The 56,021-nt window shown below is 69.4% G+C and carries 56 protein-coding genes and 1 tRNA gene (2 of these 57 cut by a window edge); 32 read left to right on the forward strand and 25 right to left on the reverse strand.

The genetic code is table 11. The features are described 5' to 3' along the window. Together AB0I12_RS16350 and AB0I12_RS16355 are read left to right on the forward strand one after the other, a co-directional pair. Nucleotides 1-1,616, forward strand: the 3' portion of a protein-coding gene (locus AB0I12_RS16350; protein WP_359929864.1) for a DEAD/DEAH box helicase. The gene continues 1,204 nt to the left of window position 1, outside the view; 1,616 of the gene's 2,820 nt are visible here — the last part of the coding sequence; its start codon lies beyond the left edge, outside the window; it ends in the stop codon at nt 1,614-1,616. 99 nt (nt 1,617-1,715) lie between these two features. Beyond that, entirely contained in the window at nt 1,716-2,984 is a 1,269-nt protein-coding gene (locus tag AB0I12_RS16355) for a serine hydrolase domain-containing protein (RefSeq protein WP_359929865.1), read from the forward strand. Nucleotides 2,985-3,307: 323 nt separating this feature from the next. Here the strand turns inward: AB0I12_RS16355 and AB0I12_RS16360 are convergent, their stop codons facing one another. Beyond that, nucleotides 3,308-3,772, reverse strand: coding sequence for a MarR family transcriptional regulator (locus AB0I12_RS16360; RefSeq protein ID WP_359929867.1), 465 nt, complete (start codon nt 3,770-3,772; stop codon nt 3,308-3,310). A gap of 50 nt (nt 3,773-3,822) precedes the next feature. Here AB0I12_RS16360 and AB0I12_RS16365 point away from each other — a divergent pair, with 50 nt between their 5' ends. Beyond that, nucleotides 3,823-4,206 (forward strand): cupin domain-containing protein, encoded by a 384-nt coding sequence (locus tag AB0I12_RS16365; RefSeq protein WP_359929869.1) that lies wholly within the window; start codon nt 3,823-3,825, stop codon nt 4,204-4,206. A gap of 4 nt (nt 4,207-4,210) precedes the next feature. Here AB0I12_RS16365 and AB0I12_RS16370 read toward each other — a convergent pair whose 3' ends face one another. Further along, complete coding sequence (locus AB0I12_RS16370) at nt 4,211-5,509, reverse strand: glycoside hydrolase domain-containing protein (protein ID WP_359929871.1); 1,299 nt, start codon at nt 5,507-5,509, stop codon at nt 4,211-4,213. Nucleotides 5,510-5,609: 100 nt separating this feature from the next. Here AB0I12_RS16370 and AB0I12_RS16375 point away from each other — a divergent pair, with 100 nt between their 5' ends. From AB0I12_RS16375 to AB0I12_RS16385, 3 genes are all read left to right on the forward strand, one after another. Further along, on the forward strand, nt 5,610-6,083 hold the full coding sequence (locus AB0I12_RS16375) for a GyrI-like domain-containing protein (protein ID WP_359929873.1): 474 nt from the start codon (nt 5,610-5,612) through the stop codon (nt 6,081-6,083). Next, nucleotides 6,084-7,139 (forward strand): DUF5937 family protein, encoded by a 1,056-nt coding sequence (locus tag AB0I12_RS16380; protein WP_359929875.1) that lies wholly within the window; start codon nt 6,084-6,086, stop codon nt 7,137-7,139. Nucleotides 7,140-7,202: 63 nt separating this feature from the next. Then, nucleotides 7,203-8,405: an MFS transporter gene (locus tag AB0I12_RS16385; RefSeq protein ID WP_359929877.1), complete on the forward strand. Its 1,203-nt coding sequence runs from the start codon at nt 7,203-7,205 to the stop codon at nt 8,403-8,405. On the opposite strand, the gene AB0I12_RS16390 is transcribed toward AB0I12_RS16385, so the two are convergent. The 7 genes from AB0I12_RS16390 to AB0I12_RS16420 form a co-directional block, all read right to left on the reverse strand. Next, nucleotides 8,386-9,495 (reverse strand): FAD-dependent oxidoreductase, encoded by a 1,110-nt coding sequence (locus AB0I12_RS16390; protein ID WP_359929878.1) that lies wholly within the window; start codon nt 9,493-9,495, stop codon nt 8,386-8,388. The two genes, AB0I12_RS16385 and AB0I12_RS16390, sit on opposite strands and share 20 nt — an antisense overlap. Nucleotides 9,496-9,571: 76 nt before the next feature. Next, nucleotides 9,572-10,204, reverse strand: a complete 633-nt coding sequence (locus tag AB0I12_RS16395) for a hypothetical protein (RefSeq protein ID WP_359929880.1) — start codon at nt 10,202-10,204, stop codon at nt 9,572-9,574. Between the two features lie 71 nt (nt 10,205-10,275). Then, on the reverse strand, nt 10,276-10,977 hold the full coding sequence (locus AB0I12_RS16400) for a hypothetical protein (RefSeq protein WP_359929881.1): 702 nt from the start codon (nt 10,975-10,977) through the stop codon (nt 10,276-10,278). Nucleotides 10,978-11,056: 79 nt separating this feature from the next. Further along, the gene (locus AB0I12_RS16405; protein WP_359929883.1) at nt 11,057-12,583 is read right to left on the reverse strand and encodes a precorrin-2 C(20)-methyltransferase; all 1,527 of its coding nucleotides are present in this window, start codon (nt 12,581-12,583) and stop codon (nt 11,057-11,059) included. After that, nucleotides 12,580-13,209 (reverse strand): precorrin-8X methylmutase, encoded by a 630-nt coding sequence (locus tag AB0I12_RS16410; protein ID WP_359929885.1) that lies wholly within the window; start codon nt 13,207-13,209, stop codon nt 12,580-12,582. The genes AB0I12_RS16405 and AB0I12_RS16410 overlap by 4 nt, the downstream gene beginning before the upstream one ends. Continuing rightward, entirely contained in the window at nt 13,206-14,261 is a 1,056-nt protein-coding gene (locus AB0I12_RS16415; protein ID WP_359929887.1) for a precorrin-3B synthase, read from the reverse strand. Before AB0I12_RS16415 ends, AB0I12_RS16410 begins: the two co-directional genes overlap by 4 nt. Before the next feature lie 43 nt (nt 14,262-14,304). After that, nucleotides 14,305-15,471, reverse strand: coding sequence for an MFS transporter (locus AB0I12_RS16420; RefSeq protein WP_359929889.1), 1,167 nt, complete (start codon nt 15,469-15,471; stop codon nt 14,305-14,307). Between the two features lie 145 nt (nt 15,472-15,616). Between AB0I12_RS16420 and AB0I12_RS16425 the strand changes: the two genes are divergently transcribed. The 3 genes from AB0I12_RS16425 to AB0I12_RS16435 all read left to right on the forward strand — a co-directional run bounded on the left by AB0I12_RS16425 (nt 15,617) and on the right by AB0I12_RS16435 (nt 18,240). Beyond that, the gene (locus AB0I12_RS16425; protein WP_359929891.1) at nt 15,617-16,099 is read left to right on the forward strand and encodes a MarR family transcriptional regulator; all 483 of its coding nucleotides are present in this window, start codon (nt 15,617-15,619) and stop codon (nt 16,097-16,099) included. 76 nt (nt 16,100-16,175) lie between these two features. After that, nucleotides 16,176-17,630: an MFS transporter gene (locus tag AB0I12_RS16430; protein WP_359929893.1), complete on the forward strand. Its 1,455-nt coding sequence runs from the start codon at nt 16,176-16,178 to the stop codon at nt 17,628-17,630. After that, nucleotides 17,608-18,240 (forward strand): TMEM175 family protein, encoded by a 633-nt coding sequence (locus tag AB0I12_RS16435; protein WP_359929895.1) that lies wholly within the window; start codon nt 17,608-17,610, stop codon nt 18,238-18,240. Before AB0I12_RS16430 ends, AB0I12_RS16435 begins: the two co-directional genes overlap by 23 nt. Here the strand turns inward: AB0I12_RS16435 and AB0I12_RS16440 are convergent. From AB0I12_RS16440 to AB0I12_RS16475, 8 genes are all read right to left on the reverse strand, one after another. Further along, nucleotides 18,182-19,741, reverse strand: a complete 1,560-nt coding sequence (locus tag AB0I12_RS16440) for a carboxylesterase family protein (protein WP_359929897.1) — start codon at nt 19,739-19,741, stop codon at nt 18,182-18,184. The two genes, AB0I12_RS16435 and AB0I12_RS16440, sit on opposite strands and share 59 nt — an antisense overlap. Nucleotides 19,742-19,849: 108 nt before the next feature. After that, nucleotides 19,850-20,251 carry a hypothetical protein gene (locus AB0I12_RS16445; RefSeq protein WP_359929899.1) on the reverse strand — a complete coding sequence of 134 codons (402 nt, stop codon included), beginning with the start codon at nt 20,249-20,251 and terminating at the stop codon, nt 19,850-19,852. Between the two features lie 20 nt (nt 20,252-20,271). Further along, a complete protein-coding gene (locus tag AB0I12_RS16450) occupies nt 20,272-20,952 on the reverse strand; it encodes a DUF433 domain-containing protein (protein WP_359929901.1) in 681 nt (226 codons plus the stop codon). 87 nt (nt 20,953-21,039) lie between these two features. Further along, nucleotides 21,040-21,807, reverse strand: coding sequence for a precorrin-6A synthase (deacetylating) (gene cobF / locus AB0I12_RS16455; RefSeq protein WP_359929903.1), 768 nt, complete (start codon nt 21,805-21,807; stop codon nt 21,040-21,042). A gap of 25 nt (nt 21,808-21,832) precedes the next feature. Then, the gene (locus AB0I12_RS16460) at nt 21,833-22,660 is read right to left on the reverse strand and encodes a hypothetical protein (protein WP_359929905.1); all 828 of its coding nucleotides are present in this window, start codon (nt 22,658-22,660) and stop codon (nt 21,833-21,835) included. Nucleotides 22,661-22,803: 143 nt separating this feature from the next. After that, nucleotides 22,804-23,556, reverse strand: a complete 753-nt coding sequence (locus AB0I12_RS16465) for a hypothetical protein (protein WP_359929907.1) — start codon at nt 23,554-23,556, stop codon at nt 22,804-22,806. A gap of 97 nt (nt 23,557-23,653) precedes the next feature. Beyond that, nucleotides 23,654-25,150 (reverse strand): glucose-6-phosphate dehydrogenase, encoded by a 1,497-nt coding sequence (gene zwf / locus AB0I12_RS16470; RefSeq protein ID WP_359929909.1) that lies wholly within the window; start codon nt 25,148-25,150, stop codon nt 23,654-23,656. 71 nt (nt 25,151-25,221) lie between these two features. Then, entirely contained in the window at nt 25,222-25,599 is a 378-nt protein-coding gene (locus tag AB0I12_RS16475) for a VOC family protein (RefSeq protein WP_359929910.1), read from the reverse strand. Nucleotides 25,600-25,659: 60 nt separating this feature from the next. Here AB0I12_RS16475 and AB0I12_RS16480 point away from each other — a divergent pair, with 60 nt between their 5' ends. Genes AB0I12_RS16480 through AB0I12_RS16505 form a run of 6 tightly spaced genes read left to right on the forward strand, consistent with a single transcriptional unit; the run spans nt 25,660 to nt 31,158 of the window. Next, nucleotides 25,660-25,989 carry a YciI family protein gene (locus AB0I12_RS16480; protein ID WP_359929912.1) on the forward strand — a complete coding sequence of 110 codons (330 nt, stop codon included), beginning with the start codon at nt 25,660-25,662 and terminating at the stop codon, nt 25,987-25,989. Then, complete coding sequence (locus AB0I12_RS16485) at nt 25,986-27,167, forward strand: RNA polymerase sigma factor (protein WP_359929914.1); 1,182 nt, start codon at nt 25,986-25,988, stop codon at nt 27,165-27,167. The genes AB0I12_RS16480 and AB0I12_RS16485 overlap by 4 nt, the downstream gene beginning before the upstream one ends. A gap of 43 nt (nt 27,168-27,210) precedes the next feature. After that, nucleotides 27,211-29,394, forward strand: a complete 2,184-nt coding sequence (locus AB0I12_RS16490; protein WP_359929916.1) for a hypothetical protein — start codon at nt 27,211-27,213, stop codon at nt 29,392-29,394. Next, nucleotides 29,378-30,109, forward strand: a complete 732-nt coding sequence (locus AB0I12_RS16495) for a hypothetical protein (RefSeq protein ID WP_359929918.1) — start codon at nt 29,378-29,380, stop codon at nt 30,107-30,109. Before AB0I12_RS16490 ends, AB0I12_RS16495 begins: the two co-directional genes overlap by 17 nt. Before the next feature lie 60 nt (nt 30,110-30,169). Further along, nucleotides 30,170-30,778: a maleylpyruvate isomerase family mycothiol-dependent enzyme gene (locus AB0I12_RS16500; protein ID WP_359929919.1), complete on the forward strand. Its 609-nt coding sequence runs from the start codon at nt 30,170-30,172 to the stop codon at nt 30,776-30,778. After that, on the forward strand, nt 30,775-31,158 hold the full coding sequence (locus AB0I12_RS16505; RefSeq protein ID WP_355700109.1) for a VOC family protein: 384 nt from the start codon (nt 30,775-30,777) through the stop codon (nt 31,156-31,158). The genes AB0I12_RS16500 and AB0I12_RS16505 overlap by 4 nt, the downstream gene beginning before the upstream one ends. Here the strand turns inward: AB0I12_RS16505 and AB0I12_RS16510 are convergent. Further along, nucleotides 31,155-32,654, reverse strand: coding sequence for a serine hydrolase domain-containing protein (locus AB0I12_RS16510; RefSeq protein WP_359929921.1), 1,500 nt, complete (start codon nt 32,652-32,654; stop codon nt 31,155-31,157). The two genes, AB0I12_RS16505 and AB0I12_RS16510, sit on opposite strands and share 4 nt — an antisense overlap. 99 nt (nt 32,655-32,753) lie before the next feature. Here AB0I12_RS16510 and AB0I12_RS16515 point away from each other — a divergent pair, with 99 nt between their 5' ends. Next, nucleotides 32,754-33,287, forward strand: a complete 534-nt coding sequence (locus tag AB0I12_RS16515) for a hypothetical protein (protein WP_359929923.1) — start codon at nt 32,754-32,756, stop codon at nt 33,285-33,287. Here the strand turns inward: AB0I12_RS16515 and AB0I12_RS16520 are convergent. Genes AB0I12_RS16520 through AB0I12_RS16530 form a run of 3 tightly spaced genes read right to left on the reverse strand, consistent with a single transcriptional unit; the run spans nt 33,221 to nt 36,503 of the window. Then, complete coding sequence (locus AB0I12_RS16520; RefSeq protein ID WP_359929925.1) at nt 33,221-34,528, reverse strand: cyclopropane-fatty-acyl-phospholipid synthase family protein; 1,308 nt, start codon at nt 34,526-34,528, stop codon at nt 33,221-33,223. The two genes, AB0I12_RS16515 and AB0I12_RS16520, sit on opposite strands and share 67 nt — an antisense overlap. Next, nucleotides 34,525-35,259, reverse strand: a complete 735-nt coding sequence (locus AB0I12_RS16525) for a DUF1365 domain-containing protein (RefSeq protein WP_359929927.1) — start codon at nt 35,257-35,259, stop codon at nt 34,525-34,527. Before AB0I12_RS16525 ends, AB0I12_RS16520 begins: the two co-directional genes overlap by 4 nt. Continuing rightward, the gene (locus tag AB0I12_RS16530; protein WP_359929929.1) at nt 35,256-36,503 is read right to left on the reverse strand and encodes an FAD-dependent oxidoreductase; all 1,248 of its coding nucleotides are present in this window, start codon (nt 36,501-36,503) and stop codon (nt 35,256-35,258) included. The genes AB0I12_RS16525 and AB0I12_RS16530 overlap by 4 nt, the downstream gene beginning before the upstream one ends. A gap of 95 nt (nt 36,504-36,598) precedes the next feature. On the opposite strand from AB0I12_RS16530, the gene AB0I12_RS16535 reads away from it, so the two are divergent. The 5 genes from AB0I12_RS16535 to AB0I12_RS16555 all read left to right on the forward strand — a co-directional run bounded on the left by AB0I12_RS16535 (nt 36,599) and on the right by AB0I12_RS16555 (nt 42,156). Beyond that, complete coding sequence (locus tag AB0I12_RS16535) at nt 36,599-37,483, forward strand: cobalamin B12-binding domain-containing protein (protein WP_359929931.1); 885 nt, start codon at nt 36,599-36,601, stop codon at nt 37,481-37,483. Continuing rightward, on the forward strand, nt 37,480-38,952 hold the full coding sequence (locus AB0I12_RS16540; protein WP_359929933.1) for an SDR family oxidoreductase: 1,473 nt from the start codon (nt 37,480-37,482) through the stop codon (nt 38,950-38,952). Before AB0I12_RS16535 ends, AB0I12_RS16540 begins: the two co-directional genes overlap by 4 nt. After that, on the forward strand, nt 38,949-39,386 hold the full coding sequence (locus AB0I12_RS16545) for an SRPBCC family protein (protein ID WP_359929935.1): 438 nt from the start codon (nt 38,949-38,951) through the stop codon (nt 39,384-39,386). The genes AB0I12_RS16540 and AB0I12_RS16545 overlap by 4 nt, the downstream gene beginning before the upstream one ends. Then, nucleotides 39,383-40,312: an SDR family NAD(P)-dependent oxidoreductase gene (locus AB0I12_RS16550; protein WP_359929937.1), complete on the forward strand. Its 930-nt coding sequence runs from the start codon at nt 39,383-39,385 to the stop codon at nt 40,310-40,312. The genes AB0I12_RS16545 and AB0I12_RS16550 overlap by 4 nt, the downstream gene beginning before the upstream one ends. 107 nt (nt 40,313-40,419) lie before the next feature. Continuing rightward, nucleotides 40,420-42,156, forward strand: coding sequence for a caspase family protein (locus AB0I12_RS16555; protein ID WP_359929939.1), 1,737 nt, complete (start codon nt 40,420-40,422; stop codon nt 42,154-42,156). Between the two features lie 184 nt (nt 42,157-42,340). On the opposite strand, the gene AB0I12_RS16560 is transcribed toward AB0I12_RS16555, so the two are convergent. Next, nucleotides 42,341-42,412: transfer RNA gene (locus AB0I12_RS16560), tRNA-Arg, on the reverse strand. A 190-nt stretch (nt 42,413-42,602) separates the two neighbouring features. Between AB0I12_RS16560 and AB0I12_RS16565 the strand changes: the two genes are divergently transcribed. The 11 genes from AB0I12_RS16565 (at nt 42,603) to prmC (ending at nt 54,721) form a co-directional block, all read left to right on the forward strand. Further along, a complete protein-coding gene (locus tag AB0I12_RS16565) occupies nt 42,603-42,788 on the forward strand; it encodes a PspC domain-containing protein (protein WP_355485637.1) in 186 nt (61 codons plus the stop codon). A 46-nt stretch (nt 42,789-42,834) separates the two neighbouring features. After that, nucleotides 42,835-43,362: a hypothetical protein gene (locus AB0I12_RS16570; protein ID WP_359929941.1), complete on the forward strand. Its 528-nt coding sequence runs from the start codon at nt 42,835-42,837 to the stop codon at nt 43,360-43,362. Between the two features lie 62 nt (nt 43,363-43,424). Beyond that, nucleotides 43,425-45,083: an arginine--tRNA ligase gene (argS, locus tag AB0I12_RS16575; protein WP_359929943.1), complete on the forward strand. Its 1,659-nt coding sequence runs from the start codon at nt 43,425-43,427 to the stop codon at nt 45,081-45,083. Beyond that, a complete protein-coding gene (lysA, locus tag AB0I12_RS16580) occupies nt 45,080-46,486 on the forward strand; it encodes a diaminopimelate decarboxylase (RefSeq protein ID WP_359929945.1) in 1,407 nt (468 codons plus the stop codon). Before argS ends, lysA begins: the two co-directional genes overlap by 4 nt. Next, nucleotides 46,483-47,778: a homoserine dehydrogenase gene (locus AB0I12_RS16585; protein WP_359929947.1), complete on the forward strand. Its 1,296-nt coding sequence runs from the start codon at nt 46,483-46,485 to the stop codon at nt 47,776-47,778. The genes lysA and AB0I12_RS16585 overlap by 4 nt, the downstream gene beginning before the upstream one ends. A gap of 4 nt (nt 47,779-47,782) precedes the next feature. Next, complete coding sequence (gene thrC, locus AB0I12_RS16590) at nt 47,783-48,847, forward strand: threonine synthase (protein WP_355700091.1); 1,065 nt, start codon at nt 47,783-47,785, stop codon at nt 48,845-48,847. A gap of 16 nt (nt 48,848-48,863) precedes the next feature. Further along, entirely contained in the window at nt 48,864-49,823 is a 960-nt protein-coding gene (gene thrB / locus AB0I12_RS16595) for a homoserine kinase (protein WP_359929949.1), read from the forward strand. 322 nt (nt 49,824-50,145) lie between these two features. Then, on the forward strand, nt 50,146-52,308 hold the full coding sequence (gene rho, locus AB0I12_RS16600; protein WP_359929951.1) for a transcription termination factor Rho: 2,163 nt from the start codon (nt 50,146-50,148) through the stop codon (nt 52,306-52,308). 215 nt (nt 52,309-52,523) lie between these two features. Then, nucleotides 52,524-52,730, forward strand: a complete 207-nt coding sequence (gene rpmE, locus AB0I12_RS16605; RefSeq protein ID WP_131291225.1) for a 50S ribosomal protein L31 — start codon at nt 52,524-52,526, stop codon at nt 52,728-52,730. A 90-nt stretch (nt 52,731-52,820) separates the two neighbouring features. Then, nucleotides 52,821-53,897 carry a peptide chain release factor 1 gene (gene prfA / locus AB0I12_RS16610; protein WP_359929954.1) on the forward strand — a complete coding sequence of 359 codons (1,077 nt, stop codon included), beginning with the start codon at nt 52,821-52,823 and terminating at the stop codon, nt 53,895-53,897. Beyond that, nucleotides 53,894-54,721 carry a peptide chain release factor N(5)-glutamine methyltransferase gene (gene prmC, locus AB0I12_RS16615; RefSeq protein ID WP_359929956.1) on the forward strand — a complete coding sequence of 276 codons (828 nt, stop codon included), beginning with the start codon at nt 53,894-53,896 and terminating at the stop codon, nt 54,719-54,721. Before prfA ends, prmC begins: the two co-directional genes overlap by 4 nt. Nucleotides 54,722-54,830: 109 nt before the next feature. Here the strand turns inward: prmC and AB0I12_RS16620 are convergent, their stop codons facing one another. The 3 genes in view from AB0I12_RS16620 to AB0I12_RS16630 are tightly spaced (each overlapping or abutting the next) and all read right to left on the reverse strand, a layout consistent with a single transcriptional unit that may run on beyond the window. Further along, nucleotides 54,831-55,475 (reverse strand): endonuclease/exonuclease/phosphatase family protein, encoded by a 645-nt coding sequence (locus AB0I12_RS16620; RefSeq protein WP_359929958.1) that lies wholly within the window; start codon nt 55,473-55,475, stop codon nt 54,831-54,833. Next, on the reverse strand, nt 55,369-55,716 hold the full coding sequence (locus AB0I12_RS16625) for a hypothetical protein (RefSeq protein ID WP_359929960.1): 348 nt from the start codon (nt 55,714-55,716) through the stop codon (nt 55,369-55,371). The genes AB0I12_RS16620 and AB0I12_RS16625 overlap by 107 nt, the downstream gene beginning before the upstream one ends. After that, nucleotides 55,713-56,021: the final stretch of a hypothetical protein gene (locus AB0I12_RS16630; protein WP_359929962.1), read on the reverse strand. 627 nt of this gene lie beyond the right edge of the window; the window shows 309 of its 936 coding nt (coding positions 628-936); its start codon lies off the right edge, out of view; the stop codon is at nt 55,713-55,715. Before AB0I12_RS16630 ends, AB0I12_RS16625 begins: the two co-directional genes overlap by 4 nt.

Raw genomic sequence — 56,021 nt, forward strand, 5'->3', positions numbered from 1 at the left:
GCCTGATCAAGGTCGTGTTCGCCACCGAGACGCTTGCCCTGGGCATCAACATGCCGGCGCGCACCGTCGTCCTCGAGAAGCTCTCGAAGTGGAACGGCGAGGCGCACGTCGACATCACGCCGGGGGAGTACACGCAGCTGACCGGGCGCGCCGGGCGGCGCGGGATCGACGTCGAGGGGCACGCGGTCGTGCTCTGGCAGCCCGGGTTCGACCCGCGCGAGGTCGCCGGCCTGGCGTCGACGCGGACGTATCCGCTGCGGTCGTCGTTCTCCCCGTCGTACAACATGGCCGTCAACCTGGTGCGTCAGGTCGGGCGGACGCGGGCGCGGGACATGCTCGAGCTGTCGTTCGCGCAGTTCCAGTCCGACCAGGCCGTGGTCGGGCTGGCGCGGCAGGTGCAGCGCAACACCGAGGCGCTCGAGGGGTACAAGGAGTCGATCGATTGCCACCTCGGCGACTTCCTCGAGTACGCCGCGCTGCGCCGGCGGATCGGCGATCGCGAGGCGTCCGGGTCGAAGCGGCGCAAGCTCGACCGCCGGATCGAGGCGCAGGAGTCGATCGAGAAGCTGAAGACCGGTGACATCGTCCGGATCCCGGCCGGTCGCAGCGCGGGCTGGGCGCTGGTGCTCGACCCGGGCATGCGGTCGGAGCGGGAAGGGCCGCGGCCGACCGTGCTGACGCTGGACCGGCAGGTGCGGAAGCTGTCGATGGTCGACTTCCCGACGCCGGTGGAGGCGATCGGGACGCTGCGGATCCCGCGCAAGTTCAACCCGCGCAACCCGCAGCAGCGCCGCGAACTCGCCCAGGTGCTGCGGAACCGGACCGACCTGCTCGGCGAGGACGGACCGCCGTCGCGCGGCCGCGACATCGTCTCCCACGCCGACGACCCGGAACTGCAGGAGATGCGGGCGCAGCTGCGTGCGCACCCATGCCACGGCTGCTCGGACCGCGAGGACCACGCCCGATGGGCCGAGCGGTACTTCCGGCTCGACCGCGAGAACCGTGACGTGCAACGGAAGATCGAGCAGCGGACGAACACGATCGCCCGCCAGTTCGACCGGGTCTGTCAGGTGCTGGACGCGCTGCACTACCTCGACGGCGACAAGACGACCGAAGCCGGTGACCGGCTCGCCCGGATCTACACCGAGCTCGACCTGGTCGCGGCGGAATGCCTGCGGCAAGGGGTGTTCGACGACCTGACCGTGCCGGAGCTGGCCTCGTGCCTCGCGGCGCTGGTGTACGAGTCGCGGTCCAAGGACGAGCCGACCTCACCGCGGCTGCCGCGCGGCGACGTACGGATCGCGCTGGAGCGGATGGGCTCGATCTGGCGGGACCTGTCCGCGCTGGAGCGGGACATGCGGGTCGACTTCCTGCGCTCGATGGACCTGAACTTCTGCTGGCCCGCGTTCCGCTGGGCGTCGGGTGCGTCGCTGGCCGAGGTCCTGTACGAGTCCGACCTGGCCGCCGGCGACTTCGTCCGCTGGGTCAAGCAGCTCATCGACCTCACCGAACAGATCGCCGACGCCGCCGGCGACACCCCGCTCCGCAGCACGGCCCGCGCCGTCGTCGACCAGATCCGCCGAGGCGTCATCTCCTACGCCTCCATGGTCGAGTAAGTGGTGTCTGCTTCAGCCGTCGCCAACTGGCCCGAGTGGACCTCTGGAGGTGAAAGACTTTCGGGGTCCGGGAGTCTCGGTTCGAAGGAGTAGACGTTCGTGGAGCTGTCGCGTCGGAATCTGGGGAAGCTTGCTGTCGCGACTGGTGCTACCGCTGCGGTCGGCACCGGTGCTGGTTATGTGATCGGGCGGCCGGCTGATGCGGCTGCCACCTGGCAGACCACCGGGACCGCGGTGTCGGCGCTGGCCGGATTCGACAGTCAGATGAAGGCGTTCATGCAGGCCCGCGGCGTGACGGCCGGGCAGCTCGCGGTGACGTACAAGGGCCGTCTGGTGCTTGCCCGCGGCTACAGTACGTCGACCGCGTTGACCGTGCAGCCGACGTCGTTGTTCCGGATCGCCAGCTTGTCGAAGTCGTTCACCGCGGCGGCGATCGTGAAGCTCGTGCAGGACGGGAAGGTGAGCCTGTCGACGCCGGTCGCGAACATCCTCGACATCACGCCGGCGAGCGGCCTGACCCGGGACTCGCGCTGGTCGTCGATCACGCTGTGGAAGGTGCTGCAGCACCTCGGCGGCTGGGACCGGGACGTGTCCGGTGACCCGAACTTCAAGGACGCGACCATCTCGCGGACGCTCGGCGTACCGCTGGAGCTGCAGCACGCGGACGTCATCAAGTACATGGCCGGGCAGAAGCTCGACTTCACGCCGGGCTCGAAGTACGCGTACTCGAACTTCGGGTACCTGCTGGCCGGCCGGGTGATCGAGAAGGTCAGCGGCCTGAGCTACGAGAACTACGTGAAGCAGAAGCTGCTGGCCCCGTTGAAGATCACGCGGATGTCGCTCGGCTGGTCGATCGCCAAGCACAGCGGCGAGACGTCGTACGAGTCGCAGTACTCCGGCCCGACCGTGCTGGACGGCTCCGCGAAGACCGTCGCCGCGCCGTACGGCTCGTTCAGCATGCGGATCCAGGACGCGAACGGCGGCTGGATCGCCAGCGCGCCCGACCTGGTGCGCTGGGCGAAGATGTTCGACGCCCCGTCGAGCGTGCTGAACAGCACGTCACTCGGCCGCGTCTGGGCGAAGCCGTCCACCGGCGTCAACGCCGACGGCTGGTACTACGGCCTCGGCTGGCAGATCCGCCCGGTCAGCAGCGGCACCGGCCGCAACACGTGGCACACCGGCAGCATGCCCGGCACGTACACGCTGCTCGTCCGTACGTCGGGCGGGCTGAGCTGGGCCGCCCTGTTCAACCGCCGCGACGACGCCAGCGGCAAGTCGTACGGCGACATCGACGCAGCCATGTGGACCGCCGCCAACGGCGTGAAGTCCTGGCCCACCCACGACTTCTTCCCCAAGTACTTCAGCTGAACCCACGCAGACCCAACCGGCGCACCGGTGTGACGGCCCGCCAACACGGCTCTTGAGACAGCATGTGGTTACTGGAGACCTGCTATTACAGGCCTCCAGTCACCCGTGCCAGTCCCCGCTTCCCTCCTGCGACCAGACGTCCGTCGAGTCGTGGATTTCGGCGGCTCAGCACAGCCTCGATCCACGACTCGCGGTTTCGGGTCGCAACCAAACGCCACGACTCGGCGCGCTGCCGCCTGACGGGTTGACATCCCGCGCAACACCACCCGACCGCGGCGCAACAACTAGCGAGCAGCAACTGCCGGCACCAGCAGCTGCTTCGGTCAGAACATGGCCGCTCGGAAGTGCGGTGGGCTGATTTTGGCTTCGCCGGCGATCTCGGTGAGTACGTCGCGGAGGGAGTCGACGGCCTCGTCGCCGAGGCGGTTGCGGAGCCTGCGTTCGTACAGCTGATGGAACCGGCGGGCCGCCGCCAGTGTGGCGCGGCCGTGGTCGGTGAGGTGCAGCAGCCGGGCGCGGGCGTCGGTCGGGTCCGGGCGGCGTTCGACGTACCCGCGGCGTTCCATGTCGTCGACGATCTGGCTCGCGCCCTGTTTGGTGACCTCGAGCCGCTCGGCCAGGCCGCTGATCGTCTTCGGTCCGTCGGACAGTGTCCGGAGCACGAAGCCGTCCGAGCGGCCGTGGTTGGTGTACCCCTGCGTGGCGGTGTACTCGTGCAGCTCGCGGACGAACTCCTGGTCCGCCAGCAGCAGAAGAATCCCGATATCCACCTTGCCCGATCGCGTCATGTGCCCCATGATAGTCAAGCTGGCTTGGTCAAGTCAGCTTGACTAAATGGATGGGGGACGAGATGCATGTGACGCCCGCGGCCGACGCGCCGCGCTTCGAGCTGGGTGGTGTGCAGTTCACCGTGCAGGCCGCGCCGAGCCTCGGTTCGCCGGGGCTGTGCACCTGGCGGCTCACGGTTCCTCCGGGGCACGGCGGCGACGCGCCGCACACGCTGGACCGGGACGAGGTGTTCATGGTGCTGAGCGGCACCGTGCAGCTCGCCGCGGACGGCGACAAGCTCGGCCCGGGCGACGCCGCCGTCGTGCCGGCCGGTGAGCCGATCGCGCTGACCAACCTCGGCGAGGGCGAGGCCCAGCTCATCGTCGCGATCACGGCCGGCTTCACCGGCTACATGGCCGACGGTACGGCGGTCCAGCCGCCCTGGTCGAAGTAGCGGCTCAGCACCGCCGGTTCGGTGGGCTGTACGTCGTCTTGCTGGGCGTGGCGACGTAGTAGTCGGTGACCCACGAGCCGTCGGTGAGGCGGTCCCAGACGGCGGTCGTGCCGACCTTCGATCCGGCTCGCTGGCAGCTGATCCACGCCAGCGAGCCGATCGGCAGCGGGTTCGGGTAGGCGGCGTACGCCGTACCCGGCCCGTGCCGGCGCGTGAGGTTGTTGATCGTGGTCTGGTACGGGAAGGTGCAGCCGGGGATCGGTGCGCTGTAGCCGGTCTTGTTCGGCGTCCGGACGTAGTAGTCGATGACGTAGGTGCCGTCGGTCAGCCGGTCCCAGACCGCACTGGTGCCGATCTTCGGGCCGAAGGTCTGGCAGACGATGCGGACTCCGGCGTTCGCCGGAATGGTGGAGCGGATGGCGTAGGCGGTCGACGGGCCGCTGTAGGAGTAGATGGTGGCGCGGACCGTGTAGGTGTACCAGACCGTCGCCACTGGCGCGTCGAAGCGGTCGTTGTCGATGTTGAGCGTCACGCCGCCGTACGTCTCGGTGTGGTCGCCGCGGTACTGCTTGCCGCGCTGGCCGACCAGCCAGAACGTGTTGGGAACGGTCGGCCAGTTCGTCAGCGAGCTGTTGTTGTCCCAGCGTGCGATCCAGAGCGCGTCCGGTCGAGCGTAGGTGCTCGAGTTGTAGGCGGCGGCCAGGTCGACCGCGCCGGAGTTCTGGTGTGCGTAGACGCCGGACAAGAAGCCGAGCGCGTGGAGCTGCTTGGTCCACGCGGACAGGTAGCGCAGGACGGTCGCCCGGCAAGTGCTGTCGGCGATGTTGTAGTGCTCCATGTCGGCGTAGATCGCGCTACCGCCGAGCAGGTTGAGCGCTCTTGCCGCCTGTACGGCGTCGCGCGCGAGCAGGCCGCCCTGGAAGGTCGCTGACGGCACGGTCATCTTCACGGCGTTGGCGCGGGTCGTGCACGGCGCCTGATAGCCCATGTAGATCGGGACCAGCCGGAAGCCCATCCGGGTCACGCTGCTGACCCAACTGGGAGTCAGTTGGGGCTGGGCGCAGCTCCGGTTCACGCCGCCGATGTAGATGCCGACAGCCCGGTACGGCGAGGCCAGCCACGCGGTCATCTGCGCGACGCTCGGCGCCGTACAGGTGTCGAACGCGAGCCCGGTGTACCGGGTCGCCGTCGCACCGGCCGGGTACGGCAGCGGGGTCGTGGGCTCGGCGCCGGCGGGGACGGTTGTGCCGATACCGGCGACAGCGAGTGCGAGAGCCGCGACGAGAAGCTTGACCTTGAACATGATGGCCACCCCCAGCTCTCAGTAGACGCTCGGTAATACGCCGCGGCAAGCCCGGTTGGGGTTAAGTTGTGCGCAACGACGTCCTTGGAGGGAACACGTCATGCCGGAGATCGTGGAGATCGGGGAACGGCCGTACGTCGCGTTGCGGGGCAAGGTCGCGATGGACGGGATCGCGGCGTTCGCGGACCGGATGGGCGAGGTGGTCGCCTGGCTCGCCGCCAAGGAGATCGCGCCGAACGACGCGCCGTTCTTCAAGTACGACGTGGTCGACATGGACGCCGGGCTGGCGCTGGAGATCGGGTTCCCGGTCGACGACCTGCACTCCGGCGAGGGCGAGATCGTCACCGGCGTACTCCCGGCCGGGCGCTACGCGACGGTCAGGCACCACGGCCATCCGGACGGGCTGCTGGGAGCAACGCGCGACCTGCTCGCCTGGGCGGAGGAGGAGGGCCTCGAGTGGGACGCCGACGGTGACCGCTGGACCGCCCGCCTGGAGGTGTACCGCTCCGACCCGCGTGAGGTCCCCGACATGAACGACTGGGACACCGACCTCCAGTTCAAGCTGAAGGACTGAGTGCCGACCGTTCTCGCAGGCGTGACCCGGCTCGAGCCGGAGCGGATTCGTCACGTCGCCTCGCCGCTGATCGAGCTCGGCTGCGCACTGCATGTGCTGGCGGAGCCTGCCCATCACGACCGAGTCGATTGGGCTGCGTCGCTCCCGTTGTCCGCCGAGCTGCGGGCGGAGCTGGCGCAGTGGACCTGGACCGTGCGTGCCGTGCGGGCTCGGTTCTTCGCCACCAGCGCAGCCACCGGCGTCCCCACCTGGACCGACGAGCTGGCAGCACTGCGTTCTCGCCCGCCGGAAGACGTGGCCGCAGAACTGGTCAGGCCGTTGCGTGGTCGCCCACTGAGCAGCCGGTCGATCGACACGGACGCCGTACAGCACTGGGCTCGCAGCCGCGGACGCTCTGTCGCCGCACTGGTCGAGTCCTTGCTGACGTCACCTGCTGAGCCGGTCCGCCGGTTTCTCGACGTACTGGACGCCTGCTGGCGCGAGTGGTTCGGTGAGCTCTGGGAGGCGTCGCACGACACGCTGGCTGCTCGTGGCCGGCAAGACCGTGACCTGGCCGTCCGGGACGGTCTCGGGACCATGCTGCGTTCGCTCGACAGCGCGATCGACGTACGGGACGCGGACAGCGTCGTCGTGCAGAAGGTGCAGAGCAAGCGCATCGACGTCAGCACGCGCTCGCTGTTGCTTGTGCCGAGCAACTACATCGCACCGCACCTGTTCGTCGGCGAGATCCCCGGTGAGCCGGTGACGGTCATCTATCCCGCCGGCGGTCGCGCGGCCGCCGTACCCACCGCACAGCAGATCCGTGCCCGCTTGGACGCGCTGGCGTCGCCGGATCGCCTCCAGGTCTGCCGGGCCGTGGCCAGTGAGGCGCGGACGGCGGGCGAGATCGCCGCGCTCTGGGGTCTCCACCCCACGCAGGTCACCCGCCACCTCCGGGCACTCACCCGCGCCGGACTGGTGACCGCCGAACGTCAGGGCCGCTTCGTCGCGTACCGCTTGAACAACGACGCGCTGACCACCCTCGGCACCGACCTGTTGACGCTGATCATGCGCTGATCGACTGACGGAAGTCGGCAGTCCACCGCCGGGGCCGGGCAACCGAATGTTGGATGAGCTGCTGTGACCTCATCCTTTTCGCCCGCCGTCCGACGGCTGATCGCTGCCACTCTGGTCAACACGCTCGGGAACGGTGTCTACGCAGCTGTCGGGGCGCTCTACCTGACCCGCGCTGTCGGTCTGTCGGTCGCTCACGTCGGTGTGGGACTGACTGTGGCCGCGCTGGTCGGTCTGGTCGCGAGCACGTCGCTCGGCGTCGTGGCGGACCGGCTCGGACCCAACCGGGCGTACGTCGGGTTCCTGCTGCTCCAGGCGATCACGATGACCGCACTGACCCAGGTGCGGTCGTTCGGCTGGTACGTCGCCGTGGCGGCGGTGACCGCGATCGCGGACTCGGGGCAGCGTGGCGCGAAGGGCGCGTTGATCGCCGGAGTCGCACCGGCCGATCAGCGGGTGCGCACGCGGGCGATCCTCCGGGTGGTCACGAACATCGGCATGGCCGTCGGTATGGCAGCCGCCGGAGTGGTGCTCGCGGTCGACCGGCGTGAGGTGTACGTCGTGGCGCTGCTGGCGAACGCGGCGACGTACCTGGTGACGGCGGGGTTGGTGCGCTTCGGGATGCCGGCCGTTCCGCCGGTGCCGTCCGCGTCGGGGCCGTCCGGGCTGACAGCGGTACGGGACCGGCGGTTCCTGGTGTTCGTCGGACTCGACGGCGTGCTGAGCATGCATGGTGCGCTCGCGCAGGTCGGTATCCCGCTGTGGGTGGCGACCGCGACGGATGCGCCGCGGTGGATCATCTCGGTGCTGCTGGTGCTCAACTCGGCGGCCGTGATCCTGTTGCAGGTTCGGATCTCCCGCGGCACCGAGCGTCTCAGCGGCGCGGCCCGGGCCGGTCGGCGCGCCGGTCTGCTGCTGGCGGTCACCTGTCTGGTCCTGGCGCTGAGCGATGCGACCTCCGGTGCCGTGACGATCGGTCTGCTGGTCGCTGCGGCGCTCGCGCATGTCCTGGGGGAGATGCTGCAGTCGGCGGGCGGCTGGGGCATCAGCTTCGAGCTGGCCCCGCCCGGCGCCCAAGGGCAGTACCAAGGCGCCTACGCCATGGGCCACCAGATCGGCGACCTGGTGGCGCCCCTGCTCATCACGACGGTCGCGGTGTCCTGGGGCTGGCCGGGGTGGTTGCTGACGGCAGCTGTGTTCCTGGTGGCCGGGTTGTTCGTGCCGGTCGTGGTGCAGGAGCCGGAACCCGCTATGCAGCCACAGGTTTGAGGAGGTTGCGCAGCGCGCGGGCGGCCGTGAAGCCGGCACGGTTGGCGCCGATGGTGCTGGCCGACGGGCCGTAGCCGACCAGCTGGATCCGCGGGTCGATGACCGTGGCGGTGCCGTTCATGCGGATGCCGCCGGACGGCTCACGCAGGTGCAGCGGTGCCAGGTGCGCGAGGTCGGCCCGGAAGCCGGTCGCCCACAGGATCGTGTCGACCTGCAGATGATCGCCGGACGCCCACTCCACGCCGTCCTTCGTGATCCGCGAGAACATCGGCAAGCGGGTGTAGACGCCACGGTCCGCGGCCGCCTGTTCCTGGGGCCTCAGATGCAGCCCTGTCACACTGACGACGCTGCGCGGCGGCAGGCCGGCCCGGACCCGCTCCTCGACGCGAGCCACGACCTGACGCCCGTACTCCGGCGTGAAGTCCTCGCCCGTGCGCCACTCCGGCGGCCGACGCGTCACCCATGTGGTCTTGGCTACCGCAGAGATCTCCGCAAGCAACTGGACGGCAGACGCCCCGCCGCCGACAACCAGGACATGCTGACCGGCCAGTTCAGCCGCGCCGCGGTAGTCGGCCGTGTGCAGTTGGCGTCCCTCGAACGTCTCGATGCCCGGATACCAGGGGATGAAGGGCCGGTCCCACGTCCCGGTCGCGTTCACGATCGAGGCCGCGTGGTAACTGCCGTTGGACGTGTCCAGCTCGAACCCGTCCGCCGCCGGCCGGACGCTCTCCACGGCCACAGGCCGCAGTACCGGCAGGTCGAACTGCTTCTCGTAGTCCGCGAAGTACGCCGGGACGAACTCGTTGGCCCGCTCCGCGCCCGCACTCGACGGCACCGGTACGCCGGGCAGGTTCGCGATCCCGTGCACATCGTGCATGGTCAGCGAGTCCCACCGGTGCTGCCAGGCGCCGCCGGGTTCGGTGTTGCGGTCCAGGACGAGGACCTCGTCGTACGGCGTGAATCCCATCCGGACCAGGTGGTACGCAGCCGACAGCCCGGCCTGTCCCGCACCGATCACCGCTACCTCGAGCACATCAGCACCAACGCCCGGCGCGGCCCGCGTCTTCCCGGCCGCCGCATTGCTCCGCATCGTGCTCGCCGGGAGCGTCCGGCGGCAAACATGACTCGGACGGCGGATAGCTGCTATCCGCCGCCCGGGCCGACCGTCAGTCGGTACGCCGCTTCCCGGCGACGCCGCCGGCGACCGCCGCGACCAGCGTGATCAGGACGGCGGCCGCGACCGCGACCAGGCCGCCGGTCGTCAGCGTCGTGTCGGCGATCGGCAGCGACGGCAGGTCCATCCGGTTCAGGACGTCGTACTCCGAGCCGGCCAGCGCGGCGAGCCCGGCGACGATCGCGGTCACCACGATGCCGATCAGCCAGACGCCGAAGCCGTGCAGGGCGCCGTGGGCGCGGGCGAGCCGGCCGGCGACGGATCCGCCGGCGTAGTAGGCGATCGCCAGGACGACCAGCAGGACCACGACGGACGCGATCCCGATGGTGCCGGCCGTGCCGGCGCTGCCCTGGGCCGCGTTCCAGTCGATCGTGAGCGCGTAGTCGACGGCGGCCGCGACCGCGCCGACGATCCCGGTCAGCAGCGCGATCATGCCGATCGCGACCAGCCAGCCGTAGAACGCCGAGCCACCGGCCGAACCGCGGCGCCTCGGTTCCACCAAACCGTCGTCCCGCTCGTCCCGCTCGTCCCGCTCGAGATCGGCCACTGCGGGCCGGTCGTCGACGTACGCCTCGGACGGTCCGAGCCGATCGACGCGGGTGTCTTCGTCATGCTGCTGAGTCATGTCAGCTTCTCCTCACCGGACAAGCCCCGTGTGTCACCCCAGTACCCCGGGGTGAAACCAGCAGCGACAGCTCAGAGTAGTTGGTCGATGCGGTCGTGGTAGCGACGCCCGGACTTACCGCCGACGACGGCGGCCAGCAGCGTGAGGACCAGGACCGCGGCCGTGGCGGCGATGCTGCCGAGCAGGAGCGTGTTGTCGGCGATCGCGACGTCCGGCCGGTTGATCTCGTCGACCAGGCCGTACTGGTTGTCCAGCAGCCAGCCTGCGCCGCCCGCGAGCGCTCCCACGACCACGGCGATCATCCAGACACCGAAGCCCTGCCGTCCGCCGTCGAAGCGGGCCAGCCGGCCGGCGACGTAGCCGCCGATGTAGAACGCCAGTGTCAGCATGAACAACGTCACCCCGGCCGCCGTGATCGAGGCCGCGCCGGGCTGGGCCTTCGCGTCGCTCGCGGTGTAGTCCAGGACCTCGGCGGTACCGAGCGCGGCTCCCGCCACGGCGGCCATCAGCAGCACCGACATCGAGACGGCGATCAGCCAGCCGAAGAACGCCGCACCGAACTTGAACCCGCGGTACGACAGCAGGTCCGCATCGACCTCATCCTCCCCGGGCAGCGCCGGCGGCGTCCGCAACGGCGGGTCCGGGGTGACCGAGATCGTGCTCATCGCCCGGCTCGCGGCCGCACGGGCCTCCTCGTACTTCTGGGTGCTGGCGTCGCCGGCGGGCGTGGCGATCGTGGCCGTGGCGGTGTCGCCGGGGTACTGCTGACTCATCTCCGCGGGCTCCTCACAGGTCGGCTTCGGGGCGGTCCCTACCCGCCCGCACCGCGCCTGACACGGCCGGAGTGCGGATTTAACCGACTCCTGGTGTGCTGTCACTCGCTGTCGCGGGGTATCGGCGCGGAGTGAAGACCAGTGAGCCGGCCGGGCGGGGCACGGTACGCGTCTGTGACGAGCCGACCAGGAGCAGGCACCGCATGTCAACCGTTTCGGGGTCGAGCTCCGCCAGCGTCGTGACGGTGATCGTCTCCTCCGGACCGCCGACATCGCGACCGACCACCACCGGCGTACCGGGAGCACGGTGCTCGAGCAGCAGGTCGCGGGTCGCTGCCACCTGCCACGTGCGGGTCTTGGAGGCGGGGTTGTAGATCGCGATCGCCAGGTCGGCCTGGGCCGCGGCGTTGAGGCGCTGAGCGATCACGTCCCACGGCTTGAGCCGGTCCGACAGCGACAGCACGCAGTAGTCGTGTCCCAGCGGCGCTCCGACCCGGCTGGCGACCGCTTGCGCGGCGGTCATGCCAGGCAGCACCTGTACGGCGATGTCGGCGTATTCCGGCTCCGCGGCGACTTCGGTGACCGCACTGGCCATGGCGAAGACGCCCGGGTCGCCGGACGAGACCACGACGACCGTGTAGCCCTTGCGGGCCAGGTCGAGCGCGAACGCGGCCCGTTCGGACTCGACGCGGTTGTCCGAGCCGTGCTTGCGCTGCCGCGCCCGGTCCGGCAGCCGGTCGACGTACGTCGTGTAGCCGATCACGTCGTCCGCACCCGCGATCGCGGCCCGGGCCTCTGGTGTCATCCAGTCCGGGCCGGCCGGTCCCAGGCCGACGACCGTGACTGAGCCTTCGGTGGCGGTCTTCGTGACCGGGGGAGCGAAGGTGTTGTTGATCGGGCTCGGGAGGAGCGCGAGGGAGAAGTACGGCACCTCGTCGGGGTCGACCTCGTTGAGCGGCGCTGTGCGCTGCGCATCGGTGGTCGCGCGTTCGACGTACCAGGCCTCGTCGGCGCGTCCGGCAAGCTCGAACGCCTCCCGGACGTTCGCGAAGGTGCGCCCGAGCTTCATCACGGCTGCCGCGTCGGTGGAACGCAGGCGGTCCGCCAGGACGTCCGGCGGCAGCGTGCCAGGCAGCACGGTGAGGATCTCGTCGCGTTCACAGAGCGGGCGTCCGAGGACAGCGGCCGCGGCGCTGACCGAGGTCACGCCGGGGACCACCTCGCACGGGTACCGGTCCGCGAGCCGTTTGTGCATGTGCATGTAGGAGCCGTAGAACAGCGGGTCGCCTTCCGCGAGGACGACGACGTCCCGGCCCGCGTCCAGGTGCGCGGCGAGCCGGGCGGCGCAGTCGGCGTAGAAGTCGTCCATCGCACCCTGGTAGCCACCCGGGTGGTCGGTCGTCTCCGTGGTGAGCGGATAGACGAGATGCTCCTCGATCTGCCCCGGCGTCAGGTACGGCGCGGCGACCGCCCGCGCGATGCTCCGCCCGTGCCGCGCGCTGTGGAACGCGATCACGTCCGCGGCCCCGATCAACCGGGCCGCCTTCACCGTCACCAGCTCGGAATCGCCGGGCCCCAGCCCGACACCCCACAGTCGCCCGCTCATTCGACCTCACTCGCGATCGCGTTGACGGCCGCCGCGGTGATCGCGCTGCCGCCCCGACGGCCGCGCACCACGAGGTACTCGAGCCCGAGCTCGTTCGCGGCCAGCGCGGCCTTGGACTCGGCCGCTCCGATGAAGCCGACCGGGATCCCCAGCACCGCGGCCGGCCGCGGACCGCCGGCCGCGATCACCTCCAGCAGCCGGAAGAGCGTCGTCGGCGCGTTGCCGATAGCAACAACTGCGCCGTCGAGCCGGTCCAGCCACAGATCGACGGCGGCGGCGCTGCGCGTCGTACCGAGGTGTTGTGCGAGGTCCGCGGTCCGCGGGTCCTGCAGCGTGCAGATCACCTCGTTGTCCGCCGGGAGCCGCCGCCGGGTGATGCCGGCCGCGACCATCTGCGCGTCGCACAGGATCGGCGCTCCGTTCTCCAGCGCGGCCCGGGCGTTCTTCACCACGTTCGCCGACCAGGCGATGTCGGCGACCAGGTCCGTCATGCCGCACGCGTGAATCATCCGTACGGCGACCTGCGCCACATCGGCCGGTAGCCCGTCCAGCGCAGCCTCGGCCCGGATCGTCGCGAACGACCGCCGGTAGATCTCCGCGCCGTCCCGCTCGTACTCGTAACTCACACCCGTTTCCCGTCCACCAGATAACCGTCACCGACAGCAAGAACATCCACGAACGCACCGCTCGGCTTCCCGCACCGCCGCTCGCAGCCCGACCAGTGCACCCGCCGGCCGTCCCTTCGCATCCCGGGGACCAGCCGGGCGGCGTCCGCTCGGACATCTGCCAGCGACTTCGCGCACCCGGGCCGGCCTGCGCAGGCTGTGACACCTTCCCAGACCGAGCCCGGTGTGGTGCTGAGGCCGACGTCCTCCAACCCTGCAGCCGCAGCGGGCACAACGACAGAGCGCCAGGGCGTGATGCGGACCTCATCGCCCGACCGGACCAGTGCCGCGGCCTGTTCCTGCGTCAGGCTTCCCAAGGGCACGGTGACCACCAGCGCGGCACCATGCCGACCCGCTGTCACCCGCGTCGACTCTGCCGGCAGGGCCTCGGCTGCTTGCACTCCAAGCCGCTCGAGCACGCGCTCAGCACCACCGACGACCTCAGCGATCCGCCATTCCTGGTCACGCACCTCGAGGAAGGCCTCGGCCGCGGCCAGCATCAGCTCCGGCACCTGGTCCCACTCCACGCGCACACCGCGCGCCCCGAGACTCAGCAACGCACTCCGCTCGTCGAGCGCCCGCACCGCAACGTCCGCCTGCAGCTCGGCCAAGTCACCACGCCCGTCATCCAGGGCGAACAAGAAGCGTCCTGGCAGGTCAGCCAGCGCAGGGTGGTCGCACAACGCTCGGTCCAAGGCAGCGGCCACGGGAATTACGTCGTACTTCGACTGCTGGTCCAGACCGGACAGCGGCGACGCCAGGATGTTCCGCACGCGCTCATGTGCGATCGACGGCAGCAGCCCTGCAGCAAACAGCCGGTCCGACAGCTGCCGTGGCCCGTCGGCACGGAGCGCGCGGATCTGGATGTTGCCGCGCGACGTCAGCTCCAGCCGGCCGTCACCGAGCTCGGCGGCAGCAAGGCGCAGTACGTCGACCTGCTCGGACGTCAGCCGCCCGCCGGGGACCCGCACGCGTGCGAGGCCGCCGTCAGCCGCCTGATGCACTGCCAGCACACCAGGGCACCGATCACCTTCTGTCCTCGCCACAGCGGTGATGCTACGTCCCCGAAACCTCGTGTGTTCTGGCCCACAGCAGGAACCCGACCGCCACGAGTGCACACACGCCTCCGGCCGTCATCGCCACCGGGACCGACCACGCGTCCACCACCAACCCGCCGAGCAGCGCGCCGATCGACAACACCGCCTGGAACGACGAGGTGAACCAGACTGTCGCAGCCTCCCGCGATTCCGGAGCGGCCTGGGCGAACATGCTCATCGAGCAGACCGGCACGCCGCCGTACCCGAGTCCCCACACCACGAGCAGCACGAGCGCCCCCGCCGTACTGCGGCCGATCACCGGCATCAGAAGCGTTGCTGTGGCGATGAGTGCGGCACAGGTGACGAAGGTGCTGCGGCGATGTGCCTTCGGCCCGGCGAGGAGGTTGCCGACCAGACCGGCGGCGCCGTAGACGAGCAGGAACAGGCCGATGAGCTCCGGACGCACGACATCGCGCAGGAACGGCGTCACGTAGGTGTAGGTCGCGAAATGTGCCGTGACGATCAGAGAGGTGACGATCAGCGGGGTCCGGCTCCTGCGCAGCGCGGCAGCGAGCACGGCGGGCTTGGTGACCTGCAGAGGCGGGAGTTGCGGCACCGTGGTGCGCAGTGCGACCAGAGCCAGCAGTGCGAGTACGCCGAGCGCACCGAACGACGCACGCCAGCCTGCGAGCTCGCCGAGGAACGTTCCCGCCGGCACGCCGAGCACCGAGCCGAGGGGGACCGCGGAGAAGATCACAGCGGTGGCCCGCGCCGCCCATCGCTCCGGGACGAGCCGTCCGGCGAGACCGGCGCCGATCGACCAGAAGCCGCCGATGGTCAGGCCCACGAGGAACCTGGCCGCCAGTTCCAGCCAGAAGACCGGTGCGGTGGCGGCGACCAAGCCGGCGACGGCCAGCAGGACCATGAGCGCGCAGAGCATCAGACGCCGGTCCAGCCGTGCCGTTGCGAGCGTGACGATCGGCGCGGCGACCGCCGCGACCAGGCCGGGCATCGTCATCAGCAGGCCGGTGCGGCCGGGTGTCAGCGCGAAGTCGGCGCCGATCGGAGTGAGCAGGCCGATCGGGAGGATCTCGGTGGTGACGATCGCGAAGATCCCGAGCGTCAGCGCGCCGGCGCCGAACCACTCGAGCGCCCGCGGCGACGACCGGGTTGTCAGAACAGTCATGCGGTCCAGGCAACCGGCCGTGGTGCCGGACGGCTCGCGGTTTCGCGACAGCGCGGTCGGAGGCGGGCAAGCCGTCGCTTTTCCGCGAGGAATGATCCGGCTCGGGATCATCTCCGGCCAGATGATCCGAGCTAATCTCGATGGTATGGCGCAGCTCCCGGCACGGACCGTCCCCGACCTCACCGGATACCTCACGCACGCGGGTCACGTCCTGGAGACCCAGCTGTCCGCGGCGCTGGCGGAGGTCGGCCTGACGCTGCGGATGCAGTGCGTCCTGCGGCACGCGCTGGAGGCCGAACGCACGCAGATCCAGATCGCCGAGCTCGCGTACCTGGACAAGACCACGATGGTCGTCACCGTCGACGCCCTCGAGAAGGCCGGGTACGCCGAACGCAAACCGTCCACGACCGACCGCCGCGCCCGAATCATCGCCGTCACCGAGGCCGGCGCCGCGATCGCGGCCGAGGGGCAGCAGATCGTCGACCGCGTCCACGCCGAGGCGCTGGACGCCCTGACCGCGGCGCAGCGCAAGACCTTCGTCGAGTCCGTCACCACCTTGGTGGACGGCCCGCTGGCCACCCCGGTGACCGCCCAGCCCGTCCGCCGCTCCCGCCAGCGCACCGCCTGATCATCCATTAAAAGATCGTCTGTTACGGGACTATCTGTTAAGGTCTCTCCTGTCGGCTATCAGACAGGAGAGCGTTGTGGCTGTGGAGTCTGCGGAGTTGGCCGGGCGGGTGCGGGGACGGACCCAGGCCCTGGTCGTGCTGTGCGTGATGCAGTTGATGATCATCCTCGACGGGACCGTGGTGACCGTGGCGCTGCCCACGATCCAAGGCGATCTGGGGTTCTCGCAGGCCGGGCTGGCCTGGGTGATGAACTCGTACCTGATCGCGTTCGCCGGTCTGCTCCTGCTGGCCGGGCGGATCGGTGATCTGGTCGGGAGCAAGCGGGTGTTCGTCGCGGGGCTCGCGTTGTTCACCGCGGCCTCGCTGTTGTGCGGTGTGGCGGGGAGTGCGGAGGTCCTGATCGCTGGACGCTTCCTGCAGGGGGTCGGCGGCGCACTGGCCTCGGCGGTGATCCTCGGCATGATCGTGAGCCTGTACCCGGCTCCCGGTGAGCAGGCGCGGGCGATGGGCGTCTACAGCTTCACGGCCGCCAGCGGCGCGTCGATCGGGCTCATCTTCGGTGGGGTGATCACTCAGACCGTCGGCTGGCACTGGGCGTTTCTGATCAACGTGCCGATCGGTGTGGTCTCACTGGTGTTCGCGGTTCGGCTGCTGGCTCACCGACCTGGTCTTGGCCTCGCCAACGGTGCGGACATCGTGGGCGCCGTGCTGGTGACGTCCGGGCTGTCGCTGGCCGTCTACACGATCGTCCAGACCGCAGAGCCGCAGGCGACTCTTGCCGGCACACTTCTGCAGGCAGGCGCCGCACTCGTCCTGCTGGCCGCGTTCGTCGTACGGCAAGCGCGCATCAAGCACCCGTTGCTGGCTCTGCGCATCTTCCGTCGCCGTCAGCTCAGCGTGGCGAACGTCGTGGTCGTCCTGCTCTTCGCGGCCGGTTTCGGCTTCCAGTTCACCACCGCGCTCTACGTGCAGCGCGTCCTGGGCTACGACTCGCTCACCACCGGCCTCGCCTTCCTGCCGGCGCCGATCATGAACGCACTGATGTCGCTGTCATTGGCGCCGCGCCTGACTGTCCGCTTCGGTCCGCGCAGGATGCTGATCGCCGGGCTGGTCATCTTCCTGCTGGCGCTGCTCTGGATCAGCCGTGCGCCGGTCGACGGCTCGTACGTCGTCGACGTCGGCCCGGTGCTGGCGGTGATGGGCGCCGGTATCGGTCTGGCGATCCCGGCGTCGATCATGCTGGCGATGTCCGGCGCGGACGCCGGCGACGCAGGGCTGGCCTCAGGCCTCAACAACACCGCACAGCAAGCCGGTGCGGCCGTGGGCACCGCCGTACTGGCAACGCTGGCCGCGTCCACGACCTCCAACCGCCTCAGCGACGGCGCCGACAAGCTCCTGGCACTACGCGACGGCTACGGCGCGGCGTGGCTTGCGGCCGCCGGATTCGTGCTGGCAGCGGCCCTGCTGTCGATCAGCCTGCTCCGCGGCACGGCTACTCTTGGCGGCCGTGAGTACGTCGAGAGACCCTGACCGGCTCGTTCTGTTCACCGATGCGGTCGTTGCCATCGCCATCACGTTGCTGGTGCTGCCGCTGGTCGACCTGGTGCCCGAGGTCAAGGCGGACGGCGGCGACGCGGTCAGCGTGATCAGTGAACACCGCCAGGAGATCTTCACGTTCCTGCTGAGCTTCGTGGTGATCGCGAGCTTCTGGCTGGGGCACCACCGGGTGTTCGAGCATGTCCGCGCGTACACGCCGGCCATGATGCGGCTGAACCTGCTCTGGCTGCTCACCATCGTCGTGCTGCCGTTCCCGACCGAGATCGTCGGCGCCTTCGACAGCGACCGGTTCACGGCCGGTCTGTACACCGGGACCATCCTGGCGCTCAGCATCTGCCAAACCGCACTCACGTGGCTGGTTCACAGCCACCCCGACCTGGAGAAGCCGGACAACCCGGTCGGGCAGCAGGAGCTCACCAGCTCTCTGCTGCTGACCGGGTTGACCGTGGTCGCGTTCCTCCTGGCGTCGTTGGTGCCAGGCGTGCACTTCTACGCGATGTTCCTGCTCCTGCTGTCGCCGATCCTCATGCGGGTGTGGAGAGGTCGCTCCAGAATCCGCACTGGTGCTCAGTCGTCAGATTGACGCGCTTGATGCCGCCCTGGTCCGTCGGCGCGAGCGAGAGCCCGTCGACGGTCCGTACGCCGGTCGGTGACCACTGCGGGCGGTCCGGGCCGTTCGGGTTGCCGGTGCGCGCGAACGCTGTCCAGTAGTCGATCATCTGGTTCGACAGCCTCTGCTGCGTCTCCGACATCGGGAAGTCGTACCCGCCGAGCCGGAACAGGTACGGCAGCTCCATGGCGTGTGCGGCTCCCAGCCCGGGCGCTGCGATCGGAGAGTGCTTGTCAGCGAACTCGTACGCGTACACCGGGACCTTGCGCGCCGCCTGCCGGTCCGCCGCGACCTGTGTGCACGACCAGATCCGGTCCGTCGTCACAGCACCCCACGCCGCGGCCGGCGACTCGTAGCTGGTCTGCGGGTAGTGCCGCAGTACCTCTGCTGCCTTCTGCGCGCCGACCATGTTCCGCACCAGCGCCGGGTAGTCCTTGATGTCCCCGAACGCGGCCAGCCAGCCGTTCGCCTCGTCGTGGTTGTTCCCGGAGATGATCGGCACCCGGTGGAAGAGCCCCGCGCGCAGGGCCTTCGCCGGGCTGAGCGGTACGACGGGGCTCCCGCCGTACCCGATCTGCGTGAACTGGAGCAGGTCGTCGACCAGGACGTCGGCCTTCAAGCCGCGCAGGCACTCGATCGTGGTGCAGTTCTTGCCGGCGGCCCACTCCTTGCCGTTCGCCTGCGTCCGGCTGACGGGGACCCACGGGGAGTCCGCGGTCTGGCCCGGGTACTGGCTGTTGTCGGCCCAGTTGAAGGCGCAGGAGCCGCTCTGCATGATCGCCTTCGCGAACAGGCCGGACGCGGTCGGAGAGGTCAGCTGCGCGCACACGCTCATCCCGCCGGCGGACTCGCCCGCGACCGTGACGTTGCGCGGGTCGCCGCCGAACGCGCTGGCGTTGCGCTGCACCCAGCGCAGGGCCGCCTGCTGGTCCTGCAGACCGAAGGTGCCGGAGCCGGGCAGACCCGGGTAGCCGAAGAAGCCGAAGATGCCGAGGCGGTAGTTGACCGTGACAACGACGACGTCGCCCCGCGCGGCGAACTTCGACGCCTCGTAGCTGCTGCCGGCGCCGGAGAAGAACCCGCCACCGGGGATCCACACCACGACCGCGCGAGGCTTCGTGGATGAGGCGGTGGGCGTCGTCACGTTCAGGTACAGGCAGTCCTCGGCCACCGATCCGTCCGGCGCCTCGGAATTCGGCTGCTGCGCGCAGACACTGCCCACCTTCGACTCGCGCACCCCACTCCACGGCTGCACCGGCTGCGGCGCCTTCCATCGCAGGGCGCCTGTCGGGGGAGCGGCGTACGGGATCCCGTCGTACACCAGCGCGTCTCCGACCGACCGCGCAGCCACCCGCCCCGCGTCGGTCCGTACGACGTGCTCAGCCGCGTGGCCGGCCCCAGCGCCGCTCACCAACGTCCCGGCCGCGGCCAGCCCGGCCGCCGCCACTATCGCCAATAGCCTTTTCTTCGTCATACCGGCACCCTCCGCCGGCAGCCGCCCTCACCACTTCGTGCCGATGGCCAAACCCTCTAAGACTTTGGTCTAGCCTGCACTCGAGCGCACCCCGCCCTGCTACGGCACTTACGGTTGGTCTCGGAGGTTGAGCGGTCTGATCCCGGATGCGCTCATAGCCAGTGCCCATGGTCCAGCACCACGCTTGATGATCTCGCGTTGAAGCCGAGCCTCGTGCTTGAGGAACAACTCCACCTGGTCGCGAGGACCGAGATCCTGTTTGGCGCCGATCCACACGGAGCGGATTCCGAGCTCCGAGTATGCCCTCAGTTCGGCGGGTCTGGTGCGGATCCGCCGGTCGCGGGTCAGGACAATCAGACCGCGCTCGGCGACTACCGGCATCCAGTCAAGGTCCAAGGTGCCGAGCGGCACCTCAGGAAGCTTGTCATGCCCGGGGTAAAGGACGTCGTCCCGGCCACTGCGACGCAACAGTTTCCCCAGACCCAGCGTGTTCTCGTCGGTGAAATACACCGGGACGAGACCGGGCGCCATCAGGCGGCGCGCTCGCGACCGGCGATCAGTTCGAAACGAATGGCCTCATCGACCTGCGCGGGACTCAAGTCATAGAGGTCGGCCAAGTCCTCGCGGGTCGTACCTGCTCGGAAGTCCTCAGCCAGAGATTCCGTGCGCACGTTGCGAACGGCGGGTTGCCCGAAGGACCGTCGCGGGTCCATCACCACATCGGGAGTGCGGACCTCCGGCTTCAGACGCCCGACGATGTCGCCGACGTACTCGACCGCTGAGCTGAACCGCTCCGCCGACTCAGCCAGCACCAGTTGACCGTTGCGCACTACGACGAGCTGCAGCGAACGCTCGAGCCCAACTTGCTCCTGTACGACTCTGACCAGCTCACGGCCCTCGACGTCGAGGAACGGGCGGGCATGCGCGAGAGGGTAACGGCCGAACTCGTTGCGAAGCCGGATGATCGCTGGACGAAGTCGCTGAACGGGGACGTCGCGGCTTCGAAACTCCGCGAGTAGTCGCGCCTCGACCATTTCGCCCCAGGTGACCACATCTGTGCCGGCTGGCTCGGCACGCAGGACCGGGTCGTAGAACCGGCCTCCACGCTCGTACCCCTCGAGCCAGCGGCGGGCGGTACCCGCGTGCAGACCGACCAGGCGATCCACATCGGCATACGAGTAGATCGCTCGATCGAGGAGAGAGTTGGCCATGACAGTGATTTTGACACCGACCGGGGACAGAGCGCGAACCTGTTGCTTCGTGTCGGCAAACCGGCTGGTGCCTCCCTCCCGTCGCTCTCAGCCGTTGGAGCGTTGGCGCCGGAGGAGGTAGGTGTCCATGATCCAGCCCTTGCGGTCTCGCGCCTCGGCGCGGACCTTCTCGATCTCGGGCGCGACCTCGCGGAGCGGACCGGAGACGAGGAGCTCGTCGGGCGTGCCGAGGTAGGCGCCCCAGTAGATGTCGGTGTCCTGGTCGAGGTGCTCGGTGAACGCGGTCTGCGCGTCGAGCATCACCACGACGTCGTCCACCCCGTCCGGCCACTCCTTCGCGAGGCGCCGGCCGGTGGTGATCTGGATCGGCCGGCCGACCTGGTTCAGCCCGACCCGGTGCCGCGCGGCGAGCGTCGACACGCTGCTGATCCCCGGAATCACCTCGACCGAGAACGCGAGCTCACCGCGCGCCAGGATGTCGTCCAGGATCGCCAGCGTGCTGTCGTACAGCGACGGGTCGCCCCACACCAGGAACGCGCCGACCTGGTCCTCGCCCAGCTCGGTCGCGATCAGGTCCGCGCAGACGTCCGCCCGCCGCCGCCGCCAGTCGTCGACCGCCTCGACGTACGCCGCGGTCGTGCGGTCCCGCTCCGGGTCCCGGCCGGTGACGACGCGGTACTCCTTGCTCGTCGCGTACCGGCGGAGGATCTCCGACCGCAGGTCGACCAGCTCCTGCTTGACCTCGCCCTTGTCCAGCACGAAGAACACGTCGACCCGATTCAGCGCCGACACGGCCTGCATCGTCACCTGCTCCGGATCGCCAGCACCGACCCCGACCACCACAATCTCGCGCATGCCCGCAGCGTAGAGGAGGCCGACGTCAGCGGGAGAACTGCCAGCGGATCTCATCGTTGTCAGGAAGCACCACGACCGTGCCGGACCCGGCCCTCCACCCATTGGGAAGCAGGAACGCCCGTCCGCCCGAAACCACCAGCAGACGCAGCCCGGTGGTGCGGTAGTGCACGGTCTTACCGCCCTCGACGATCGGTTCCTCGACGACGCCGGGCGCCTCGAGTCCAAGTGGTGTGCTGCTGAACACAGTGGCGCGCGGGAGGTACCGAACGTTGTCCTGCACCTGACGCGCGTACCCACGGCCGACCGCGGTCGCATAGTCCGACACCGCCCAGAACAGCGCGGCCGTGACGACGCCGCCGACGAGCAGCAGCCGGAACGCCCGGTACCAGACGGGCGGTACCCCACGTTGAGCCGTTGCGGACTTGTCGGTCGCGGCCGTCCGCAGCCGGGCGCCGTACGCCGCGACAATGGTGCCTGCAGCAACGATCAGCGGCGCGACCAGGTCGACCGTGTCGCCGGCCACCGTCGCGGCGACGACCGCGGCCGCGACCGCGCCGAGGCCCGACAACAAGGCGATCCGCCCCGCCCTCCGCAGCGCCGGACGAGCCTCGGTACGGCGGAGCGCCGCGTCGACCCGGAGATGTACGGCGAGTGCGCCGAGCGCGAGGCCGGCGAGGACGAGGAGCGGCAGGTACAACGTGCTGATGCTGTTCATCACGTAGTCGCGCGTCGTGTAGCCGAACAGGCTGACGTCGAGCCCCATCTCCCGGGCCTGCGTATCGGAGCGCGCCCAGCCGAAGTAGATCATCAGCGCCGTGGCGATCGTCAGCGGCGGACCCAAGGTGGTGAGCACCGACACCACCGCCTGCAGGGGCGACTGTCCACTCGGCGCTTCGCTGTCGGGCGGCTCGGCGGTCGGCGTTTCGCGGGACGGCCGTCCGTTCGGTTGCGGTTCGTTGGCGGGTGGCTCCAGGGGCGGTCTGCCGGTGGGCGTGGTCATCCGTCTGAGGTGGGGGCTGCGTCGGGTGACGACGTCTCGGACGGGCCTCCGGCCGGCGGGGTCTCGTTGGTCGGCTGCTCCGTGGGCTGGTCCGTGGGCTGGTCTGTCGGCTGTTCGGTGGGCTGCTCGGTCTGTTCGCCGTTCTCCTGGTTCGCGGCGTGACCGCACTCGGTCTCCTGGGAACCGGTGGTCACCCGGTGGAAGCGCACCCTCGGTACCGCGCCGGGATGGGCGCGGCGCCAGGCGAGGCCACGCGCCATCAGGTCCTTGACCAGGGGCGTCAGGCAATCGTGGTTGAGCGCGCCGGTCTCGGCGTTCTGGTTGGCCTCGACGACGGCCCACTGCTTCGACTGACCCTTGACCGCGGCCTGGCAGAGGGCGACCATCGCCTTCCCGAAGTCACCGCCCTGGTCGGCGGTCAGGTCCGCGACCTCGCTCTGCAGGTCGGAGCACTTGCCGTCGGCAAGATAGTTGTACGCCGACCAGGTCGGCGTCGGTGACTGCGGATCCTTGGGCCCCCACGGCACCCAGGACAGCGACCCGCCGCCCTTGTCCCCGCCGCCGTTGTCGCCCCCGTTGTCGCCCCCGTTGTTGTCACCCCCGTTGTCACCACCGTTGTTCCCGCCCGGATCGCCGCTCTGGCCGGAGTCCGACGTACCCGAATCGCCCGCTGTGCTGTCGGATCCGCAGCCCGCGGGTAGGAGCGCAAGGATCAGCAGCAGGCTGAGTGCAATGAGTCGACGCGGCATGGCAACCCCCCCATGGCCCGAGGAAAACCGTCCCTCGAACCTCAGGGTGCGCGCAACGTGGCGCAGGGTCAACGGCCTGTCGGTGCCGATCGGAGGCTTACGGCTTGGCCTGGCGCCACTCGCGTTCGAACGGGAGCCGCCAGGCGCGCGGCGCGATCAGCTGGTGGATCGCGTTCGGCCCCCAGGTGCCGGGCTGGTACGGCTTGGCGGGCGGCGGGTCCTCGAGCAGCGGCGCGGAACGGTCCCACAGCGACTCGATGCCCTCGGCCGTGGTGAACAGCGTGTGGTCCCCGCGCATCGCGTCCAGGATCAACCGCTCGTACGCCTCGAGGACGTCGCCCGCGCTCTCGGTCTCCTGTGTGGAGAACTGCATCGACAGCTTCTCCAGCCGCATCCCCGGGCCCGGCCGCTTGCCGTAGAACGACAGCGACACCCGCGACGAGTCGGCCAGGTCGAACGTCAGGTGGTCCGGACCTTCCGAGCCGACGCCGGAGCCGGCCGGGAACATCGTCTTCGGCGCCTCCTTGAAGGCGATCGAGATGATCCGCTGGCCCTCGGCCAGCTTCTTGCCGGTGCGCAGGTAGAACGGCACGCCGGCCCAGCGCCAGTTGTCGATCTCGACCTTGAGCGCGATGAACGTCTCGGTGTCGGAGTCCGGCGCGACGCCTTCCTCGTTGCGGTAACCGCCGTACTGACCGCGGACCACGCAGGCCGGATCGAGCGGCAGCATAGACCGGAAGACCTTGTTCTTCTCCTCCGAGATCGCCCGCGGCTCCAGGGCGGTCGGCGGCTCCATCGCGACGAACGACATCACCTGCATCAGGTGCGTGACGACCATGTCCTTGAACGCGCCGGTCGGCTCGTAGAAGGTGGCCCGCTGGTCCAGGCCGAGCGACTCCGGGATGTCGATCTGCACGTGGTCGATGAAGTTGCGGTTCCAGATCGGCTCGAACAGGCCGTTCGCGAACCGGAACGCCAGGATGTTCAGTGCGGCTTCCTTGCCGAGGAAGTGGTCGATCCGGAAGATCTGCGACTCGTCGAACGTCTCGTGGACGAAGTCGTTGAGCTCGATCGCGGTGGCCAGGTCGTCGCCGAACGGCTTCTCCATCACCACGCGGGCGCGCTCGACCAGGCCGGCGTCGCGCAGCATCGCGATCACCGCCTGGGCGGCCTTGGGCGGCACCGACAGGTAGTGCAGCCGCCGGGTGTCCGGGCCGAGCAGCTCCTCGGCGGCCTTGACCGCGGCCGCCAGCGCCTCCGGGCCGGCGGTGACCGGCACGTACTCCAGCCGTTCGGCGAACTGCGCCCACTCCGCGTCGCTCATCGCGTGCGTGCCGAACATCTCGACCGCCTGCCGCGCCCGCTCGCGGAACTCGTCGCAGGTCAGGTCCTCGGTGGCAGTCCCGATGATCCGCACGTCCGGCGCGAACCGGGACTGCTGCAGATACGCCAGACCGGGCAGCAGTTTGCGCTTGGCGAGGTCGCCGGTGGCGCCGAACAGCACGATCACGTGCGGCGCCAGCGGCTCCGGATCCCGCCGCGACGGTCGCGATCCGGGCGCCGGATACGCAATGGTCTGAGTACGGTCAGGCATTCAGTCCTCCCGAGGACGCCACCGGAGCCAACACTCTCCGCAGTCTAGGTGGCTCCGGTGACGGCCACGCGTCAGGCTGATTGCCACAGACCGAGGATGTTGCCCTCCGGATCCTTGAAGTACCCGGCGAAGCCCATGTCGCCGACCGGGAGTTTCTCGCCGACGCGTTCGCCGCCGAGGCTCTCGATGGTCTTCCAGGCGGCGTCGATGTCCGCGACGTCGACCGTCAGCATCGGACGGGTCAGGTCGCCGGTGCGCTGGAACATCCCGCCGTTGATGAAGCCGGGCTCGGCCGGCATCGCCTGGTCGTCGACCGGTCCGGTCGACACCATCGTGTAGTTCAGCTCGGGCATTTCCATCAGGTTCCACCCGAAGGCCTCGCGGTAGAACGCCCGCGCGCGCTCACCGTCGTCGTACGGCACCTCGAAGTGCACGATCCGCCCTGTCATCGTCCGTACCTCCCCCTGAGAGTTCCTTGCTGTCGACGCTAGACCTGCGAGGATGAAGCGGTGAAGTACCTGCTGATGATCTGTGGAGACGAGTCCGCCGCCGCGCACGCCGACGACGGCTGCGGCGGCTGGTCGGAGGAGATGGAGTCTCGCGGGGTCGTGACCGGCGCGGCCGGGCTGCGGCCGCCGGACGAGGCGACCACGCTGCGGGTGCGCGAGGGCGAGCTGCTGCTGACCGACGGGCCGTTCGCGGAGACGAAGGAGCAGATCGGCGGGTTCGTGCTGATCGACTGCGCCGACCTGGACGAGGCGATCGAGATCGCGGCCAAGCACCCCGCGGCCGGCTACGGCACGATCGAGATCCGGCCCCTGCTGGAACCGCCGGTGTGACCTTCGAGGAGATCTACCGGCAGGAGTGGGGCCAGGTGGTCGCCACACTGATCCGGCTGACCGGCGACTGGGAGCTGGCCGAGGAGTGCGCGCAGGAGGCGTTCGCCGCGGCCCTGCAGCGGTGGCCGGCGGACGGCGTACCGGATCGGCCCGGCGCCTGGCTGACCACGACCGCCCGCAACCGGGCGATCGACTGGCTGCGCCGCGAGGCGGTCGGTGCGGCCAAGCTGCGGGAGGCGGCCGCGATCGAGTCCAACCAGGAGCCGCCGTACGACGTACCGGACGATCGGCTGCGGTTGATGTTCACGTGCTGCCACCCCGCCCTGGCGATGGAGGCCCGCGTGGCGTTGACGCTGCGGACACTGGCCGGTCTGAGTACGGCGGAGATCGCGAGGGCGTTCCTGGTCCCGGAGACCACCATGTCGAAACGCCTGACCCGCGCGAAGCAGAAGATCCAGCACGCGGGCATCCCGTACCGGGTCCCGCCGGCGCATCTCCTGCCCCAGCGGACACCCGCCGTGCTGGCGGTGCTGTACCTGCTGTTCAACGAGGGGTACTCCGACGTCGTCCGGAGCAATCTGACCGGTGAAGCGATCAGACTGGCCAGGCTGCTCGTCCACCTGATGCCGGACGAGCCTGAGGCCACCGGCCTCCTCGCGCTCATGCTGATGCACGACGCCCGCCGCGACACCCGGCTGTCCCCGGACGGCGCCCTGGTCACCCTCGACGACCAGGACCGCACACGCTGGGACCACGCCCAGATCGCCGAAGGCGTAGCCCTCCTGGACGCCGCCCTCCTCCGCAACGAGCCCGGCCCGTACCAGATCCAGGCAGCAATCGCCGCCTGCCACGCCACCGCCCGCACCGCCCCCGAAACCGACTGGCCGCAGATTGCCGCGCTCTACGCCCAACTCCCGCAAACCCCCGTAGTAGCCCTCAACCGAGCCGTAGCCATCGGCATGGCCGACGGCCCCGCCGTAGGCCTACACCTCGTAGAAGCCCTGACCGCCGACCCGCTGACCACCTACCACCTCCTCCCAGCCACCCGAGCCGACTTCCTCCGCCGCCTCGGCCGCCACAAAGAAGCCGCAACGGCCTACCGCGAGGCCCTCCTCCTGGCAACCACAGAAGCCGAACGACTGTACCTGCAGAAACGGCTGGCTGATTCGCTCATTTGAAATGCCCTCACGCGCGTACTGTGGCAACAGGGGGAGGGGCGCGATGGCGGGAATCGTGGGCGAAACCGATTGGAAAGCGATTGGCGAGGAATTCAGCCGACGCGAGCTGACAGCGCTGACGAAGTCGCTCGAGGACAACGGCGCGTTGCGGGATGTCGTCGACACGGCGCTGACGAGGTCGGGGGAGGTCGACGACGGTCGATCCGCGGATTTCGAGCAGGCCTGGACGACGGCCCGCGAACGACCCGGTGCGACAGTGGCGCTCGCCACCTACCTCTACGCGAGTTGTCAGGCCGCATGGGAATTGACGGGGGATTACGACAAGATCAGGAGGACGATCGAGGGCGCGCGCACCGGATGGGACCAGTGTGGCAAGTCGGTCGACTGGTACGACGCGGCCACCGAATTGTTCCTCCGCCACGTCGAGTCGCTGCCTGACTGCATGGACGCCGAAGGGGCGGTCAACTGCTCCTGCCCGATCGCCCTGGCCCACCACGCCGGCGAGGTGTCGAAAGCCAATGCCGAGATCCTCCCGTCGATCAAGGACCTCGATCAGCCGGGCGCAGAGACCTTTGTGCGCTTCCTGTCCGGCATCGTCGAGAAACACTTCGTGACCTACGACGCGATCGCGGCGGTCGCCCGCGGAGTGAAGCTCTGGCTCTACGAAGAGCCCAGCGCTCGCGGCGAGCTCGAGGCGTGCAAGGCGCTACTCAAGAAAGCGGAGGCCAACGAGCTCGTGGCCGAGGACGTCTACGCCTCGGAGCTGCGAGCCCACAGGTACGCGCTGCAGAGCCTGACCGAGTCGAGACTGCCCGAGCTGACGTTCCGCGACACACGCTTCGTCTACTGCTATCCGTTCGCCATTCCTTCGCGGATCAGCTGGGAGAAGCTCGAAGCCGCGATCGCGCGGGTCGGGAAGGAAGGGCGCCTGGCCGGCGCACGACCCAACCTCGTCGAGGACATGGATCTCTCCGACATCTGGAACAGCGACATCTATCAGGGCCTGGTGCTGATGTTGCCGCCAGTGAACGTGGCGACGACCGCGGGCCTGAATCTGCGCCACTCGGTCGAGTTCCGTTTCAGCAAGTTCGGCAACCACTACATCCGGCTCGAGCACGACGGCACCGATCTCGGATGTCACGATATCTATCAGGGACTGCGGCGCGTCTCGCACGTGATGGGCGTCGAGAAGGTCACGTGGCTCGACGGTGCGCCGGACAGATCGTGGAAGCGACTCCACGAGTTCGCTGCCGACCTGCTCAAGTCCCTGGCTGATCAGGTGGACGATGCGACGACGGATGACTGGTTCGCGGACTTCCGCAATGACTTCAATGTCGTTCTGGAGATCAGGCGCGCGAGCATCCGGGGCGAGGACGGCCGTGAGCGCGAAGCGACTGGCCACGACGTCATCGAGTCGGCCGGCCGGCTGTTGCTGAATCCGGTGACCAGTTACGCGACCGCACTCGAGGAATGGACACGCCGGGAGACGCCGACCGAGTTCAAGAACCTGTCCGAGGACGCCGGCTACGACAGCGACGTCGTCGCGAGGACCGACAACACCACGCTGCTCGTGCTGCCCGGAAGCCCGAGCTGGGTCTATCTCGGGCACGAGGAAGAAGCCGAGTTCGTCGCCTCCCTCCGGCCGCTGCTGCGGCGCTGGCAGCGTGAGCTGCGCGTCCGGAAGGAGAAGCTGGCCGGATCGCTGAGACCCGGCGAACTCGAGCGGACCAAGCGGGGGCAGGTGGAATCCGAGCGCTTGGAGCTGGCCGGTCACGTGGCCGACGTCCGTTCCTGCCTCGACCGTTTGCACAGCAACGAGTTGTGCCGCCCAGCAGTGCATCGTCGTCTGGTCGACCGGCTGTACGTCGCGGCGGGTCTGGATCGGCACGAGGAGGAACTCGAGGCCGAGATTCGTGAGGTCGAGGCGCTCTACACCCTGTTCGCCGCATATCTCAGCGCCGCCGAGGAGCTGAAGGCACGCGCGGAGGAGATCGCCACCAGCAAGTACCAGCGCAGTATCCAGGTGATCCTCGGTGTCCTGGCGGCGCTGTCGCTGGTCGGCCTGTTCGATGCGATCAATCAGTTCAGCCAGGCCTCCGCCGCGGATCGAGTGCCGTCGCCCTGGGCTACGGCTGAGCTCGTGTTCGTCCTGCTGGCCGCGGCTGCGATCGCACTGACGTTCTGGCTGATGGGGCGTCCTCGAGGCAGACATGGCCGCGGTACCTGATCAGGTCGTCGTGGAGTACCGGGACTCCTGGAGGCTGACGTCGGGGCAGCTCGAGCGGCTGTACGACGAGGTGCTCAATCCGAGTTTTCCCGTGGATGAGCTGGTGCCGCGGGAGCGGTTGTTGCCGCGGCTGGCGCGGGAGGACAGCGGAGTTTGCTGCCGCGTCGCGGTCGACGCTGCCGGGCGGGGTGTGGCCGCGATTATCGCCGAGGTCTACCCCGAAACCTGCGTGCTGCTGCTGTCGTACCTGGCTGTCCTGTCGGGGCTTCGTGATCGTGGCGTCGGGACCGGGCTCGCGCGCGACGCCGTACCGCGTTGGATTGTCAGGTACCAGCCGGCCCTGGCCGTCGCGGAGGTCGAGGATCCGCGCTTCCACGACGACAGTGAGGCTGCCGGTCACGGCGACCCGGACGCTCGGATGCGGTTGTACGAGGGGTTCGGCGGACTGATCCTGCCGGTCCCGTACCTGCAGCCGGCACTGTCCGACGGAGCTGATCGGGTCCGCAACCTATTGCTGATGGCGTTCCACGTCGACGCGAAGATCTGTCACGATGAGCGGCTCGACGGCGAACTGCTGGTGCGGTTCCTGACCGACTACTTCACGGTCTGTGAAGGCAAGACGCCTGATGACGCCGAGTTCGCCGTGTTGGTCGATGCCTGTCGACGTCCGGGCGGGATCCCGCTGGTGAAGCCGTCCGAGTTTCTTTCGGGCTGAGTGTCTGTCCTGGAGGAACCCGTTCGTCGGTGGGGTATGACGACGGATATCAGGGCTGCTGTGGCAGCTGAGCGGCGTGAGTTGGTCGGGGTGCTGGCCGGGTTGGGGGAGGAGGAGTGGGATCGGCCTACGTTGTGTGCGGGGTGGCGGGTGCGGGAGTTGGTTGCGCATATCACGATGCCGTTCCGGGTCTCGGGGCCGCGGTTCGTCGGCGGTTTGCTGCGGGCCGGTGGGAACTTCGATCGGTACGCCGACCGGCAGGCGCGGCGGGATGCGGTGGAGTTGACGTCGGGGGAGCTGGTCGAGTGCCTGCGGCGGAACATCGACCATCCGTGGAAGCCGCCGGGCGGTGGGTATGCGGGGGCGCTGGCGCACGACGTGACGCACGGTCTTGACGTGACTGTTGCGCTGGGCATCGATCGCCAGGTGCCGGCAGAGCGGATGCGGATCATCTTCGATGCGCTGAAGCCTCGTCAGGTCAAGTACTTCGGCGTCGACCTGGACGGCGTACAGCTGCAGGCCACCGACCTCGCGTGGACGTACGGCAGCGGCACGCCTCTCACGGGATCGGCCCAGGACCTCCTGCTGGTCCTCAGCGGCCGTAGCCTCCCACCGAACCACCTGTCCGGTCGCGACGCCGACCGTTTCACCGCTGGAGTGACCCGATGATCATCAGCCTGCCGATCGAGGACCGGCCGCGTTCGTACGCGTTCTACCAGGAGGCGCTCGGTCTGACGCCGGTCGGTGAGCCCGACGAGGACGGCATCCCCGAACCGCTGCAGTTCCAGCTGGCCGCGGACGTCACCATGATGCTGATCCCGACCGGCGGCTTCGGCTGGGTGCTCGGTGAACAACCCGCCGCGCCGCCGGGGCAGAGTGAGTGCATCCTCGGCCTGCGCGTCGACAGCGAGGAGGCCGTCGACGCGACCGCGGCCAAGGCGATCGCCGCCGGGGCGGTGCAGGTGACAGCCCCGACTCGCAAGCCGTGGGCCTACCTGACCACTTTCACCGACCCCGACGGTCACCTGTGGATGGTCAGTACTGACTAGAGCACGCGGCGGCCGAAGGCGGTCGCCTGACGGGTTCCGGCTGGGTGGAAGCGGAACAGGCGGCCGCCGTACCGCAACCACTCGACCTGTCCGTTGCTGCCGCGGACGAAGTTGGCGCGGACGTGGGTCGGCGTGCCGTCCGGGTTCAGCGCGAGGATGTAGTCCTTGCGGTAGAACGCGAACCGGAACAGGGTCTCGCCGCCCACACCCGCGACCAGCTCGCCGCTGTCGGGAGTGACGTCCAGCCCGAGCTCCTCCGGCTTGCCGTCGAGCCCGATCTGCTGTGAGACGTACGTGCCCGCGTACTCCGCCAGCCGACGCGGCGGCAGCTCCCGCGGTACGGCGGGGAGGTTGCTGACGCCGGCGAACTCCTGGAGCGCCCAGTCGTCCGCGAACAGGTCCGCCACCAGCAGCGGCCCGCTCTCCGAGTTGGTCAGCAGCGTGATCGCGAAGTCTCGCGCCGGAACGAACAGGAAGCCGGAGTGCTGCCCGTTCCAGTCTCCGCCGTGCTGCACAACCGTCGGGCCTTGAAGGGTCGGGCGCAGCATCCAGCTGACTCCAACGCCGTTCAGCTCGACGAACAGCGTGCCGCCCGGACCCGGGTGCGACTGCATCGCGAGCCTGCCGCGGTCGCTCAGCAGCTGGGGAAGATCCCGGTGCCCCAGGTGGTACCGCGCATACCGCAGCTGGTCCCGGGCGCTCGAGATCAGCCCGCCGATCGAGTGCAGCGCCCGCGGCATCGCGTCGAACGACGGCTCGACGACCGGCTTGCCGTCGACGATGTTGTGCGACGCGGCGACGCTGAAACCGTCGAGCTCGCTGCGGAAGAACCGGCTGTGCCCGAGCCCCAGCGGGTCGACGACGAGTTCGCGGGTGGCGACCTCGTACGGCTTCCCGGTCACCACCTCGATGATCCGCCCGGCCACGCCGATCGCGGCGTTGTTGTACGAGAACACCTTTCCGAGCGGCGTGAGCTGCGGGACCTTCGGCATCCCGCCGACGTACGTCGCGAGCGCGTCGTCGTCCTGACCGGTGTCCTCGAAGTAGTCGCCCTGCCAGCCGGCCGAGTGGTTCAGCAACTGCCGGACGGTGACGCGTGCCGCGACGGACGGGTCCTGGGTCGCGAAGTCCGGCAGGTACGCGCGGACCGGCCGGTCGAGAGCGATCCGGCCGCGTTCGACGAGACGCATGATCGCGGTCGCGGTGAACGTCTTGCTCGTCGAGCCGATCCGGAACACGGTGTCGCCGGACACCGCCTCGCCGGTGTCCACACTCGTGACACCGAATCCGCGGACGTACTCCCGGCCGCGGTACCAGACGCCGAGCCCGGCGCCGGGAATCGCGTACTTCGCCAGCCCGGCCTCGATCTTCTCGGCCAGCCGCCCGATCGCGGCCGGTTCGCGGAGACCGGTCGCTGCGGCGGGCCTGGTGGACAATGCGGCAACGGGCACGGCAGCGGCCGCGGACTTGAGCACGGTACGACGGGTGAGCGACACGTCAACGTCTCCTCGGGCGAGTGGGATTGCTTCCGATGCCGCTATTATTACCAGCGTTGGTATCAATGGATACCCTGAAAGAACCCTGATGGAGCGTCGATGGACGAGTCGCCGACCCCGGTGCTGGACGTGCTGCTGCACCCGATCCGCTGGCGGATCGTGCAGCGCGCGCTCGGCCGTGAGGTCACCACCACGGACCTCAAGCGCGACCTGCCCGACATCCCCACCACGACCCTCTACCGGCACGTGGCCGCGCTGATCGACGCCGGCTACCTGACCGTGGTCCGCGAGCGGAAGATCCGCGGTACGACGGAGCGCACGCTCAGCCTGGACCAGACCAAGGTCGGCAGGATGGACGAGCGCGAGGCGCGCGCCATGACCCCTGAGCAGCACCGGCAGGCGTTCCTGACGATGCTGACCCGCCTGGCCGCGGACTTCGACCGTGTCGTCGACAACGGTGACCTGAGTCCGCGGCTGCACCAACTGGGCTACTCACAGCTCGCCCTCTACCTCAGCCCGGACGACATGGAGACCTTCCGCGCCGGCTTCACCGAACTCGTCGAGCCCTACCTGGCCGAGGCGCCGGGCAAGGACCGCATCGTGCTCTCGATGTTCTCCTTGCCGGACAGCTGATCACGGGTCAGGCGCAGCTGACCGACGTCGAGGTAGCCGGAGGCGAAGCCGGCCTCGCAGTAGGCCAGGTAGTACTCCCAGGCTCGCCGGAAGGATTCGTCGAAGCCCTCTGTCCGGACGCTCTGCCAGTTGGCGACGAACCGCCGGCGCCACCGGCGGAGCGTCTCCGCGTAGTCCTGACCGAACCGGTAGTCGTCGTCGACGGCCAGCGTGGTGTGCCGCTCGACGGTCTCGTCGATCGCGGTCCGGGACGGGATCAGGCCGCCGGGGAAGATGTACTTCTGGATCCAGCCGTACGAGTGGCGGGTGGCGAGCATCCGGTCGTGCTCCATCAGAATCGCCTGCAGCGCGACCTTGCCGCCCGGTGCGAGCAGCTCGTCCACTGTGCGGAAGTAGTCGGGCCAGTACTCCTCGCCGACCGCTTCGATCATCTCCACGCTGACCACCGCGTCGTACGAACCGGTGACGGCGCGGTAGTCCTGGAGCCGGAGATCGACGCGGTCGGCCAGCCCGGCGTCGGCGACACGCTTCTCGGCCAGCTGCAGCTGCTCGGTCGACAGCGTGATGCCGGTGACGTACGCGCTCCGGCGGGCGGCGGCGATCGCCAGCGTGCCCCAGCCCGTCCCGATCTCCAGCACCCGGCTGCCGGGGCCGACGCCGGCGAGATCGAGGATCCGCTCGACCTTCCGGGTCTGCGCCGCTTCGAGATCCTGGTCGGACAGCGGTCCGTCGTGATCGAAGAGCGCGGAGCTGTACGTCATGCCCGGGTCCAGGAACGCCCCGAACAGCGCGTTGCTCAGGTCGTAGTGCGCGCTGATGTTGCTGCGGGCACCGGTCAGGGTGTTGCGCTGCCAGCGGGGTACGCGCCGGTCGACCAGCCGCCGGAAGCGGAGCAGCGCGGCCGGCACGAGGTGGGCGACGCGCTCCGCGAACGGCGTCAGCAGGTCGCCGAGGTCGGTGCCGTCGGCGGCGGCCCAGTCGCCGGCCATGTACGCCTCGCCGAGCCCGATCTTCGGGTTGTGCGCGAGCCGCTCGAACATCGACTCCGGGCGCACGATCCGCAGCACCGGAGCGTCCGGCCCGCCGCCGCCGCGGACCGTACCGTCCGGGTAGACCGCGCGGACCGCGATGCGGTCGAGCATCCGGTCGACGATCAGCCGGGCGACCCAGGCCCGGACGCAGAGCGGCCGGAACGCCGGGTGCCGCAGGCACAGGGGTTGCGCGACGGTCAGCGTGCTCATCGAAGTCCCTCCTGGAGTTCGTGTTTCGGGCGCTGCCTGACGGGCAGGCGGCGGGCCCACAGCCGGATGCCGTGCAGCCGGATGAGCGCGGACACACGGTGCGGCATCAGCGGCATCCGTACGGCGGTGGCGAGAATCGCCCGACGGGTAGCGGGTCGCGGTACGCCGTCGAAGCTGGCGCCGAAGACCGTGCGACCGCCGCGGGACAAGCTGACCTGGACGCGCACCCGGTCGCGGTCCAGCCGGAACTGCAGCTCGTAGTCGCCGGAGACGTCGTTGAACGGCGAGACGTAGAACTGCTTGGCGGTCTCGGCGGTGCCGTCCGCGTCCGGTGTGAGCAGGCAGACGTGCCGTTCGCCGTACGTGTTGTGGACCTCCGCCACGACGTACGGGCTGTCCACGCACCAGTACACGGTCAGCGGATCGAACACGTGGCCGAGCACGCGGGCGTTGGCCAGCATCAGCACGCGCCCGTCGTACTCGATGCCCTGGCTGTGAAGATACCGGCGCAGATCGGCCTTGATCGTGGGACCGCGGCCGCCGAGGTGGTCGCGCGCATCGAAGCGGGCCAGCGGGCGCAGGTACCAGGGCAGGCGTGGCACGTCGTCCAGGTCGACCAGCCACTGGTACACCCGGTACCGGAACGCGTGCCGGATCGGAATGGATCGCCCGTGCTTGACGGAGCCGATGACGATCGCCGGGATTGTGGGGTGCAACCCGACGACCGTCACCAGCGAACCCCGAAGGACCCGGCGGCCGCAACGCCGGCGCGGCAGCCGTCCTCGTGGAAACCCCAGCCGTGATACGCCCCTGCGAACGCGGTCCGGCCGGTGTTGAGAGTCGCCAGCAGAGGCTGGGCGGCGACTGCCTTCGGGGTGTAGAGGGGGTGCCGGTAGTCCATCCGGGCGATCACCCGCGCCGGATCGACCGCGTCGGCACCGTTCAGCGTGACCAGGTAGGTCTCGTCGGTCTCCAGACCTTGCAACTTGTTCATCCAGTACGTCGTCAGCGGCGTGCCCGGGCGAATGACGTGGTTCCACGAGGCGCGGGCGTTCTTCGTTGCCGGCAGCAATGACGTGTCGGTGTGCAGCACCGTCGCGTTGCGGCTGTACTCGAACGGTCCGAGCACCGCCTTCTCCTCGGGTGACGCGTCCGCGAGCAGGTCGAGGGCATGGTCCGCGTGGGTGGCCAGGACGACCCGGTCGAAGTCCATCGTGTCGCCGTCGGCAACGGTGATCGTCACGCCGTCGGGGTGTCGTTGCACGGAACGCACCGGGCGGCCGGCCCGGACCGTGCCGATCCGCTCGGCGACGGCGTCGACGTACTGCCGGGAACCGCCCGTGACGGTCAGCCACTGCGGCGAGCCGCCGACCGAGAGCATGCCGTGGTGGTCGAGGAACCGGAACAGGTAGCGGGCCGGGTAGGACAGGGCCGAGTTGCCTCCGCACGACCACACACACGACACGACAGGTACGGCGTACAGCCGGGTGAAGGCGGGGCTGAAACGCTCGGCCTGGAGGAACTCGCCGAGCGTCACGAGATCGTCGTCGCCGGTCCGGGCGATGTACCGCGCGGCACTGCGGTGGAAGCGGCGCACCTCGCGGAGCAGCCCGAGGAAGCGCGGGTCGGCGATCCGGCGGCGCTGGGCGAAGATCCCGCTCACGCCGCGGCCGCCGGCGAACTCGAGCCCGCCGGCCGGATCGCAGATGCTCATACTCATCTCGGTCGGCCGGGTCCGGACGCCGAGCTCGCCGAACAGCTTGCGCAGCAGCGGGTAGGTGCGGGTGTTGTGGACGATGAAGCCGGTGTCGATCGCGAGCCGCTGCCCGGCGGGGTCGGTCACGGCGTGCGTGTGCGCGTGCCCGCCGAGCCGTGACTCGGCCTCGAGCAGCGTGACGTCGTAGCGCCGGCCGAGCAGGTAGGCGGCCGTCAGGCCGGACACGCCGGCGCCGATCACAGCCACGGACTCGGTCATGGTCTGGCCTCCAAGGCTGTCTAAGGTCTGTCTAGAGATTAGGCCTATCGGGGAGTTCTTGTCAAAAGTCTGTCTAGAGTTTGTATAGTGTGCTCATGGAGACTTCGGTGCCGGGTGGTCTGCGGATCGGTGCGTTGAGCAAGCGCGCCGGTGTCAGCGAGCACGTTCTGCGTGCCTGGGAGACCCGCTACGGTCTGCTGTCGCCGACCCGTTCGCCCGGCGGCTTCCGGCTGTACTCCGACGCCGACGTACGCCGGGTCCAGCGGATGCGGGCGTACATCGCCGACGGGCTGTCCGCCGCCGAGGCGGCCCGCGCGGTGCTGGCCGAGCCCGACGGAGCAGCGGCCGTCCGGGATCCGTTGCTCGTCCGGGTGGCCGAGTCCGGCGGCGCGGCGAACCTGCGGTCCGCGCTGGACGAGCTGGACGAGCGGGCCGCGCAGGCCGTCCTGGACCAGCTGTTCGGTGCGCTGACCGTCGAGGCCGTCATCCGCGAGGTGCTGATTCCCTACCTGCACGATCTGGGCGACCGATGGCAACGCGGTGACGTGACCGTCGGGCAGGAACACTTCGCCAGCAACATCATCAGGTCACGGCTGGCCGCGTTGTCGACGGGCTGGGGCGCGGGTCACGGCCCGCGGGCACTCCTCGCTTGTCCGCCCGGTGAGCTGCACGACATCGCGCTGCTGTCGTTCGGTCTGATCCTGCGCCGCTCCGGCTGGCGGGTGGTCTTCCTCGGCGCCGACTCGCCGATGGCCGATGTCGAACGGACGGCCGCGGCGCTCGGGCCGGACTTGGTGATGCTGTCCGCATCGGACCACTCGCGCTTCGACGCAGTCCGTCCGCAACTCGTCGAGCTGTCGCAGGACCGATCGGTCGTCCTTGCCGGGGCGGGCGCTTCCAGTGAGCTGGCAGCCACGGTCGGAGCGCAGTACGTCGGCGCGGATCCGGTGACCGCTGCTGAGAGATTGGCCGAGCGATGACCCGGATCCTGGTGACCGGAGCCACCGGCTATATCGGCGGACGGTTGGTCCCCGAGCTGCTGGCGGCCGGGTACGACGTACGCGTCCTGGCGCGGCACCCGGAGCGGCTCGACACGCGCCCGTGGCGGTCCCGGATCGAGGTCGTGGCCGGCGACGCCTCCGACCCGGCCGTGCTGACCAGAGCGCTGGACTGCGTCGACGTCGCGTACTACCTGATCCACTCGATGGGCTCCGGCCAGCAGTTCGAGATGCGCGACCGGCGTACCGCACTCGCTTTCGGTACGGCCTGCCGCGAGTCCGGCGTCGCCCGGATCGTGTACCTCGGCGGGCTGCACCCGGACGACGAGGACCTGTCCCGGCACCTCGGCTCCCGCCGCGAGGTGGGGGAGATCCTGCTGGCCAGCGGCGTACCGACGACCGTGCTGCGCGCCGCGGTGATCATCGGCTCCGGCTCGGCGTCCTTCGAGATGCTGCGCTACCTGACCGAGCGGCTGCCGGTGATGGTCACGCCGCGCTGGCTGGACACTCGGATCCAGCCGATCGCGGTCCGCGACGTGCTGCGCTACCTGGTCGGGTCCGCGGAGATGCCGCCCGACGTGAACCGCGGCTTCGACATCGGCGGACCGGACGTGCTCACGTACCGCGCGATGATGCAGCGCTACGCGGCCGTGGCCGGCCTGCGTCCGCGGCGGATCGTGACGCTGCCGCTGCTGTCGCCCGGCCTGTCGAGCCACTGGGTCGGTCTGGTCACGCCGGTGCCGAGCGGCATCGCCCGGCCGCTGGTCGACAGCCTGGTGCACGAGGTGGTCTGCAAGGACCACGCCATCGATCGGTACGTCGCTCCCCGTCCCGGCGGCGGCATCGGCTTCGACCGGGCCGTCGAACTCGCGCTGAAGAAGGTGCACGACCTGGACGTGACCACGTCCTGGGCCTCCGCCTCGACACCGGGCGCCCCCAGCGACCCGCTGCCGAGCGACCCGGACTGGTCCGGCGGCTCGCTGTACGTCGACGAGCGCGACTGCACCGTCGATGCGCCGCCCGAGCGCCTCTGGAAGGTGATCGAGGGCATCGGCGGCCGCCGTGGCTGGTACTCGTGGCGGCTCGGCTGGTGGACCCGCGGTCTGCTCGACCGGGTCGTCGGCGGCCCCGGCCTGCGCCGCGGCCGGCTGCACCCCGACAGGCTGTCGGTGGGCGATCCACTCGACTGGTGGCGGGTGGAGAGCGTGGAGCCCGGCCGGCTGCTCCGGTTGCGTGCCGAGATGCGGCTGCCCGGCGAGGCCTGGCTCGAGTTGCGCGCCGGCACCGACGGGAACGGCCACACGCTGTTCCGCCAGCGCGCGTTGTTCCACCCCCGCGGTCTACCGGGGGAGCTGTACTGGGCGGCCATCCGACCGTTCCACGACGTTGTCTTCGGCGGCATGCAGCGCAACATCGCCCACGCCGCCGAACGAACGGAGGAGAACCGATGATCGTCATCGAACGCGAAGTCACGGTAGCGGCCGACACCGCACGGGTCTTCGGCTATCTCGCGGACTTCCGCACCACCCAGGAGTGGGATCCCGGCACGGTGCGGACCACGCTCGTCTCGGGTGACGGCGGGGTCGGTACGACGTACCACAACACCTCTCGCTTCAACGGCCGCGAGACCGAGCTCACGTACGTGGTCGAGGAGTGTGTCCGCCCCGACCGGATCGTTCTGCGCGGCGAGAACCGGACGATCGTTGCCCGCGACACCATGACGTTCAGCAGCGAGTCCCATCTGACCCGCGTCACCTACCGGGCCGAGTTCCGGCTCAAGGGCCTCGTCAGCCTCGCCGAACCCTTCCTGCGCAAGTCGTTCGACCGTCTGGGGGAGGAAGCCGAAGAAGGCCTCCGCAGCGCACTGGGCCGGCTGGCCGCATGAATGGCCTCCTGGACACACTCCTGGACCGCACGGTCATCCCTGGCTACACGCGTATCGGCTACGGCCTGCGCAGCCGCAGCTGGCCCACTGACGACCCGGCACCCGGCTCCCTGACCGGAAAGACCGCCGTGGTCACAGGAGCCCGCTCCGGCCTCGGCAAGGCAACCGCCGCAGGCCTTGCACGTCTGGGCGCCACGGTCCACCTGGTTGTCCGCGATGCATCGCGCGCCGCAGGCACGCTGGCCGAACTGCAGCGCGACATCCCCAACGCAACCTTCGTCGTCGACGAGTGCGACATCTCCGACCTGGACGCCGTACGCCACTACGCCACCGGCCTGACCGACCCCATCCACGCCCTGATCCACAACGCCGGCGTCATGCCACCCCGCCGTACCGAATCCCCCCAGGGCCACGAACTGACCTTCGCCACCCACGTCCTGGGACCGCTGCTACTGACGGAGTTGCTGCGCCCGAACTTGAAGGACGGCCGGGTCATCCTCGTGGCCTCCGGGGGCATGTACACGCAGAAACTCCCGGTCGACGATCCGGAGTACATCCACGGCACGTACCACGGCGCCACCGCCTACGCCCGCAGCAAACGCATCCAGGTTGCCCTCACCCCACTCCTGGCCGCTGATATGGCCCCCACCTTCGTCGCCACCATGCACCCCGGCTGGTCCGAGACCCCCGGCCTCACCGAGAGCCTCCCCGGCTTCAGCCGCCTCACCAAACCCTTCCTCAGAACCCCCGAAGAGGGCGTCGACACCACCCTCTGGCTGGCCGCCACCCAACCAACACCCCCCACCGGCAACTTCTGGCACGACCGCGAACCCCGCCCACCCCACTACTTCCGCCACACCCAAAGTTCCGAAGCGGACACGAACCGCCTCTGGACCCACTGCCGAACCGCCGCCGGCATCCTGTGAGTCGCCGGCGGAGGGGCCTCGTCAACAGGTCTCGCGTCCACAGCGCAGTCGTATTACTGTCGAATTGGGGCCGAAAGCGGTAGCGGTGGCATAGGCCAGGGGGATTGATGCCGGCGAAGGTTGCGTTACTCGTCGCGGTCGGTCAATTCGACGATCCTGGCTTGACCCAGCTACGGGCCCCTGCGACGGATGCCGCTGCGCTAGCAGGACTGCTGGGGGATCCGGACGTGGGCGGCTACGAGGTCACGGTGCTTCAAGACCCGACAATCGATCGACTCAATCGAGCGCTCGAAGCCTTCTATCGTGATCGGCGCCGCGACGATGTCCTCCTCGTGTATTTCTCCTGCCATGGAGTCAAGGACGAAGGAGGGAATCTCTACCTTTCGGCGAAAGACACCCGCCTGGACCTGCTTCGGTCCACGGCCCTTGCTGCGACGTGGCTGCACTCACTGATCGACGACAGCCTATCCAGATCCAAGCTCCTCCTCCTTGATTGTTGCTTCAGCGGTGCGTTCTCACGAGGGAAGCTGCAACGCTCTCCGGCGCTGTCGACGGTCGATGTGAAAGAACGGTTCCAGGGCACTGGAACGGTCGTTCTCACCGCGTCCAACGAGACCGAATATGCGTTCGAGGACGCCGAAGTGCGAGCTGCCCGGCCGACCAGTTCCTACTTTACCCGTGCTCTCATCGAGGGATTGGAAACCGGCGCCGCAGACGAGAATCGGGACGGCTGGGTCTCGATCGATGAGCTGTACAATTTTGTGTTCGACAAGGTTCGTGAGCGGAATCCGAACCAACATCCCACCGGCGACATAAACGTTCAAGGAACGCTACGGATCGCGAAGGTGCCGTCGCTTGCGGGCCGTAAGACCTCCGAACTCAATCTGTCCCGGGTCACGGAATATCAGCAACTGGTTCTTCATGCGTCCGACGAGGTGTATTCCCTGGCGTTCTCGCATGACTCGCAGACGCTGGCTGCCGGGAGTAAGGACGTGGCGCTCCTGTGGCGTCTGGATGCGGACGGTCGGCCGGCTGAGCCGATCCACCTCGAACACGATTCCACGTTTCTTTACGCGATCACGTTCGGCGCGGAGCCCTATGAACTCCTGACGGCAGGTGAAGACACGGTCGTGCGCGTATGGAACTGGCAGGACGGGAGCCTGATCCAGTCGCTCGAGCACCACTCGGACGCGGTTTACTCGATCGCCCTGTCACCTGAGGGCACGTACGTCGCCACCGGCGGGTACGACAAGCAGGTCGCGCTGTGGGACCCAGCCTCGTGGGGGTACATCGACAGTCGAGGTTTCGAAGCCAGAGTCAGCTCTATCGCGTTCTCGGCGGACGGCAAACTGCTCGCGATCGGAACTCACGACGACGCCATAGTGATATGGAATCTCGAGTCCAACGAGGTACGACCGTTGGGAACCCACGACAGTTCCGTCGAGGCCGTGGCGTTCTCGCATCGCGGACATTTATTGGCAAGTGCAGGCTTGGACAAGCGTGTATGTCTCTGGGATTGCGACAACTTTTCAAGGCTGTGGCGACTGCCGGGCCATGAGTATCTCGTCAAGTCGGTCACGTTTGCTGCTGACGACAAGGTCGTGGCAAGCGCAAGTTGGGACAAGACAGTCCGACTGTGGGACGTCGCACGACCCCGCCTGCCGAGGGTCATCAGTGAGGAGTCGGCCAAGCGAGCAGGGCGCGTGTGGCATGAAGACTGGATCTGGGCCGTGGCTGTGTCGAACGACGGGCGGATCCTTGCTACGGGTGGATCCGATCAGCGCGTGATCCTCTGGTCCAACGTGTTTCCACAACCTGCCCCCGGAGGGCTCGAACGGGCTTGAGCTGGTCCGGCCGCGCATTCCTGACACGTGCTCGCCAGCTGGAGCACTCTCGATCGCCCACAGTAACCACAACAAAGGAGCCTGGTCGAGCCCTGCTGGGCGGGGCCCGGGTTGCGGCCTCTGGAAGGCACGAAGGGCGATCTACGTCGACGGTTTCGTCGACACAGATCGCCCAGATCGTCCGCGCCCCCGGCAGGATTCGAACCTGCGCACCCGCCTCCGGAGGGCGGTGCTCTATCCCCTGAGCTACGGGGGCTCAGGAACGTGCAGAACAGTAGCAGGAACTTCACCGAAACCCCGAATTGGGCCGGCGACACGCACCCCTGCCGATCGTCGTACGGGGGAGCCCTGAGCTGACCCTGGAACCCCCGCCGCGGGGGATCAGTTCCGTCGTGGGCGGCGTCATAGTGGAGGTAAGCCCAACAGCGGAAAGGACATCGGTAATCATGGCTAGCTCTCTGGTTCGCCCGTCGCGTGATCGCTGGATCGGCGGTGTCTGCGCCGGACTGGCTCGCCGGTTCGGGATCTCCGCGAACACCATGCGGCTGATCTTCGTGATCAGCTGCCTGCTGCCCGGCCCGCAGTTCCTGATCTACATCGTGCTGTGGATCCTGATGCCGTCGGAGGACTGACCCCCGGCGGCCGGCCGTCGGGGCGCACCTGGCAACCTGACTCTTCATGAGAGCAGGCAGGTGGCGCCCGGCGGCCGGGACGGCTGCGGTGCTGCTCGTCGGCGGGCTGCTCGCGGGCTGCCAGGTCGGCCCGGCCGCGCCGGCGGCCGCGGAGCTCCGGACCGGCGCGCCGCCCTGGGACGCGCCCCGGGACGCGATCTCGTACATCGACAAGGCCGGCTTCGAACGGCTCCCGCTCGACTTCTCCGGGCCGTCGCCGTACTCGCTGACCATCGCGGTCACGCTCGACGGCAAGCCGGTTCAGGTCCCGGAGGGTCTCGGCGTCGACAAGCTCCGCGCCGAGCAGGCCGCCGTCCACACCCACACCACCGACGGCCAGGTCTGGGTCGAGGCCAAGACCGCCGCCGAGAAACCGACGCTGGCTCAGTTCTTCACCCTCTGGGGTGTGCGGTACGACGCGAAATGCCTCGCGGACGCCTGCCAGGACCTGAAGGTCACCGTCGACGGCAAGCCGGCGCCCTGGGACACCCCGCTGGTCCGCAACAGTCACGTCACGGTGAGTGCGCGGAGCTGAGCGCGTACCGGGCTGTGGATGGTGAGTCAAGGGTTTCGGGTGCAGCCCATTAGGCTGATCCGGTGACTCCGGAACAGCTCGCTGAGAAGATCCTGCAGGCCCTGGCCGCGCTCGCCGCCGACGGCACCATCACCGTCGAGGGCGGGCTGCCGCGCGAGCTGAAGGTCGAGCGACCCAAGAACCCCGAGCACGGGGACTACGCGACCAACGTCGCCATGCAGCTCGGCAAGCGCGCCGGGCTGAATCCGCGCCAGTTCGCCGAGCTGCTGGCCGTGAAGCTCCGCGACGACGAGGCGATCACCGCGGTCGAGATCGCCGGCCCGGGCTTCATCAACCTCCGGGTCGCCGCCGATGCCCAGGGCAAGGTCGCTCAGGCCATCCTGGAGGCCGGCGAGAAGTACGGCACCAGCGACAGCCTGCAGGGCCGGACGATCAACCTCGAGTTCATCTCCGCGAACCCGACCGGCCCGCTGCACCTCGGTCACACCCGCTGGGCGGCCGTCGGCGACGCGCTCGCCCGGGTGCTGGCCGCGGCGGGCGCGAGCGTCAGCCGCGAGTTCTACATCAACGACCGCGGCAACCAGATGGACAAGTTCGGCGCCAGCCTGCAGGCCGCGGCGCACGGGCAGCCGATCCCGGAGGACGGGTACCACGGCGAGTACATCCTCGACCTGGCCAAGCGGATCGTCGACGAGGTGCCGGGGATCACCGAGCTGCCCGAGGACGAGCAGCTGGTCGCGTTCCGCGAGGCGGGCTACGAGCGTCAGCTCAAGGAGCAGCAGGACCAGCTCGAGCACTTCCGGACCAAGTTCGACGTCTGGTTCTCCGAGCGCAGCCTGCACGAGCAGGACGGCGTACCGCACGCGATCCAGAAGCTCCGCGACCAGGGCCATCTGTACGAGGCGGACGACGCGCTCTGGATGCGGACCACGGACTTCACCGACGACAAGGACCGCGTGCTGATCCGGTCGAACGGCGAGCCGACGTACTTCGCCTCCGACGCGGCGTACTACGTGAACAAGCGCGAGCGCGGTTTCGAGACCTGCATCTACCTGCTCGGCGCCGACCACCACGGCTACGTGAACCGGCTGAAGGCGATCGCGGCCTGCGCCGGCGACGACCCCGAGCACAACATCGAGATCCTGATCGGCCAGTTGGTGAAGATCCTCAAGGGCGGCGAGGAGATGCGGCTGTCCAAGCGGGCCGGCACCATCGTCACGCTCGCCGAGCTGGTCGGGGAGGGCGGCGTCGACGCGCTCCGCTACACCCTCTGCCGCTACCCGGCCGACTCCCCGCTGACCCTGGACATCGAGGAGATGACCCGGCAGGCCAGCGAGAACCCGGTGTACTACGTGCAGTACGCGCACGCCCGGCTCGCCTCGATCCTGCGCAACGCCGACGAGCTCGGGATCAAGCTGGACGAGTTCGACCCGGGCCTGCTCAGCCACGAGCGCGAGGGCGACCTGTTGCGCGCGCTGGCCGAGTTCCCGCGGGTCGTCGCCACCGCCGCGGAGCTGCGCGAGCCGCACCGCATCGCGCGGTACCTCGAGGACACCGCGTCCGCGTTCCACAAGTTCTACGACAGCTGCCGCGTGCTGCCGCGCGGCGACGAGGAGGTGGAGCCGGTGCACAAGGCTCGCCTGACCCTGGTGTCCGCGACCCGGACCGTTCTCGCCAACGGGCTCGACCTGCTCGGCGTCTCCGCACCGGAGCGGATGTGAGGGCGCACGAGGCGGGCGCGCTGCACGCCGACATCGGTCACCGCGGCCCGTCCTGGCTGCGTGCGCCCCGCGACGTCAACGACCTGGTCCCGCAGCTGTGGTCGTCCACCGCGAAGAAGACCGGCGAGAGCTCGCTGGTCGTCGGCGGGGTCGACGTGCGCGACCTGGTCGCCGAGCAGGGCAGCCCGGCGTACGTGCTGGACGAGGACGATTTCCGCGCCCGGGCGCGCGCCTTCAAGCACGCTTTCAAGGACTTCGACGTCTACTACGCAGGCAAGGCCTTCCTGTGTACGACGGTCGTCCGCTGGGTGATGGAAGAGGGCCTGAACCTCGACATCTGCAGCGGGGGCGAGCTGGCCGTCGCGCTCCGGGCGGGCGCCGACCCGAAGCGGCTCGGGTTCCACGGCAACAACAAGTCCGAGTCCGAGCTGGCCCGCGCGCTGGACGCCGGCATCGGCCGGATCATCGTCGACTCGCAGTACGAGATCTCCCGGCTGATCGCGCTCGCCGGCGAGCGCGGCGTGATCGCCCCGGTGATGATCCGGGTCACCGCCGGGGTCGAGGCGCACACCCACGAGTACATCGCGACCGCGCACGAGGACCAGAAGTTCGGCTTCTCGATCACCTCCGGCGCGGCGTACGAAGCCGTTGCCCGGGTCAACGAAGCGCCGGAGCTGGAGCTGCTCGGCCTGCACTCGCACATCGGCTCGCAGATCTTCGACTCGTCCGGTTTCGAGGTCGCCGCGAAGCGCGTGATCGCCTTGCACGCAAGGGTTTCCGACGAGCTCGGCGTCGACATGCCCGAGCTCGACCTGGGCGGCGGCTTCGGGATCGCGTACACCACGCAGGACGACCCGTCGGACCCGGCGCAGCTGGCCACCGAGATGGGCAAGATCGTCGAGCACGAGTGCCGGGCGTTCGGCGTCGACGTGCCGAAGGTGTCGATCGAGCCCGGCCGCGCGATCGTGGGCCCGGCGATGTGCACGGTCTACTCGGTCGGCACCGTCAAGGAGGTCGAGCTGGACGCCGGCGCCTCCCGGACGTACGTGTCGGTCGACGGCGGGATCAGCGACAACATCCGCGCCGCGCTGTACGACGCCGACTACTCCTGCACGCTCGCCAACCGGTACTCCGACGCCGGGCCGACGCTCGCGCGCGTGGTCGGCAAGCACTGCGAGGCCGGTGACATCGTCGTGAAGGCCGAGTTCCTGCCCGCGGACGTGCGGCCCGGCGACCTGGTCGCCGTCCCGGGGACCGGTGCCTACTGCCGCTCGATGGCGAGCAACTACAACCACGTGCCGCGGCCACCGGTGATCGCGGTCAAGGACGGCCACATGCGCGTCGTCGTACGCCGTGAGACCGAAGACGACCTGCTCGGACTCGACATGGGGGCCGCCGAATGAACGACGCAAAACCTCTCAAGGTAGGCCTGCTCGGTTGCGGAGTGGTCGGCACCGAGGTGGTGCGGATCCTGACCGAGCAGGCGGACCATCTGGCGGCCCGCGTCGGCGCCCGGCTGGAGATCGCCGGTATCGCCGTCCGCCGGCCCGGCCGCGTGCGCGACATCGCGGTCGACCCGGCCCTGATCACCACCGACGCGCAGGCCCTGGTGTCGCGCGGCGACCTCGACCTGGTGATCGAGGTGATCGGCGGCCTGGAGCCCGCCCGCAGCCTGATCCTGACCGCGCTCGAGCAGGGCGCCTCGGTCGTCACGGCGAACAAGGCCCTGCTCGCCGAGGACGGCCCGACGCTGTTCGCGGCCGCGGAGAAGTACCAGCGCGACCTGTACTTCGAGGCTGCGGTGGCCGGCGCGATCCCGATCCTGCGGCCGCTGCGCGAGTCGCTCGCCGGTGACGACGTGGTCCGGGTGATGGGCATCGTCAACGGCACCACGAACTACATCCTCGACAAGATGGACAGCACCGGCGCCGGTTTCGACGAGGCGCTCGAGGAGGCCCAGGCGCTGGGGTATGCCGAGGCCGACCCGACCGCGGACATCGAGGGCTTCGACGCCGCCGCGAAGGCCGCGCTGCTGGCCAGCCTGGCGTTCCACACCCGGGTCTCGATCGCCGACGTGCACCGCGAGGGCATCACCGAGGTGACCGCGACCGACATCGCGTCGGCCCGGGAGATGGGCTGCGTGGTGAAGTCGCTGGCGATCTGCGAGCTGGACGAGGTGAGCGACTCGGTCAGCGCCCGGGTGTATCCGGCGATGATCCCGGCCACCCACCCGCTGGCGAACGTCCGGGACGCGTACAACGCCGTTTTCGTGGAATCGAAAGCGGCCGGCCAGCTGATGTTCTATGGTCGTGGTGCCGGCGGCGCCCCGACGGCCAGTGCAGTCCTCGGGGATCTGGTGTCCGCCGCGCGCAACCGGCTCAAGGGCGTGCCGGGAGTCGGCGAGTCGTCGTACACCCAGCGGTCCGTGCGGCCGATGGGCGACGCGACGACCCGCTACCACGTGTCGCTGGACGTGGCCGACAAGGCCGGTGTGCTGGCGGCGGTGGCCCACGCGTTCTCCGAGCACGACGTGTCGATCCAGACCGTCCGCCAGGAGGGCCGGGGCAGCGACGCGCAACTGGTGGTGGTCACCCACACCGCGACCGACGCCGCGTTGTCCGCGACCGTGGATTCCTTGCGGGACATGGACATCGTCCGTGAAGTCAGCAGTGTGATGCGGGTGGAAGGCGAGTAATTCAATGGTGCACCAGTGGCGTGGCGTGATCGAGGAGTACAGAGACCGGCTTCCCGTGTCGGCGGACACGCCGGTGGTCACGCTCGGCGAGGGCGGGACGCCGCTGGTGGCCGCGCAGTGGCTGAGCGAGCAGAGCGGCTGCGAGGTCTGGCTCAAGGTCGAGGGCAACAACCCGACCGGCTCGTTCAAGGACCGCGGCATGACGGTGGCGATCTCGCTGGCCGCGCAGGCCGGTGACAAAGCCGTCGTCTGCGCCTCCACCGGCAACACCTCGGCGTCGGCCGCGGCGTACGCCGTCCGCGCCGGGATGCTGCCGCTGGTGGTGATCCCGGCGGGCCGGATCGCGAAGGGCAAGCTGGCCCAGGCGGTCGTGCACGGCGCGAAGCTGGTGCAGATCGACGGCGGGTTCGACGACTGCCTGCGGATCGTCCGCGAGCTCGGGAAGAACTACCCGGTCGCGCTGGTGAACTCGGTGAACCCGGTGCGCCTGGAAGGGCAGAAGACCGCGTCCTTCGAGGTCTGCGACGCGCTCGGCGACGCGCCGGACCTGCACCTGCTCCCGGTGGGGAACGCGGGCAACATCGCGGCCTACTGGAAGGGATACCAGGAGTACGCCGAGGACAAGCTCGCCACCCGGACCCCGAAGATGTGGGGCTTCCAGGCCGAAGGGGCGGCGCCGATCGTGCGCGGCTCGATCGTCGAGAAGCCGGAGACCGCCGCGACGGCGATCAGGGTCGGCAACCCGGCGTCCTGGACGCTGGCCGAGGCCGCGCGGGACGAGTCCGGCGGGCGGATCGAGCTGGTCACCGACGAGCAGATCCTGACCGCGCAGCGTGAGCTCGCCGCCCGCGAAGGCGTGTTCGTCGAGCCCGCGTCGGCCGCCGGGGTCGCCGGTCTGCTGCACGCGAAGGCGCAGGGGTGGCTACCGGGCGGTTCGACCGTGGTGATCACGGTCACCGGCCACGGCCTGAAGGACATCGACACGGCTCTGGGGCACGTCAGCTTCGAGGAGCCGCCGGTGACGCCGGCCGACACCGACGCCGTCGCCCGCATCGCCGGTCTCGCCTGAGATGGGTGGGGTCGACATGGGCGCCGAGCCGGATCGCAAACAGGACGCCGGCCACCGGCGGCCGTGCGACCAGGTGCGGGTCCGGGTGCCCGCGACGAGCGCGAACCTGGGGCCTGGCTTCGACGCCTTCGGTCTCGCGCTGACGCTGTACGACGACCTGGTCGTCACGCCGTGCGGATCCGGGGTGACCGTGCAGGTGACCGGCTGCGGCGAAGGCGAAGTACCGCTCGACGAGACGCAGCTCGTGGTCCGGTCGATCCGGGCGGGGCTCGAGGCCTTGGGCGCGCCGGTGCCCGGATTCACGCTGCGCTGCGAGAACCGGATCCCGCACGGGCGCGGGCTGGGGTCGTCGTCCGCCGCGATCGTCGGCGGCCTCGCGGCAGCGTTCGCGCTGGCCGGCGAGCCGCTGGACCGCGAGCGCCTCGTCGTGCTCGCGAACGAGATCGAAGGCCACCCCGACAACGTGGCGGCGGCGGCCCTCGGGGGCTTCACGATCGCTTGGACAGAAGGCGGAACGGGCCGCGCGGTCCGGCTGGAACCGGCCGACGGATTGGCCGCGATCGCTTACGTACCTGACAATCGCGTGCTGACCAAACAGGCGCGCGGACTGCTGCCGGGCGTTGTTTCCCACATCGACGCCGCGGCCAACGCGGGCAAGGCCGCGCTGCTCGTCGCGGCCGTGACCGGCAGGCCGGAGTTGCTGCTGACCGCGACCGAGGACCGGCTGCACCAGGAGTACCGCGAACCGGCCATGCCGGAGAGCCTCGCGCTGGTCCACAAACTGCGCGGCAGCGGGCTCGCCGCGATCGTCAGCGGGGCCGGTCCGACAGTCGCCGTACTCGGCGGTCACGACGGCAAAAGCGCAGGTCAGAACCAGTTTTTCCGCAGTACGCCGGAGCCGCCGGACGGCTGGGTGAAGTACGAGCTGGAGATCGATCCAGTCGGCGTACAGGTCTGGTCGATGGAGGCCGGCTGACGCGGGGAATGCCGGACGGCTGACACGCGTTGTCACCCCTGGAGTCGGCAGAAGGACCTGTAGTGGTGCTAGTCTCGACTCACCCGATCCCCTCCAGGTGATCGGTGTGCTCTCGTCACGATCCGGGCTGTGCTCCCGGCACCCTGTGTTGTGTGGCGACCCTCCTGTGGACGTGACCTTGCGCCGCCTGCGTCGGAGATGTCCGGGGGGACTCAGATCGAGCGAGAGTCTCTTGTACCCCACGTGCCCGTTGTGCGGTCGTGGGTGAAATTGGTCGACGCGCCGTGCAGGCCGTCGACGATCCGTGTGGGAAGGACCTCACGTGACAGAAACTGTTGAAGCCTCCAGCGGAGCTGACGCCGCGGCGACCACCGCGACGCGTCGCCGGAAAGCTGGCGGCGGCCTCGAGGGCATGCTGCTCCCCGAGCTCAAGCAGCTCGCCGGGACACTCGGCATCAAGGGCACCGGCGCACTGCGCAAGGGCCAGCTGATCGAGGCGATCAAGGCCGCCCAGGCCGGCGGATCCGCCGGTGCTCCCGCGGGCGGCTCGACGAGCGGCACCAGGGCGAAGGCGCAGCCGAAGACGACGCAGCCGACGCTCGACGAGGCCGCCGATGCGCCCGCGGCGACGACCGCGGAGACGCCGGCGAAGCGTGAGGGCGGCAGCCGCCGGACCCGCGCCGCCGCCCAGAAGGACGCCCAGAAGGACCCGCAGGACGGCGCCGTGTTCGAGGCTGCCGGCGAAGCGCCCGCGGCGAAGACCGCGCAGCCGGAGCCGGCTGCCGCGACCGGTGCCGCCGAGCGGGTCGAGACCCGCGGCGGCGAGCGCGCCGAGGAGCGCGGCGACGACCGCGCCGACGACCGCGCGGACAACCAGGGCCGCACCCGCGACCGGAACCGCGACGGCAACCAGAACCGTGAGCAGAACCGGGACAGCAACCGGGACGGCCGCGACGGCAACCAGAACCGGGACCGCAACCGCGACGGCAACCGTGAGCAGAACCGCGACGGCAACCGTGATGGCAACCGTGAGCAGAGCCGTGACGGCAACCGTGACGGCAACCGTGACCAGAACCGGGACAACCGGGACGGCCGCGACGGCAACCGGGACAACCGCGGTGACAACCAGCGGAACCGGCAGGACCAGAGCGACCGCGGCGAGGACGGCGAGGGCCGTCGCCGGCGCCGCCGGGGCCGTGACCGGGAGCGCAACCGCGACGGTCAGAGCACCGGCACCCGCGACAGCGGGCGGGACAGCAGCCGGGACAGCAGCCGCAGCCGCGGCCGCGGCGAGCGGTACGACGCCGAGCCGACGATCACCGAGGACGACATCCTCGTCCCCGCGGCGGGCATCCTCGACGTCCTCGACAACTACGCGTTCGTCCGGACCAGCGGCTACCTGCCCGGCCCGAACGACGTGTACGTCGCCCTCTCGATGGTGAAGCGGTACGGCCTGCGCAAGGGCGACGCGATCACCGGTGCGGTGAAGCAGCCGCAGGAGGGCGAGCGCAAGGAGAAGTTCAACCCGCTGGTCCGGATCGACACCGTCAACGGTGCGGACCCGGAGATCGCCAAGCAGCGGCAGGACTTCAACAAGCTCACCCCGCTGTACGCGACCGAGCGGCTCCGCCTGGAGACCGAGCCGGGCATCCTGACGACGCGCATCGTCGACATCGTCAGCCCGATCGGCAAGGGCCAGCGCGGCCTGATCGTCTCGCCGCCGAAGGCCGGTAAGACGATGGTGCTGCAGGCGCTCGCGAACGCGATCACCACGAACAACCCCGAAGTGCACCTGATGGTCGTGCTGGTGGACGAGCGGCCCGAAGAGGTCACCGACATGCAGCGCACGGTCAAGGGCGAGGTCATCGCCTCGACGTTCGACCGGCCGGCCGACGACCACACCACGGTCGCGGAGCTGGCCATCGAGCGCGCCAAGCGGCTGGTGGAGCTCGGCCACGACGTGGTCGTGCTGCTCGACTCGATCACCCGGCTCGGCCGGGCGTACAACATCGCGGCGCCGGCCAGCGGCCGGATCCTGTCCGGCGGTGTCGACTCGTCCGCGCTGTACCCGCCGAAGCGGTTCTTCGGCGCGGCCCGCAACATCGAGGACGGCGGTTCGCTGACCATCCTCGCGACGGCGCTGATCGAGACCGGCTCGAAGATGGACGAGGTGATCTTCGAGGAGTTCAAGGGCACCGGCAACATGGAGCTGCGGCTGCGCCGCGAGTTCGCCGACCGGCGGATCTTCCCGGCCATCGACGTGGTCGCCTCCGGCACCCGCCGCGAGGAGCTGCTGATGTCCAAGGAGGAGACCCAGGTGGTCTGGAAGCTCCGCCGAGTGCTGTCCGCGCTCGACGGCCAGGCCGCGCTGGAGCTGCTGATCGGCAAGCTCAAGGAGAGCAAGTCGAACATCGAGTTCCTGCTCCAGGTCAACAAGACCACCCCGTCGACCGGCAGCAGCCACAGCACCACCAACGGCGACTGATCGACCGCTGCCGCATCGTGAGACCGCAATGGCATCCGGGGACCTGTTATTTCAGGTCCCCGGACGCCGGTTCGGGTCTCAGCCTCGCACCGGACGCCCGTGACGGTTGATTTCGCCGGGCGGGGCCTCGCGTGGCACACTTGTTTGCTGGTTCCGGTTCACGTTCGCGCCGTGCGGACGACCCGGGGCGCTTGATACTTCCTAGGAGAGTTGTTGTGAAGGCTGACATCCACCCGACGTATGTCGACACCACGGTGACCTGCACCTGTGGCGCCACGTTCCAGACGCGCTCGACCGCGGAGAACGGCGTCATCCACGCCGACGTGTGCTCGCAGTGCCACCCCTTCTACACCGGCAAGCAGAAGATTCTCGACACCGGTGGCCGGGTGGCCCGCTTCGAGAAGCGGTACGCCAAGAAGTAGCTTTCCTGCCGCGCGCCGGTTCTGCCCGTTCTGGGCGGGACCGGCGCGCGGTTTGTGTTGTCGGCGGTGGTCCGGGAGGAGGAGTGCGGCATGTTCGAGGCAGTTGAGACGCTGAAGGCGGAGTACGCCGAGCTGGAGCGGCAGATGGCGGAGCCGGAGCTGCACTCCGACCAGGCCAACGCCCGCCGGGTCGGCAAGCGGTACGCCGCGCTGGCGCCGGTGGTCCGTACGTACGACGAGTGGCTGCAGACCGGCGACGACATCGAGGCCGCGAAGGAGCTCGCGGCGGAGGATCCGGCGTTCGCCGAGGAGGCGACCAAGCTGGCCGCGCGCCGCGAGGAGCTCGCCGAGCGGCTGCAGACGCTGCTCGTGCCGCGGGACCCCAACGACGACAAGGACGCGATCCTCGAGATCAAGGCGGGCGAGGGCGGCGACGAGTCCGCGCTGTTCGCCGGCGACCTGCTGAAGATGTACCTGAAGTACGCCGAGTCGCAGAACTGGAAGACCGAGGTGCTGGACTCGGCCGAGTCCGACCTCGGCGGGTACAAGTCGATCACCGTCGCGGTGAAGGCGAAAGGCACGCCGGAGCCCGGCGACGCGCCGTACGCGAAGCTGAAGTTCGAGGGCGGCGTGCACCGGGTCCAGCGGGTGCCGGTGACCGAGTCGCAGGGGCGGATCCACACGTCCGCGGCCGGCGTGCTGGTGCTGCCGGAGGCCGAGGACGTGGACGTCGAGATCGACCCGAACGACCTGCGGATCGACGTGTTCCGGTCCTCCGGGCCGGGCGGGCAGAGCGTCAACACGACCGACTCCGCGGTCCGGATCACCCACCTGCCGACCGGCATCGTGGTCTCGATGCAGAACGAGAAGTCCCAGCTGCAGAACCGCGAGCAGGCGATGCGCGTGCTGCGGGCGCGGTTGCTGGCCGCGGCGCAGGAGGCGGCCGACCAGGAGGCGAGTGACGCCCGGCGGTCGCAGATCCGCACCGTCGACCGGTCGGAGCGCGTCCGCACGTACAACTTCCCGGAGAACCGTTTCTCCGACCACCGCGTCGGCTACAGGGCCCACAACCTCGACCAGGTCCTGGGCGGCGAACTGGAGCCGGTCATCAAGGCCCTGACGGACGCCGACCTCGCCGCCCGCCTCGAGGCCGTCGAGTCCCAGTGACCACCAAGGCACTTGTGTCGGCTTCGGCCGTCCGGTTGCGAGAGGCCGGGGTTGCTTCGCCGGAGTTCGACGCTGCTGAACTGCTCGCCTTCGTCACTGGTTCCAGCCGGCTGAACCTTCGTGAGCCCACGGCCGAGCAACGGGTGCGGTACGACGAGCTGATCGCGCGGCGGGCGGCTCGGGAGCCGTTGCAGCACCTGACGGGTACGGCGGCGTTCCGGTATCGGGAGCTCGCCGTGGGGCCGGGGGTGTTCGTACCGCGCCCGGAGACCGAGGTGATGGTCGGCTGGATCCTGGACCGGATCGCCGACGTGAAGAACCCGCTGGTCGTGGACCTGTGCAGCGGATCCGGGGCGATCGCGGGTGCAGTCGCGACCGAGCGGCCGGACAGCACCGTGCATGCGGTCGAGCTGTCGCCCGAGGCGGTCGTCTGGGCCCGGCGCAATCTCGAAGGCACTGGCGCGATCCTGCACGAGGGCGACATCGACGGTTGCCTGCCGGAGCTCGACGGTCACGTCGACGCGGTCATCTCCAACCCGCCGTACATCCCGCTGACCGCCTGGGAATCCGTGACCACCGAGGTCCGCGACCACGACCCGGCCCTCGCCTTGTGGTCCGGCGACGACGGCCTCGACGAGATCAAGGTCGTCGCGGCGACGGCAGCCCGACTTCTGAAGCCCGGCGGCTGGTTCGCCTGCGAGCACGCGGACGTCCAAGGCGAGTCCGCACCCGCGGTCTTCACCGCGACCGCCCTCTACACCGAGGTCCGCGACCAACTGGACCTGGCCGGCCGCCACCGGTTCACCACCGGCCGCCGCGTCTGAATCGGCAGCTCGACAGGAGGTGTCGGCCGCCGACCGCTTCCCGCACGCTCGGACCAGCCGCCGGACGCGCCCCAGTGGGCGTATACGTCCTGTCGAGCTTGCAGGCCGATCAGCGCGAGAGACCGCGGCGGCTGGGTGCGGCGGGGCGGGCGGGTGGGCGAGCGAGGTCCTGTTCGCGGATCCGGCCGATCGCGGGCGCCTCGGGGGTGCGGTGGGTGAGGCGGCAGGCGACTGGGTAGTGGTCGGCGCCTGGTACTCGGACCACCTCGACGTCGCGGGCGACCAGGTCGGGGGTGGAGAACAGGCGGTCGATCGAGCGGCCGTCCGGGGTGGTGACCGGGGGTGGGTCGCCGAACGCGTCGACCAGGCCGAGGGGCTCGCCGAAGACGTCGCGTGGGTTCGGCATGTTCAGGTCGCCCGCGACGACCGCCCGGCGGACGCCGCGCGCCGCCAGTTCCTCCCGCAGGTACGCCGTGAGCTCCGTCCCGTACTCACGCCCCGCACCGTCCTGGTATGTGTACTCGACACCCGACGCGCTGCGGAACATGTGGATCGGACACACCTGTCCACCGACGAGATCGACCTCACCGAGCCATCCGAGATCGGCACGCGCGACCAGGAAGCCCTTCGGATGCGGGTCCATCGGCTCACCGGTCCGCCAGTGCAGGAAGTCGATCGACGGGTCCGGCAGGTCGATCCGCTCCAGCTCGGTCAACGGGTACGCCGACACGATCCCCACTCCCAGCCGCGCCACGCCGGGAATGTGCGAGTCCGAGAACCCGTGCCGCGCGTAGTAGGCCGGCCCGGCCCGGCATCGCGGCGGCGGCCAGCCGCTCGAGCTGGTCGCCGTCCGGGTCGAGCTCGGTCACGATCAGCACGTCCGGTCGCAGCCCCGCGAGTGCGTGCCCGAAATCCGCCGTCCGGTCGGCGTCGTCGTACCCGTCCGGGCCGACCAGGCGGCCGCCCGCGATGTTGGCGAACGCGATCGAGATCATTCGTAGATCACCAGTTCCGGACGGGGTTTCAGCGCCATCACCTGCGCGGGCGTCATCAGCGGACCGTGCCGGGCATCCTCGGTGTAGAAGAGCTTGAAGCCGGCGTGCACCGCCGGCGGGAGACCGGTGGTCAGCTTCGCCCAGGTCTTGAGCTTGTCGGACCGGGCGCCGATCCCGTCGACCGACTTGATCGTCACCACGCCGGGGTGCGGCTTCAGCGCCTTCTCATCGCTGACGATCCGCGTCGACAGCTGGTGGAACACGAACACCTTCTCCGGCAGGCCGTTCGACTGCACCAGCGCCGA

Source organism: Kribbella sp. NPDC050459, from assembly GCF_040655315.1.
Lineage (GTDB): Bacteria > Actinomycetota > Actinomycetes > Propionibacteriales > Kribbellaceae > Kribbella.

Excerpts from the sequence above, each read along its gene's own strand:
- AB0I12_RS16405 (WP_359929883.1), bottom strand. The coding sequence starts at position 12,583 with ATGAGCGGGCGACTGTGGGGTGTCGGGCTGGGGCCCGGCGATTCCGAG.
- AB0I12_RS16585 (WP_359929947.1), top strand. The coding sequence starts at position 46,483 with ATGAACGACGCAAAACCTCTCAAGGTAGGCCTGCTCGGTTGCGGAGTG.
- AB0I12_RS16495 (WP_359929918.1), top strand. The coding sequence starts at position 29,378 with ATGGCCGCGGTACCTGATCAGGTCGTCGTGGAGTACCGGGACTCCTGG.
- AB0I12_RS16450 (WP_359929901.1), bottom strand. The coding sequence starts at position 20,952 with ATGGCCAACTCTCTCCTCGATCGAGCGATCTACTCGTATGCCGATGTG.
- AB0I12_RS16505 (WP_355700109.1), top strand. The coding sequence starts at position 30,775 with ATGATCATCAGCCTGCCGATCGAGGACCGGCCGCGTTCGTACGCGTTC.
- AB0I12_RS16360 (WP_359929867.1), bottom strand. The coding sequence starts at position 3,772 with ATGACGCGATCGGGCAAGGTGGATATCGGGATTCTTCTGCTGCTGGCG.
- prfA (WP_359929954.1), top strand. The coding sequence starts at position 52,821 with ATGTTCGAGGCAGTTGAGACGCTGAAGGCGGAGTACGCCGAGCTGGAG.
- AB0I12_RS16420 (WP_359929889.1), bottom strand. The coding sequence starts at position 15,471 with ATGACTGTTCTGACAACCCGGTCGTCGCCGCGGGCGCTCGAGTGGTTC.
- AB0I12_RS16440 (WP_359929897.1), bottom strand. The coding sequence starts at position 19,741 with ATGACGAAGAAAAGGCTATTGGCGATAGTGGCGGCGGCCGGGCTGGCC.
- AB0I12_RS16535 (WP_359929931.1), top strand. The coding sequence starts at position 36,599 with ATGGAGACTTCGGTGCCGGGTGGTCTGCGGATCGGTGCGTTGAGCAAG.
- AB0I12_RS16530 (WP_359929929.1), bottom strand. The coding sequence starts at position 36,503 with ATGACCGAGTCCGTGGCTGTGATCGGCGCCGGCGTGTCCGGCCTGACG.
- AB0I12_RS16565 (WP_355485637.1), top strand. The coding sequence starts at position 42,603 with ATGGCTAGCTCTCTGGTTCGCCCGTCGCGTGATCGCTGGATCGGCGGT.
- AB0I12_RS16390 (WP_359929878.1), bottom strand. The coding sequence starts at position 9,495 with ATGCGGAGCAATGCGGCGGCCGGGAAGACGCGGGCCGCGCCGGGCGTT.
- AB0I12_RS16540 (WP_359929933.1), top strand. The coding sequence starts at position 37,480 with ATGACCCGGATCCTGGTGACCGGAGCCACCGGCTATATCGGCGGACGG.
- AB0I12_RS16555 (WP_359929939.1), top strand. The coding sequence starts at position 40,420 with ATGCCGGCGAAGGTTGCGTTACTCGTCGCGGTCGGTCAATTCGACGAT.
- AB0I12_RS16490 (WP_359929916.1), top strand. The coding sequence starts at position 27,211 with ATGGCGGGAATCGTGGGCGAAACCGATTGGAAAGCGATTGGCGAGGAA.
- AB0I12_RS16570 (WP_359929941.1), top strand. The coding sequence starts at position 42,835 with ATGAGAGCAGGCAGGTGGCGCCCGGCGGCCGGGACGGCTGCGGTGCTG.
- AB0I12_RS16515 (WP_359929923.1), top strand. The coding sequence starts at position 32,754 with ATGGACGAGTCGCCGACCCCGGTGCTGGACGTGCTGCTGCACCCGATC.
- AB0I12_RS16375 (WP_359929873.1), top strand. The coding sequence starts at position 5,610 with ATGCCGGAGATCGTGGAGATCGGGGAACGGCCGTACGTCGCGTTGCGG.
- AB0I12_RS16425 (WP_359929891.1), top strand. The coding sequence starts at position 15,617 with ATGGCGCAGCTCCCGGCACGGACCGTCCCCGACCTCACCGGATACCTC.
- AB0I12_RS16550 (WP_359929937.1), top strand. The coding sequence starts at position 39,383 with ATGAATGGCCTCCTGGACACACTCCTGGACCGCACGGTCATCCCTGGC.
- AB0I12_RS16365 (WP_359929869.1), top strand. The coding sequence starts at position 3,823 with ATGGGGGACGAGATGCATGTGACGCCCGCGGCCGACGCGCCGCGCTTC.
- AB0I12_RS16465 (WP_359929907.1), bottom strand. The coding sequence starts at position 23,556 with ATGCCGCGTCGACTCATTGCACTCAGCCTGCTGCTGATCCTTGCGCTC.
- AB0I12_RS16625 (WP_359929960.1), bottom strand. The coding sequence starts at position 55,716 with ATGATCTCGATCGCGTTCGCCAACATCGCGGGCGGCCGCCTGGTCGGC.
- AB0I12_RS16400 (WP_359929881.1), bottom strand. The coding sequence starts at position 10,977 with ATGAGTCAGCAGTACCCCGGCGACACCGCCACGGCCACGATCGCCACG.
- AB0I12_RS16475 (WP_359929910.1), bottom strand. The coding sequence starts at position 25,599 with ATGACAGGGCGGATCGTGCACTTCGAGGTGCCGTACGACGACGGTGAG.
- AB0I12_RS16520 (WP_359929925.1), bottom strand. The coding sequence starts at position 34,528 with ATGAGCACGCTGACCGTCGCGCAACCCCTGTGCCTGCGGCACCCGGCG.
- cobF (WP_359929903.1), bottom strand. The coding sequence starts at position 21,807 with ATGCGCGAGATTGTGGTGGTCGGGGTCGGTGCTGGCGATCCGGAGCAG.
- AB0I12_RS16395 (WP_359929880.1), bottom strand. The coding sequence starts at position 10,204 with ATGACTCAGCAGCATGACGAAGACACCCGCGTCGATCGGCTCGGACCG.
- thrB (WP_359929949.1), top strand. The coding sequence starts at position 48,864 with ATGGGCGCCGAGCCGGATCGCAAACAGGACGCCGGCCACCGGCGGCCG.
- zwf (WP_359929909.1), bottom strand. The coding sequence starts at position 25,150 with ATGCCTGACCGTACTCAGACCATTGCGTATCCGGCGCCCGGATCGCGA.
- AB0I12_RS16545 (WP_359929935.1), top strand. The coding sequence starts at position 38,949 with ATGATCGTCATCGAACGCGAAGTCACGGTAGCGGCCGACACCGCACGG.
- thrC (WP_355700091.1), top strand. The coding sequence starts at position 47,783 with ATGGTGCACCAGTGGCGTGGCGTGATCGAGGAGTACAGAGACCGGCTT.
- AB0I12_RS16370 (WP_359929871.1), bottom strand. The coding sequence starts at position 5,509 with ATGTTCAAGGTCAAGCTTCTCGTCGCGGCTCTCGCACTCGCTGTCGCC.